Origin of the sequence: Proteus sp. G3927 (genome assembly GCF_963894685.1) — a bacterium.
Lineage (GTDB): Bacteria > Pseudomonadota > Gammaproteobacteria > Enterobacterales > Enterobacteriaceae > Proteus > Proteus mirabilis.
In genome coordinates this window covers 1-57,671 of sequence record NZ_CAWQGX010000025.1, presented here as the reverse complement: position 1 = coordinate 57,671, position 57,671 = coordinate 1, and the positions used below count along the sequence as shown (strand labels likewise).

54 protein-coding genes (1 of these 54 running past the window's edge) are annotated in these 57,671 nt (G+C 39.2%); 17 read left to right on the top strand and 37 right to left on the bottom strand.

What is annotated here, in order from left to right:
- A protein-coding gene (locus tag AACV00_RS08605; protein WP_143475620.1) for a DUF488 domain-containing protein crosses the window boundary here: on the top strand, nucleotides 1–142 show its final stretch. The gene continues 299 nt to the left of window position 1, outside the view; the window shows 142 of its 441 coding nt (coding positions 300–441); the start codon falls outside the window, past its left edge; its stop codon occupies nucleotides 140–142.
- Entirely contained in the window at nucleotides 139–729 is a 591-nt protein-coding gene (locus AACV00_RS08600) for a DUF4326 domain-containing protein (RefSeq protein WP_143475619.1), read from the top strand. Before AACV00_RS08605 ends, AACV00_RS08600 begins: the two co-directional genes overlap by 4 nt.
- A 444-nt stretch (nucleotides 730–1,173) precedes the next feature.
- On the opposite strand, the gene AACV00_RS08595 is transcribed toward AACV00_RS08600, so the two are convergent.
- The 5 genes from AACV00_RS08595 to icd all read right to left on the bottom strand — a co-directional run bounded on the left by AACV00_RS08595 (nucleotide 1,174) and on the right by icd (nucleotide 6,040).
- Nucleotides 1,174–2,211 carry a YaaC family protein gene (locus AACV00_RS08595; RefSeq protein WP_159290115.1) on the bottom strand — a complete coding sequence of 346 codons (1,038 nt, stop codon included), beginning with the start codon at nucleotides 2,209–2,211 and terminating at the stop codon, nucleotides 1,174–1,176.
- Nucleotides 2,212–2,300: 89 nt separating this feature from the next.
- The gene (locus AACV00_RS08590) at nucleotides 2,301–2,963 is read right to left on the bottom strand and encodes a Cap15 family cyclic dinucleotide receptor domain-containing protein (protein WP_143475617.1); all 663 of its coding nucleotides are present in this window, start codon (nucleotides 2,961–2,963) and stop codon (nucleotides 2,301–2,303) included.
- Nucleotides 2,963–3,838: a nucleotidyltransferase domain-containing protein gene (locus AACV00_RS08585; protein ID WP_143475616.1), complete on the bottom strand. Its 876-nt coding sequence runs from the start codon at nucleotides 3,836–3,838 to the stop codon at nucleotides 2,963–2,965. Before AACV00_RS08585 ends, AACV00_RS08590 begins: the two co-directional genes overlap by 1 nt.
- Nucleotides 3,839–4,211: 373 nt before the next feature.
- Complete coding sequence (locus tag AACV00_RS08580) at nucleotides 4,212–4,655, bottom strand: hypothetical protein (RefSeq protein WP_237584909.1); 444 nt, start codon at nucleotides 4,653–4,655, stop codon at nucleotides 4,212–4,214.
- Nucleotides 4,656–4,786: 131 nt separating this feature from the next.
- Nucleotides 4,787–6,040, bottom strand: a complete 1,254-nt coding sequence (gene icd, locus AACV00_RS08575) for an NADP-dependent isocitrate dehydrogenase (RefSeq protein WP_004247120.1) — start codon at nucleotides 6,038–6,040, stop codon at nucleotides 4,787–4,789.
- 138 nt (nucleotides 6,041–6,178) lie between these two features.
- Between icd and rluE the strand changes: the two genes are divergently transcribed.
- The 8 genes from rluE (at nucleotide 6,179) to AACV00_RS08535 (ending at nucleotide 14,143) form a co-directional block, all read left to right on the top strand.
- Nucleotides 6,179–6,808, top strand: coding sequence for a 23S rRNA pseudouridine(2457) synthase RluE (rluE, locus tag AACV00_RS08570; protein WP_004247841.1), 630 nt, complete (start codon nucleotides 6,179–6,181; stop codon nucleotides 6,806–6,808).
- On the top strand, nucleotides 6,801–7,253 hold the full coding sequence (locus tag AACV00_RS08565) for an NUDIX hydrolase (protein WP_004247118.1): 453 nt from the start codon (nucleotides 6,801–6,803) through the stop codon (nucleotides 7,251–7,253). Before rluE ends, AACV00_RS08565 begins: the two co-directional genes overlap by 8 nt.
- 105 nt (nucleotides 7,254–7,358) lie before the next feature.
- Nucleotides 7,359–8,462: a tRNA 2-thiouridine(34) synthase MnmA gene (gene mnmA, locus AACV00_RS08560; protein ID WP_004247117.1), complete on the top strand. Its 1,104-nt coding sequence runs from the start codon at nucleotides 7,359–7,361 to the stop codon at nucleotides 8,460–8,462.
- A gap of 2 nt (nucleotides 8,463–8,464) precedes the next feature.
- Nucleotides 8,465–9,094, top strand: coding sequence for a high frequency lysogenization protein HflD (gene hflD, locus AACV00_RS08555; RefSeq protein WP_004247840.1), 630 nt, complete (start codon nucleotides 8,465–8,467; stop codon nucleotides 9,092–9,094).
- 32 nt (nucleotides 9,095–9,126) lie between these two features.
- Entirely contained in the window at nucleotides 9,127–10,497 is a 1,371-nt protein-coding gene (gene purB, locus AACV00_RS08550; protein ID WP_107336961.1) for an adenylosuccinate lyase, read from the top strand.
- A 190-nt stretch (nucleotides 10,498–10,687) separates the two neighbouring features.
- Complete coding sequence (phoP, locus tag AACV00_RS08545; protein ID WP_004247114.1) at nucleotides 10,688–11,362, top strand: two-component system response regulator PhoP; 675 nt, start codon at nucleotides 10,688–10,690, stop codon at nucleotides 11,360–11,362.
- Nucleotide 11,363: 1 nt separating this feature from the next.
- Nucleotides 11,364–12,827, top strand: coding sequence for a two-component system sensor histidine kinase PhoQ (phoQ, locus tag AACV00_RS08540; protein WP_004251833.1), 1,464 nt, complete (start codon nucleotides 11,364–11,366; stop codon nucleotides 12,825–12,827).
- A gap of 194 nt (nucleotides 12,828–13,021) precedes the next feature.
- Nucleotides 13,022–14,143 carry a ribosomal protein uL16 3-hydroxylase gene (locus AACV00_RS08535; RefSeq protein WP_004247836.1) on the top strand — a complete coding sequence of 374 codons (1,122 nt, stop codon included), beginning with the start codon at nucleotides 13,022–13,024 and terminating at the stop codon, nucleotides 14,141–14,143.
- Nucleotides 14,144–14,724: 581 nt separating this feature from the next.
- Here the strand turns inward: AACV00_RS08535 and pepT are convergent.
- From pepT to lolC, 5 genes are all read right to left on the bottom strand, one after another.
- Nucleotides 14,725–15,969 carry a peptidase T gene (gene pepT / locus AACV00_RS08530; RefSeq protein ID WP_004247111.1) on the bottom strand — a complete coding sequence of 415 codons (1,245 nt, stop codon included), beginning with the start codon at nucleotides 15,967–15,969 and terminating at the stop codon, nucleotides 14,725–14,727.
- Nucleotides 15,970–16,020: 51 nt separating this feature from the next.
- Entirely contained in the window at nucleotides 16,021–16,878 is an 858-nt protein-coding gene (gene cobB / locus AACV00_RS08525; RefSeq protein ID WP_004247834.1) for a Sir2 family NAD+-dependent deacetylase, read from the bottom strand.
- Nucleotides 16,879–16,968: 90 nt separating this feature from the next.
- The gene (gene lolE / locus AACV00_RS08520; RefSeq protein WP_004247833.1) at nucleotides 16,969–18,216 is read right to left on the bottom strand and encodes a lipoprotein-releasing ABC transporter permease subunit LolE; all 1,248 of its coding nucleotides are present in this window, start codon (nucleotides 18,214–18,216) and stop codon (nucleotides 16,969–16,971) included.
- Nucleotides 18,216–18,920, bottom strand: a complete 705-nt coding sequence (gene lolD / locus AACV00_RS08515) for a lipoprotein-releasing ABC transporter ATP-binding protein LolD (protein ID WP_004247832.1) — start codon at nucleotides 18,918–18,920, stop codon at nucleotides 18,216–18,218. Before lolD ends, lolE begins: the two co-directional genes overlap by 1 nt.
- Nucleotides 18,913–20,115, bottom strand: coding sequence for a lipoprotein-releasing ABC transporter permease subunit LolC (gene lolC, locus AACV00_RS08510; protein WP_012367767.1), 1,203 nt, complete (start codon nucleotides 20,113–20,115; stop codon nucleotides 18,913–18,915). Before lolC ends, lolD begins: the two co-directional genes overlap by 8 nt.
- Before the next feature lie 194 nt (nucleotides 20,116–20,309).
- Here lolC and mfd point away from each other — a divergent pair, with 194 nt between their 5' ends.
- On the top strand, nucleotides 20,310–23,765 hold the full coding sequence (mfd, locus tag AACV00_RS08505) for a transcription-repair coupling factor (protein WP_017628384.1): 3,456 nt from the start codon (nucleotides 20,310–20,312) through the stop codon (nucleotides 23,763–23,765).
- 88 nt (nucleotides 23,766–23,853) lie between these two features.
- Here mfd and umoD read toward each other — a convergent pair whose 3' ends face one another.
- From umoD to yceD, 21 genes are all read right to left on the bottom strand, one after another.
- Nucleotides 23,854–24,354 (bottom strand): flagellar biogenesis regulator UmoD, encoded by a 501-nt coding sequence (gene umoD / locus AACV00_RS08500; protein ID WP_004247102.1) that lies wholly within the window; start codon nucleotides 24,352–24,354, stop codon nucleotides 23,854–23,856.
- Between the two features lie 888 nt (nucleotides 24,355–25,242).
- The gene (locus AACV00_RS08495) at nucleotides 25,243–26,550 is read right to left on the bottom strand and encodes an NAD(P)/FAD-dependent oxidoreductase (RefSeq protein ID WP_004247101.1); all 1,308 of its coding nucleotides are present in this window, start codon (nucleotides 26,548–26,550) and stop codon (nucleotides 25,243–25,245) included.
- A gap of 394 nt (nucleotides 26,551–26,944) precedes the next feature.
- On the bottom strand, nucleotides 26,945–27,490 hold the full coding sequence (gene ycfP / locus AACV00_RS08490) for an alpha/beta hydrolase YcfP (protein WP_004247100.1): 546 nt from the start codon (nucleotides 27,488–27,490) through the stop codon (nucleotides 26,945–26,947).
- Entirely contained in the window at nucleotides 27,487–28,506 is a 1,020-nt protein-coding gene (gene nagZ, locus AACV00_RS08485) for a beta-N-acetylhexosaminidase (RefSeq protein ID WP_161680057.1), read from the bottom strand. The genes ycfP and nagZ overlap by 4 nt, the downstream gene beginning before the upstream one ends.
- Nucleotides 28,507–28,544: 38 nt before the next feature.
- Nucleotides 28,545–29,456 carry a phosphotransferase gene (locus tag AACV00_RS08480; RefSeq protein WP_004247829.1) on the bottom strand — a complete coding sequence of 304 codons (912 nt, stop codon included), beginning with the start codon at nucleotides 29,454–29,456 and terminating at the stop codon, nucleotides 28,545–28,547.
- Entirely contained in the window at nucleotides 29,449–30,030 is a 582-nt protein-coding gene (locus tag AACV00_RS08475; RefSeq protein ID WP_004247096.1) for a penicillin-binding protein activator LpoB, read from the bottom strand. Before AACV00_RS08475 ends, AACV00_RS08480 begins: the two co-directional genes overlap by 8 nt.
- A gap of 14 nt (nucleotides 30,031–30,044) precedes the next feature.
- Nucleotides 30,045–30,446: a YcfL family protein gene (locus tag AACV00_RS08470; protein WP_004247095.1), complete on the bottom strand. Its 402-nt coding sequence runs from the start codon at nucleotides 30,444–30,446 to the stop codon at nucleotides 30,045–30,047.
- Nucleotides 30,447–30,487: 41 nt separating this feature from the next.
- Nucleotides 30,488–30,838, bottom strand: coding sequence for a purine nucleoside phosphoramidase (gene hinT, locus AACV00_RS08465; protein WP_004247827.1), 351 nt, complete (start codon nucleotides 30,836–30,838; stop codon nucleotides 30,488–30,490).
- Nucleotides 30,839–30,902: 64 nt separating this feature from the next.
- On the bottom strand, nucleotides 30,903–31,688 hold the full coding sequence (locus AACV00_RS08460) for a metal-dependent hydrolase (protein ID WP_161680055.1): 786 nt from the start codon (nucleotides 31,686–31,688) through the stop codon (nucleotides 30,903–30,905).
- A 67-nt stretch (nucleotides 31,689–31,755) separates the two neighbouring features.
- Nucleotides 31,756–32,742: a DNA polymerase III subunit delta' gene (gene holB, locus AACV00_RS08455; protein ID WP_004247825.1), complete on the bottom strand. Its 987-nt coding sequence runs from the start codon at nucleotides 32,740–32,742 to the stop codon at nucleotides 31,756–31,758.
- Nucleotides 32,739–33,383, bottom strand: coding sequence for a dTMP kinase (gene tmk / locus AACV00_RS08450; RefSeq protein ID WP_020945515.1), 645 nt, complete (start codon nucleotides 33,381–33,383; stop codon nucleotides 32,739–32,741). Before tmk ends, holB begins: the two co-directional genes overlap by 4 nt.
- A 2-nt stretch (nucleotides 33,384–33,385) precedes the next feature.
- Nucleotides 33,386–34,408: an endolytic transglycosylase MltG gene (gene mltG / locus AACV00_RS08445; RefSeq protein ID WP_004247090.1), complete on the bottom strand. Its 1,023-nt coding sequence runs from the start codon at nucleotides 34,406–34,408 to the stop codon at nucleotides 33,386–33,388.
- A gap of 17 nt (nucleotides 34,409–34,425) precedes the next feature.
- A complete protein-coding gene (gene pabC / locus AACV00_RS08440; RefSeq protein WP_036971510.1) occupies nucleotides 34,426–35,253 on the bottom strand; it encodes an aminodeoxychorismate lyase in 828 nt (275 codons plus the stop codon).
- A gap of 144 nt (nucleotides 35,254–35,397) precedes the next feature.
- Nucleotides 35,398–36,639, bottom strand: coding sequence for a beta-ketoacyl-ACP synthase II (gene fabF, locus AACV00_RS08435; protein WP_004247823.1), 1,242 nt, complete (start codon nucleotides 36,637–36,639; stop codon nucleotides 35,398–35,400).
- Between the two features lie 74 nt (nucleotides 36,640–36,713).
- Complete coding sequence (acpP, locus tag AACV00_RS08430; RefSeq protein WP_004247087.1) at nucleotides 36,714–36,950, bottom strand: acyl carrier protein; 237 nt, start codon at nucleotides 36,948–36,950, stop codon at nucleotides 36,714–36,716.
- Nucleotides 36,951–37,107: 157 nt separating this feature from the next.
- On the bottom strand, nucleotides 37,108–37,842 hold the full coding sequence (fabG, locus tag AACV00_RS08425) for a 3-oxoacyl-ACP reductase FabG (RefSeq protein ID WP_004247085.1): 735 nt from the start codon (nucleotides 37,840–37,842) through the stop codon (nucleotides 37,108–37,110).
- An 8-nt stretch (nucleotides 37,843–37,850) separates the two neighbouring features.
- Entirely contained in the window at nucleotides 37,851–38,783 is a 933-nt protein-coding gene (gene fabD, locus AACV00_RS08420; RefSeq protein ID WP_161680053.1) for an ACP S-malonyltransferase, read from the bottom strand.
- Between the two features lie 19 nt (nucleotides 38,784–38,802).
- A complete protein-coding gene (locus AACV00_RS08415; protein ID WP_004247821.1) occupies nucleotides 38,803–39,756 on the bottom strand; it encodes a beta-ketoacyl-ACP synthase III in 954 nt (317 codons plus the stop codon).
- Nucleotides 39,757–39,760: 4 nt separating this feature from the next.
- Nucleotides 39,761–40,798 (bottom strand): phosphate acyltransferase PlsX, encoded by a 1,038-nt coding sequence (gene plsX / locus AACV00_RS08410; RefSeq protein ID WP_012367762.1) that lies wholly within the window; start codon nucleotides 40,796–40,798, stop codon nucleotides 39,761–39,763.
- A gap of 24 nt (nucleotides 40,799–40,822) precedes the next feature.
- A complete protein-coding gene (gene rpmF / locus AACV00_RS08405) occupies nucleotides 40,823–40,993 on the bottom strand; it encodes a 50S ribosomal protein L32 (protein ID WP_004247080.1) in 171 nt (56 codons plus the stop codon).
- A gap of 5 nt (nucleotides 40,994–40,998) precedes the next feature.
- Nucleotides 40,999–41,532, bottom strand: coding sequence for a 23S rRNA accumulation protein YceD (gene yceD, locus AACV00_RS08400; RefSeq protein ID WP_004247079.1), 534 nt, complete (start codon nucleotides 41,530–41,532; stop codon nucleotides 40,999–41,001).
- A 141-nt stretch (nucleotides 41,533–41,673) separates the two neighbouring features.
- Between yceD and AACV00_RS08395 the strand changes: the two genes are divergently transcribed.
- Nucleotides 41,674–42,273, top strand: coding sequence for a Maf family protein (locus tag AACV00_RS08395; RefSeq protein WP_161680051.1), 600 nt, complete (start codon nucleotides 41,674–41,676; stop codon nucleotides 42,271–42,273).
- 44 nt (nucleotides 42,274–42,317) lie between these two features.
- Nucleotides 42,318–42,716: a hypothetical protein gene (locus AACV00_RS08390; RefSeq protein WP_004247077.1), complete on the top strand. Its 399-nt coding sequence runs from the start codon at nucleotides 42,318–42,320 to the stop codon at nucleotides 42,714–42,716.
- 106 nt (nucleotides 42,717–42,822) lie between these two features.
- Here AACV00_RS08390 and rluC read toward each other — a convergent pair whose 3' ends face one another.
- Nucleotides 42,823–43,776: a 23S rRNA pseudouridine(955/2504/2580) synthase RluC gene (gene rluC, locus AACV00_RS08385; RefSeq protein ID WP_004247076.1), complete on the bottom strand. Its 954-nt coding sequence runs from the start codon at nucleotides 43,774–43,776 to the stop codon at nucleotides 42,823–42,825.
- A 531-nt stretch (nucleotides 43,777–44,307) separates the two neighbouring features.
- On the opposite strand from rluC, the gene rne reads away from it, so the two are divergent.
- A complete protein-coding gene (gene rne / locus AACV00_RS08380) occupies nucleotides 44,308–47,829 on the top strand; it encodes a ribonuclease E (RefSeq protein ID WP_063215325.1) in 3,522 nt (1,173 codons plus the stop codon).
- 173 nt (nucleotides 47,830–48,002) lie between these two features.
- On the opposite strand, the gene tmaR is transcribed toward rne, so the two are convergent.
- The gene (gene tmaR, locus AACV00_RS08375) at nucleotides 48,003–48,341 is read right to left on the bottom strand and encodes a PTS system regulator TmaR (protein WP_004247073.1); all 339 of its coding nucleotides are present in this window, start codon (nucleotides 48,339–48,341) and stop codon (nucleotides 48,003–48,005) included.
- A 260-nt stretch (nucleotides 48,342–48,601) separates the two neighbouring features.
- A complete protein-coding gene (locus AACV00_RS08370; RefSeq protein WP_004247818.1) occupies nucleotides 48,602–49,864 on the bottom strand; it encodes an MFS transporter in 1,263 nt (420 codons plus the stop codon).
- 260 nt (nucleotides 49,865–50,124) lie between these two features.
- Here AACV00_RS08370 and AACV00_RS08365 point away from each other — a divergent pair, with 260 nt between their 5' ends.
- Both AACV00_RS08365 and sbcB read left to right on the top strand, forming a co-directional pair.
- Nucleotides 50,125–50,538 carry a VOC family protein gene (locus AACV00_RS08365; protein WP_036900849.1) on the top strand — a complete coding sequence of 138 codons (414 nt, stop codon included), beginning with the start codon at nucleotides 50,125–50,127 and terminating at the stop codon, nucleotides 50,536–50,538.
- A 243-nt stretch (nucleotides 50,539–50,781) separates the two neighbouring features.
- Entirely contained in the window at nucleotides 50,782–52,212 is a 1,431-nt protein-coding gene (sbcB, locus tag AACV00_RS08360) for an exodeoxyribonuclease I (RefSeq protein ID WP_004247817.1), read from the top strand.
- A gap of 81 nt (nucleotides 52,213–52,293) precedes the next feature.
- Here sbcB and dld read toward each other — a convergent pair whose 3' ends face one another.
- Both dld and AACV00_RS08350 read right to left on the bottom strand, forming a co-directional pair.
- On the bottom strand, nucleotides 52,294–54,063 hold the full coding sequence (dld, locus tag AACV00_RS08355; RefSeq protein WP_036905800.1) for a D-lactate dehydrogenase: 1,770 nt from the start codon (nucleotides 54,061–54,063) through the stop codon (nucleotides 52,294–52,296).
- Between the two features lie 217 nt (nucleotides 54,064–54,280).
- A complete protein-coding gene (locus AACV00_RS08350; RefSeq protein ID WP_004247816.1) occupies nucleotides 54,281–55,174 on the bottom strand; it encodes a LysR family transcriptional regulator in 894 nt (297 codons plus the stop codon).
- 149 nt (nucleotides 55,175–55,323) lie between these two features.
- Here AACV00_RS08350 and AACV00_RS08345 point away from each other — a divergent pair, with 149 nt between their 5' ends.
- On the top strand, nucleotides 55,324–56,973 hold the full coding sequence (locus AACV00_RS08345; protein ID WP_161680049.1) for an alpha-keto acid decarboxylase family protein: 1,650 nt from the start codon (nucleotides 55,324–55,326) through the stop codon (nucleotides 56,971–56,973).
- A 330-nt stretch (nucleotides 56,974–57,303) separates the two neighbouring features.
- On the opposite strand, the gene AACV00_RS08340 is transcribed toward AACV00_RS08345, so the two are convergent.
- A partial coding sequence (locus tag AACV00_RS08340) for an RNA-guided endonuclease InsQ/TnpB family protein (protein WP_161680047.1) occupies nucleotides 57,304–57,671 on the bottom strand: 368 nt, incomplete at its 5' end.

The window sequence follows — 57,671 nt, the reverse complement described above, 5'->3', positions numbered from 1 at the left end:
CGAGCGTATAGATAAATCCTTGATCGAAGATAGCTGTTTACTTTGTAGTGAACATAAACCACATTACTGTCATCGCCGGCTTGTGATAGAGTACTTAAATAACCATTGGAATACTGATTTTGAGGTTAAGCACCTGATATGAAGAAAGTACTGATAATGTATCATTTTAACTTTGCCTCTAAGGGAAAATTTGAGCGCAAACTTACTCGAATATTTTCCAAGTCAAATGACCATAAAATATTTTACTTTGAAGATCATCATAATCTAATCAAACAGTTTTTCACTGCAGATACTTTGACGGAGCTTGCACCTGAATTACTTGCCGATCCGTCTTCTATTGGTTTAACTCACGCAGTTATTTTTGATTCAGCCACTAAGCCAGCATTTCTTCATCACCGAGATGTTTTGTCCAATAAAATTACTGTGCGATATATTATGGACAAAATCACATTCGTTTCGAATAAAGATCGAGGTGAACACTTCGATACTTATTGTGGAAGAGGAACCCTGTGGGGAAACCCTTATGCAATAGGTGTAGATGGTGATCGAGATGAAGTAATAAGAAAGTTCAAGTACGATTTTGATCGTGATTATCTGAAGGGTGGGAATGATTTCAAAGAAAAACTCAAGAAATTAAGAGGACACACATTGGGATGCCATTGTAAACCCTATGCGTGCCATGGCGATGTCCTCGCTCAATATCTTAATGAATTAGATGATGGTGAGTAAAATCCCCCTAAAATATTTAAACGCCATCTGATCTATTCCATATTAAATTATTACACTATTCTGGATGACATCCGCTCTTGAGACAGGGTAACTAAACAGTCCTGACGAAATTATACTTCAATTGACTCAGCTATTTCTGCACCATCGACTTCAATGCCTAGATAACGAACTGCGCTTTCGAGCTTTTTATGTCCAAGTAATAGCTGAGTTACACGAAGGTTCTTTGTTTTCTAGTAGTAAATTACAACCTCTAAGTTTACTATCTAAAGCTAATTTCCCTAGATATGAGATATTTTAAACGATCATTTTTCCCAATTATACGATTTTTATTCCACGGTGACTTAGACATAATCAAATCTTCTGTGATGTGGAAATTTAATTATGACAGTTATCCTGAAAAAATATGAGGTGGACACAATGCTACTACGACACATTGTAATATTTCTAAAAACTAGCGTAAGCTTTCAGAACACTTTGACCAAGAATTCTGGCAGTCGCCAAATATAAGAATTGTTTAGGTTGTGTGTTTAGAAACTCACTCATTAACCATTGCTCTTTGTCAGAAAATATTTCATCAAACATGTATGGATGGTAACGTGTTATAGAACCAAGGTAAAACATCACCATGTAAATAATAGACTCTTGACTATAACGACCTATAGATGAGTTTGAAAGATACATTGTATAACCAGTGTTGCCTATAAAGTACCAAATTCCTTTATTTTGTATTTTCTGGCTTAGTTCAGCATAATCTTTTCGTGTTGGCTTATATGTAGACATAGTTATTTTGGTAGTGTAATAAAATATTCCATTATCATCTTGTGTTATCGAGTATCCACAAGCTGTGAGACTTGCCATGTCAATATCCGAACATTGAAGTTCTGCCTTGAAAATTAGCTCTTTTCCTTTCTTGAATAGTTTATAATTCGCTATCTTATAAAAGACTTCAGTTTGATTATAAATTTCAGAGTAGGCTCTATGGACTCCCACACAGTGGTTTAGGAGCTCTTTCACGTTTAAAAGAACATCTGTTTTAGCTATATTAGGGTCAAATATGGAAACGATTTCATGTGCAACTTGAACAATTTTTTGTTTTTGTTTTTGTTTTGTTATTGTTGACTGTGAAAATTTATTATTATGATTTTCATTCATTCCGTGCATATACATTTTCTTGGAACCATGTTGACCAGTAAGATTTATTATTATTTTTGATAAATTTAGAAATGAATAATAATAAAGGAGAGGCTGGCTTTTTACTGGGCTAGTTTCCGCTGTTATATAAAAGTGTTTTGCCTGTTCGAGAAGTGACCTTAAAAAATCCTCTCCTTTACGATCATTACTCGTTTTTTTTATAACATAGTCCCAGAACGCCCAAATATCTGATATTACAATCTTTTCATTTTTCCCTAGATTAACTACAGAGGAAGGTTTTGAGAAAAGAGGAAAACCATATTTAATTTCCACTTCAGCCAGATCAACCAATTTATTTCTCCAGATTAATGTATATAACTTTTATTTTATGATAAATATTGTAGCCTGCCGAAAAATAACCCTATAGTCGCCGCATATTACTAGCGTCGATTTTCATCTTCTGTTACGGGATGCCCACCAAAATTTTCAGGAAATTCCTCAAGTAATTCTTTTGAATGATATTGAAGAACTATTTCCCCTTTTGTTAATCTTTCTGTCCAATATCTTCCTATTAATTTTTGCTTCGGATTTTCAATAATCTTGAACACAGCAGTTCCATCATGAGGAATACTTCGCTCGGTCAAACTGAGCCTAGGTCTACTTCCATAGGAATATGCGACATTTTTAATTTGCCGTTCAGGATCGATAAGAAAACCCTCAGAATACGAATAGCTTTCCATTTCATTCGTACGCATCATGCAGCTAATGTGGAAGAAAGATTGATTCACAGTAAGCATTACTGGTATAGGTGGTACCTTTTCTCCCGTCTTAGGATTTTTCCAATCTGAATATATAAAACCTACCCAGCTTCCGTTCAAATTTGGAAAGGGAACAAGCCAGCCTCTAAAGATTTTAAATTTCCAACCCCATTTAGCGAATAGAGCTACCACCAAAAGATCAATACTGACCACTTTTGGAACAAGCTCTAAAAAACTTTTTATATTGGACAAATCTAGCCCATTAATATAAACGAGAAAAATCCAAGCGACTGCTGAAAATCCGATTAACAGGTATAGTGAATTTTTAAATGTCGCATTACGCATTACTTGAATTCCAAGTAGTTCCAAGCTGCTTTAGCAAACTCACGCCCATCTTCACGAGTCCATTTTTGATTTGAGTGGAAAAGAAAAAAGCATTCATTCACTTCCAACCAGCGATCAGTGGTTGGCTCATCACCTTGTAGTCTATCCCAAATATGTATAAGCATAGCTTTGAGCCGTTCTGTCCATGTTGAATGAGCAAATACAGTTTCTGGGCAATTATAAGCTAAGCATTCCATAAAAAAAGATGGCAATTCGTGATATGTCCCATTTTCGACCATTGAATTTTCAATACGCTTTAACAGACGAACACCTTTTTTATAGGCATAACCAGTTCGATTATTCTTTTCTGTTCCATTTTTCATCTGTTGGGCTGGGTAGTTAACAATATGACTCCCATCAGTTTTAAATATTTTCGTTCCATTTATCGATCTATTTTTCATGTAGTAACGATAGCTAAAACATGGAACAACATCAGCATCTACTCTCGCTGAATTAGAATTTATTTGTATTGCAGTGGTACCCGATGAATCTATCTGCCCAGGAAATTTTGCTTTCATGGCAGAAAGAAGTTCGGTTCTTAACTTTTCTGGAGTCCAAATACCCTCATATAGTTTCCCTGGAGTATGCACCCCTTTCTCCGATTCATCCCAATATTGAACCTCTATACATTCAACAGCAATATCCACATCACTATCTGAACGCACATTAGTATTATTAGCGAATGATCCCTTCGCATAAACCTTTAGTGAGCAATTGTCGAATGGTTCGTGTGAGTCAATCGCTTGGCGAATCATCCGCTCCGTTCTTTCTTGTTTTTCCTGCTCCGTATTACTCGAAGGACCTGTCCATCCGGACAGTTTATCTTCCAAATTCATTACTTATCCTCTGAAAGGGCTGATAAATTAACAAAAAAATGTGTCCACACATCACACAGTTCTATACTTTTTCACTTTTGTCAGTCTCAAACTAACTCCTATATACCTATAATTCAAAGGATTCCTTTTAACTTTGTGATTTAACAAGTGACAAATTTAAATAGAAGATTTTTAATTCTATAATTTTCTACGCACCCAATTACACTACTATTAACATGAATATACCTAGTAATTTATTAAAAATTTCAAAATTAAATGTGAAAACGGGATGAAATTGATTCTGCGCCTAGCATAGATCCAAACACCAGCGAATATATATTTTCCTTTAATGATCTTTCGTACTCAACAACTAAACCAACCATCTAAACTCTTTCTACCCACCATACTCCCTCACATCAATATAAAAATACTGCTTACCTAGTGAGGTTGTTGACATCTTTTCGGCTACTATCATGGAATGAGGGATAATGCGGTTACCTCGCCCACAGAGGGTTACCCTAATTGTTTTTCCTCCCATCGAATCCATCATCCCAATATGCCCTATTGTTGTGATTAATACCGCACAAGGAAACCCGACATCCACGCCATTCCAATTATTTCCTGTGAGTACAAAGTTATTTCCCTCTAATAAATTAAGCGGTCTTTGGCTTGAAGCGTGTGTAATAACACCTTTATGATAAATTTGAATTCCCCATTTTTGAGGATGAAGTGAAATATGATAAGAATACTTCACAAATACATAGAGCTCATATTCTGCTGAATTACCTTGAATAGTATCAATTAAATTCACACACCACGCATTGTTCTCAGAAATCACTTCAGATAATCCACATTTTTAATTGTACTGTTTTGGGGAATAGTTTTGGTGGGGTTTTGGGGAATAATTTTATAGTACAAAAAATAAACGGGAACTAATAAGCTCCCGTTAACTATTTATCAAATCAACAATTACATATGTTTGATAATCGCGTCACCAAATTCGCTACATTTTAGCAGTTTAGCGCCGTCCATTAGACGTTCGAAATCATAAGTAACGGTCTTCGCTTCGATTGCGCCTTCCATACCTTTAATGATTAAATCAGCGGCTTCTGTCCAACCCATGTGGCGTAGCATCATCTCCGCGGAGAGAATAATAGAGCCTGGGTTAACTTTATCTTGTCCGGCATATTTTGGTGCTGTTCCGTGAGTCGCTTCAAATAATGCACACTCATCACCAATATTAGCGCCAGGAGCAATCCCAATACCACCAACTTGTGCTGCTAATGCATCAGAAATATAGTCGCCATTTAGGTTCATACAAGCGATAACATCATACTCGGCTGGGCGTAACAGGATTTGTTGTAAGAATGCATCTGCGATAACATCTTTAACAATAATATCTTTGCCTGATTTAGGGTTCTTAATTTTAACCCAAGGACCACCATCTAACAGCTCACCACCAAATTCTTCACGGGCTAATTCGTAACCCCAATCTTTAAAGGCACCTTCGGTAAATTTCATAATATTACCTTTATGCACCAATGTAACGGAGTCGCGATCGTTATCAATTGCATATTCAATCGCTGCGCGAACTAAACGTTTAGTCCCCTCTTCTGAACACGGCTTAATACCGATACCACAATCTTGTGGGAAGCGAATTTTGGTTACACCCATTTCATCTTGCAGGAACTTAATCACTTTATCAGCTTCTGCTGAGCCGGCTTTCCACTCAATACCGGCATAGATATCTTCTGAGTTTTCACGGAAGATAACCATATCCGTCAGTTCTGGGTGTTTTACTGGGCTTGGAGTGCCTTTGTAATAACGCACTGGGCGCAGGCAAACGTAAAGGTCGAGTTGTTGGCGTAGTGCCACATTTAATGAACGGATACCACCACCTACTGGTGTAGTAAGAGGACCTTTAATAGAAACACGATATTCACGAATAAGATCTAAGGTTTCTTCTGGCAGCCAAACATCTTTACCATAAATTTGTGTTGATTTTTCACCGGTGTAGACTTCCATCCACTCAATCTTACGTTCATTGCCGTAAGCTTTTTCAACCGCTGCATCAACAACTTTTAACATTGCTGGCGTGACATCGATACCGATACCATCCCCTTCGATATAAGGGATAACCGGATTATTTGGAACAACAAGCTTACCTTTAGCATCTAATGTAATTTTAGCACCATTAGCCGGAACAACTACTTTGCTTTCCATTTACCTCTCCTTTCATGTAAGCGCACGCTTTGTTAATTTTTTGTAAGAGACCTGTCAATACTACTTGATTATTCAGCTAACGCCAATCGCTTCTCTTTTAAGGTATAATCAATCTCCCATTTTTGACAAAAAATAGCTATGGCAAATCAATTTAACAATAGATCGAAACTACGCAAATCTCACGCACTAGCAGGACAAAAAAAACCTTCTCGCCCTAGAGGTGAGCGTAAAGTGATTATCTTTAATAAACCCTTCGATGTCCTTGTGCAATTTACCGATGACAGCGGTAGAAAAACGCTAAAAGATTTTATCCCCATTCCTGATATTTATGCGGCAGGACGGTTAGATAGAGATAGTGAAGGTCTGTTAGTATTAACAAATGATGGCAAATTACAGGCCAAATTAACTCAACCAAATAAAAAAACAGGGAAAGTCTACTATGCTCAAGTAGAAGGCATTCCCACAGAGATAGCGTTACAACAATTTCGTGAAGGACTTAACCTAAAGGATGGGAAAACACTACCTGCAAAAATTGAAAGGGTAGAACAGCCAACGTGGGTTTGGGAGCGATTTCCACCTATTAGAGAGCGTCAATCTATTCCGACTAGCTGGTTAAAAATCACTTTATTTGAAGGAAAAAACCGCCAAGTTAGACGTATGACTGCCCATATTGGTTATCCCACATTACGCTTAATTCGTTTTAGCATGGGAAATATTACCTTGGATAATCTATTACCGGGTCAATGGAAGGAGATTAATTTTGTTTAAACCACATGTCACTGTTGCTTGTATTGTTCATGCAAACAATAAATTTTTAGTTGTTGAAGAAACGGTAAATGGCAAAGCCACATGGAATCAACCCGCAGGACATTTAGAAGCAAATGAAACCCTGATCCAAGCGGCACAACGAGAGTTATGGGAAGAAACTGGTTTAACCTTGCCGGTACAATATTTTTTGAAATTACATCAGTGGGTGGCACCGGACAATACGCCATTTTTGCGTTTTTTATTTTTGATAGAAGCACCAGAACAATTAGCCACACAACCACATGACGATGATATTAATGGCTGCTACTGGGTGACCGCGCAAGAGATAATCAATAGCCAACAATTACGTTCACCGCTGGTAAAAGAAAGTATTCTTTGTTATCAACAAAATGAACGTTATCCACTCTCTTTACTGGATAGCTTTGGTTCAACATTTGCCTCTTAACAATGACTTTCATAGTTAAGAAGGCAAAAAATGTATTCGTTTGATGCACCCTTGATAGTGATATGGTAAAGTATGGCGCTTATTTTTTCGCAGTGAGATCCATTCATGTCAGATAACAGCCAAAAAAAAGTCATCGTTGGAATGTCCGGTGGCGTAGATTCATCCGTCTCAGCCTATCTTCTTAAGGAACAGGGATATCAGGTCGTTGGTCTGTTTATGAAGAACTGGGAAGAAGATGACGATACAGAATATTGCTCAGCTTCTGCCGACCTTGCCGACGCGCAAGCCGTGTGTGATAAGCTTGGCATAGAACTTCACACTATCAATTTTGCCGCTGAATATTGGGATAATGTATTTGAACACTTTTTATCTGAATATAAAGCTGGCCGCACCCCTAATCCCGATATTCTATGTAATAAAGAGATAAAATTTAAAGCGTTTTTAGAATATGCAGCCGAAGATTTAGGGGCCGATTATATTGCAACGGGCCACTATGTTCGTCGCCGTGATATTGATGGTAAAAGCCAATTACTGCGCGGTGTTGATAACAACAAAGATCAAAGCTACTTCTTATATACATTAAGTCATCAGCAAATCGCCCAAAGCCTTTTCCCTGTCGGTGAAATGGAAAAACCTGAGGTGAGAAAAATTGCCGAGAAGCTTGATTTAGCAACCGCCAAGAAAAAAGACTCTACGGGGATCTGTTTTATCGGTGAACGCAAGTTTACTGATTTCTTATCGCGCTATTTACCTGCCAAACCGGGTCCTATCGTCACCGTAGATGGCGAAACCATTGGTGAACATCAAGGGTTGATGTATCACACCTTAGGTCAACGTAAAGGTCTGGGTATCGGTGGCACAAAAGAAGGTAGCGAAGATCCTTGGTATGTAGTCGATAAAGATGTTGCAAATAACATATTAATTGTCGCACAAGGTCATGAACACCCTCGATTAATGTCCGTAGGCTTAATTGCTCAACAACTTCATTGGGTCGCAAGAGAGCCTATTACCGAAGCTTTTCGTTGCACGGTGAAAACACGATATCGCCAAGCTGATATTCCGTGTACAGTAACACCATTAGATGAAGATAAAATTGAAGTCCGTTTTGACTATCCTGTTGCTGCTGTTACACCGGGGCAATCGGCCGTTTTCTATCAAGACGAAGTCTGTTTAGGTGGCGGTATTATTGAAACACGTATTCAGGAGTAGATGTGGCTAAAGATTTTCGTGATATTACCCTTGCACTGGCAGGTATCTGCCAGGCAAGTCGTCTTGTTCAGCAAATTGCTTATCAAGGGAATGCAGACGAGAAAGATGTTGAAGTCATGGTTAACAGCATTTTTAATATCAACCCAACTTCAACCTTGGATGTTTATGGTAATCAAATAAGTCATTTGAAATTAGGTTTTCAAACCATAAAAGCTATCCATCAAGCGGTAAGAAGAGAAAAACTCACGTTTGAGTTGATGACTTATCAACAAGGCCTGATTAACCTTGAACGTATCATCAACAAAAATAACGATTACAGTTCGCATTTATCACAAAAAATATCTCAACTTGAACGACAAAAAAATTATTTTGAACCGCTTTCTGACGGATTATTTAATGCTCTCGCTGGCGTTTATAGTGATGCGGTCAGCCCTGTAGGGCCAAAAATTCAAGTTAATGGTTCGATTGAGTTGCTTAAAAACCCTATTATTCAAGCCAAAGTTCGTGGATTACTTCTGACAGGTCTTCGTAGTGCCGTACTTTGGCGTCAAGTAGGTGGTCGCCGTTTTGATTTTTTACTCCATCAAAAAACCATCTTACGACAAACTGATGATTTTCTCGCTCAATGTTAATACTTTAAAATTCAACCTGGGAGTTGCCAACAATGGAATTATCTTCGCTGACAGCGATTTCACCGATTGACGGTCGTTACGGTAGTAAAACTTCGTCGTTACGGACTATTTTTAGTGAATTCGGTCTTTTGAAATTCCGTGTACAGGTAGAAGTTCGCTGGCTACAAAAGCTAGCATCTTGCACCGACATTAAAGAAGTTCCCGCCTTTGAACAAAACGCAATCGATTACCTTGATGCAATTGTTGCTAACTTCAATGAAGATGATGCTACCCGTATCAAAACGATCGAGCGCACCACCAATCATGATGTGAAAGCGGTTGAATATTTCTTAAAAGAAAAAGTGGCGGCTATCCCTGCACTACAGCAAGTTTCTGAGTTTATTCACTTCGCTTGTACTTCTGAAGATATTAATAATTTATCCCATGCCATCATGTTAGAAACAGCACGCCAAGAAGTGCTACTACCAGCATGGCGCGAGCTTATTGATACTATCAGTAAAATGGCGCAAGCATATCGTGATTTACCCCTGCTCTCTCGTACTCACGGACAACCGGCAACACCTTCAACGGTAGGAAAAGAGTTTGCAAACGTTGCATACCGTATGGAGCGTCAATATCGCCAACTTACTCAAGTAGAAATTTTAGGTAAAATTAATGGTGCAGTAGGTAACTATAATGCTCACCTAGCTGCCTATCCTGAAGTTGATTGGCACCAATTTAGTGAAGAATTTGTTACTTCATTGGGGATCACATGGAACCCATATACTACGCAAATTGAGCCACACGACTATATTGCCGAGCTTTTTGATTGCATCAGCCGCTTTAATACAATTTTAATTGATTTTGACCGTGATATTTGGGGTTATATCGCTCTTAATCACTTCAAACAGAAGACCATTGCCGGTGAGATTGGCTCATCAACAATGCCTCATAAAGTGAATCCTATCGATTTTGAAAACTCTGAAGGTAATTTAGGTTTAGCTAATGCCGTTATGGGTCACCTTTCCAGCAAATTACCTGTTTCGCGTTGGCAACGTGATTTAACTGACTCAACCGTACTACGTAACCTAGGTGTCGGTATCGGTTATGCATTAATCGCTTACCAATCAACCATGAAAGGCTTAAATAAATTAGAAGTTAATGAAAGTCATCTTCGTGAAGAGTTAGATAGCAACTGGGAAGTTCTTGCTGAACCAATCCAAACGGTTATGCGTCGCTATGGTATTGAAAAGCCTTATGAAAAACTTAAAGAGTTAACTCGTGGTAAACGGATCACGGCACAAGATATGATTGTGTTTATTGACGGTTTAGCGCTACCAGAACAAGAAAAAACACGCTTAAAAGCGATGACACCTGAAAACTATATTGGTTTTGCCAGTCAACTTGTTGATAAATTAGATTAATTTATCCCATACTTAAAAGGCAGATAATCTCTGCCTTTTTTTATATCGATGACCCGTCCTAAATAAGATAAAAACTATCTATAACTTAAACACATTGTCCGTTACGGTATTCTTTAAGTGCTAGATTGACTATCATTATCTTAATTTCTCTTACAGCAACTGATTTTTACTGATGTACACAAGGTGGAATATGCGGATCTTAATTATTGAAGATAATATCTTACTTCGCCATCATTTATCTGTGCAGTTTCGCGATGCAGGACATCAAGTTGATGCAGCACAAGATGCGAAAGAAGCCGATCACTTTATCGCAGAAAGTACACCTGATGTCGCCATTGTTGATTTAGGTCTTCCTGATGAAGATGGTATCAGCCTTATTCGTCGATGGCGGGAAAATAATATTACTATTCCCATTATGGTATTAACGGCTCGAGAAAGCTGGCAGGAAAAAGTGACTGCATTAAATGCCGGTGCTGATGATTATGTGACAAAGCCTTTTCATTTTGAAGAGATCGTGGCACGCGTTCAGGCATTAATGCGAAGAAACATGGGCATTGCCTCACAAATACTGACTATTGCCCCTTTTGAGTTGGATTTATCACGTAAAGAGTTCATGATCTTAGGTGAGCAAATCAAGCTCACTGCATTCGAATATACTATTTTAGAAACATTAATGCGTAATCAAAACAAAGTGGTGAGCAAAGATGTGCTAATGCGCCAACTTTATCCTGATGCAGAGCAGCGAGAAAGTCATACCATTGATGTGCTTATGGGGCGTCTGCGCAAAAAAATTCTCCAAAAATATGATAATGATGTCATTGTAACTGTACGTGGACAAGGTTATCGTTTTGATATGAAAGCTTAATATGCATAAAAAACAACGTTCGCCCTTCTCTTTACGAACAAGATTTTTACTTGCCACCAGCGCCATTATTTTAGCACTGACACTCTCTTATGGTTTGGTTGCCATAGTCGGTTCTATTGTCAGTTTTGATAAAACGACTTTTATGCTAATGCGTAGCCAAAGTAATCTCTACTATAGCTTAGCGCAATGGAAAGATGGGCAATTGCAGATTGAATTTCCGACTAACCTCAATAACAACAACACATCGCTGGTGGTTATTTTCGACGAGAAAGGCAATGTGCTATGGACGCCAACGGATTTACCTCAGGTGATCCCAAACAGTATCGCGCCAAAATGGCGCAATAAAGAAGGCTTATTTGAAATTAGTGTGAATGTTAAAACGACACGTTTTATGTTACAGCAACTGCCTCAATATCGAGCCTATCTAAAAAAACTCAACGAATATTCAAGTAATGATACCTTAACGCATTCCGTGGTTATTAATCACTATCCTGCGGCGGATAATATGCCTTATCTATCCATTGCGGTTATCGATCCTATTCCTCAAAGTCTGCAAAATGTAAGTAGAGTCTGGGATTGGTTTCTCTATATATTACTGGCTAATTTTCTTTTGGTGATCCCATTAATTTGGTTAGCAGCCCATTGGAGTTTAAGACCGATTAAATCCATTATTGAGCAGATTAGTGCGTTGGAAAAAGGCACTCGCGATAATTTAGATGAAAATCCTCCTAAAGAGCTCAAAGGATTAGTTTATAATCTCAACATTTTATTGCGTAATGAACGCAATCGTTATAGTAAATACCGTACCAGTTTATCTGATCTGACCCATAGCTTAAAAACCCCCCTTGCTGTTTTACAATCAACATTACGTGCTCTACGTGCTGGCAAACAAATGTCTATAGAACAAGCTGAGCCAATTATGCAAAGTCAAATTGAACGAATTTCACAGCAAGTTGGTTATTATTTACATCGAGCTTCTCTTCACGGCGATCACGATATAACAACACGCAAGCTCCACTCTTTATCAGGCTTACTTGACAATCTTTGTAGTGCACTTAATAAGGTCTATCAATCCAAAGGCGTTGATATAACGTTAAATGTTTCCCCTGAAATGATGTGGTTAGGTGAAAAGAATGATTTTATGGAAGTCATGGGAAATGTACTTGATAATGCTTGTAAGTACTGTTTAGAGTTTGTCGAGATCAATGTAAGTCATGATGACAATTGTGTGATTATCACCGTAGATGATGATGGCCCAGGAGTCAGCCCAGAAAAAAGGGAGCTCATTTTTCAGCGTGGTACACGTGCAGATACATTGCGCCCAGGACAAGGCTTAGGATTATCAATTGCTGTTGATATTATTGAGCAATATAACGGTGATATCACCATTACCGATAGTCCATTAGGGGGGGCAAGACTCATCGTCACCTTTGCTGAGCAACAACTCACTACTGAAATAGAGTAACGCTCTTCTCTATCAACTTATATTATTGCTGATTTAATTTAGGTCTTATCACAATAAGATTGCGAGATGTATGATAACTACGCAGTTGTCAGTATATTACTCGTTATTACTCACATTGCACCAAGGAATGTTTAGCAGGAAGTTGTAATTCATTATATGATATTTTTAGGCTTCCCAAATTCAGGAAATACACAATGGACTATAAACTTAATTTAGATTGGCAATCATTTTTAGAAAGCCATTGGCAAAAACGTCCTTTATTAATCAAAAACGGCTTCTCTGGTTTTGTTGATCCTTTATCTCCTGATGAACTTGCAGGTCTTGCAATGGAAGATGAAGTGGATAGCCGTCTTGTGAGTTGTCAAGATGGGCAGTGGGGAGTTAAACATGGGCCTTTTGAGCACTTTGAAGGTTTGGGTGATAAAGATTGGTCGTTATTAGTTCAAGCGGTCGATCACTGGCATTTTCCAAGTGCGGCATTGATGAAACCTTTTCGTGTGTTGCCCGATTGGCGTATTGATGATTTGATGATCTCTTACTCTGTTCCCGGAGGCGGTGTGGGTCCTCATCTTGATCAATATGACGTATTTATTATTCAAGGGCAAGGTCGTCGTCGTTGGCGTGTGGGTGAGAAAATCCCAATGAAACAGCACTGTCCTCACCCGGATTTACTTCAAGTTGATCCTTTTGACGCCATTATCGATGAAGAATTAGAGCCGGGTGATATTCTGTATATTCCACCTGGATTTCCTCATGAAGGCTACGCCATTGAAGAATCACTAAACTATTCTGTTGGCTTTAGAGCACCTAATGCACGAGAGCTATTTAGCGGTTTTGCTGACTATGTTTTAGCAAATGACTTAGGAAGCTACCGTTACAGTGATCCTGATCTTACTCCTCGAGATAATCCGGCATTAGTCCAGCATCAAGAATTAAATAAGTTGCATGATATGATGGAAGACTTACTTGCCCAACCCGAAGTCTTCCGTCATTGGTTTGGGGAGTTTATTTCTCAATCTCGCCATGAACTTGACTTGGCCATTCCTGAACCTTTATATGAAAATGCTGAGATCCACGATTTACTGCAACAAGGTGAACAACTTCATCGTTTAAACGGTATTCGCGCACTGCGTGTTGGTGATAGTTGCTTTGTTAATGGTGAATTAATGGATACTCATCATATTGAAGCTGCAGATGCCCTTTGCCAATATGATTGTATTGATAAACAACATTTAGGTGATGCTTTAGCAGATCCAAAATTTATACGCTTATTGACGCATCTTGTTAACCAAGGCTATTGGTATTTTGAAGATTAAGTATAAATAAACTATTTTTATACAAACACACCCAGCTAATTATAGCTGGGTGTTATTTTAACTATGTTAATAAACAGTAACTGTTATCTTATTAAATAATATATTGCCTCTTTTAGTAACGTTCTTGTGCCATAAAATAACCATGGCAAAATGATAAAGAACGCACTCTGTAGCCCTAAAAGTAACCAGGTATGCTTATCATTTGATAAATATAAAGAAAATATAATAAGATGGGTAATTAAAAAATAGCTGAAAACGATAATAAACGATGCTTTATACTCTTGTTTACTAAAAGTATTATCACTGGTTATCGGTATTTTTTTACACAGACATTCTGATCTTGTTTGTTTTATTATTATTTTGGAGAGTACAGCCATTACGCAAATATCCTTATATCATTTTATTTAGATTATAAAGAATATTATTTGAAATAATCGGCCAATAACTTATAAAAAACAAACTTATTTTTAAAGTTTAATTTTAAATAATATGAAAACAAACCCTATATTTAAAATATAAAGATAAAATAATAGCCGAGATTGTCGGCTATTATGGGGCAATTATTTTACATAACTGCTCTATTAACAAATAACTTTTGCTTTTTCTCTTTCGGCAGTAATTTCAGCAATTCGCATAATAACACTTACTGCGGCCTCCATACCTTCTAAAGAGATAAATTCATGTTTGCCATGAAAATTATAACCACCCGTGAAGATATTTGGGCAAGGTAATCCACGGTAAGAAAGCTGAGCACCGTCTGTACCACCACGAATAGGCTTAATATCAGGTTCAATATCACAATCAATCATTGCTTGTTTTGCAATATCAATAACATGTGGATACTGAACCACTTTATCATGCATATTGTAGTAGCTATCATCAATAGTTAGTTCAATATAGCAATCAGGATGTAGACCTTTACCTACTTTTTCAGCAATCGTGATCATGTTTTGTTTACGCTTTTCAAACTGATTGCGATCAAAATCACGAATAATATAGTGCATTTCGGCTCTTTCCACCGTACCTTTAATACTTTGTAGGTGATAAAAACCTTCATAGCCTTCTGTGTTTTCAGGGGTCTCTTCAACAGGTAATTCTTGGTGAATACGCGAAGCGAGTCCTAACGCATTTACCATCACGCCTTTGGCACTACCGGGATGAACATTATTACCAACGATTTTAATACTCACAGAAGCGGCATTGAAATTTTCATATTCCAATTCGCCCACACCACCACCATCAACGGTATATGCCCAGTTAGCACCAAATGCTTTTAGGTCGACATAATGTGCACCACGCCCTATCTCTTCATCCGGCGTAAATGCAATACGGATATCACCATGAGGTCGATTTTGTGCTTTTAAACGTACCATCGCAGTGACTATCTCTGCGATACCGGCTTTATCATCAGCACCTAATAGAGTTTTACCATCCGTTGTAATTAATGTTTTACCAATCATTGAGTGTAAAATTGGAAACATAACCGGTGATAATACTTCATCACCAATACCTAGCGCGATATCACCACCACGGTAATCTTCAAGCACTTGAGGTTTTACATGTTTACCTGAAAAATCAGGTGAAGTATCAAGATGGGAAATAAAGCCAATAACAGGTACAGGCCAAGATACGTTAGAGGGCAAACTCGCCATAACGCATCCTTTATCACTGAGTGTCACATCAGAAAAACCCAGTTTTTTTAATTCTTGTACCAGTGCCTTCGCTAATTTTAGCTGACCATCGCTACTTGGTGACATTTTCGATGATGGTTTCGATTGTGTATCAAAACTAATGTATTCAAAAAACCGTTCTAATAATTTATCCATTTTGCCCCCTAAATCTCTCTAATAACAATAATAGGGAACTCTATAAAATAATTATTGCGTCAAATCAGCTTTAGGATCATTAATTAAATCAAACAATTTATGGACATATGCATCAACCACTTGGCTCGCGGGGCCATAATGTTTTTCTTCAAACTCACTCTCCACTAAGCTAGGTTCAAGGTTAAGCTCAACCGTGTGAGCCCCTGTCAACCGTGCTTCATGGACAAACCCAGCCGCAGGATAGACATTCCCCGAAGTGCCAATAGCGATAAAGAGATCTGCCTGTGCTAAAGCGTGATAAATTTCATCCATGCCGATTGGCATTTCACCAAACCAAACAATATGCGGACGTAGAGGAGAGGGAAATTGGCAGCAATGGCAATAATCTGTCGTTGATAAATCCCCTTTCCATTCAAAAACTTGACCTGATTGCGGACAGCGGACTTTCAATAACTCACCATGCATATGGAGAATATGTTTACTCCCTGCTTTTTCATGTAAGTTATCAATATTCTGCGTGACCAGCAGGAAATTGTCCTTTCCTAGATATTGCTCAAGTTTTGCTAATGCATAATGTGCTTCATTAGGTTGAATTGAAGGTTGTTGTAATTGACGACGGCGCTCATTGTAAAACTGCTGAACCAGTTTAGGGTTGCGGTGATATCCCTCTGGCGTTGCCACATCTTCAACGCGATGCTCTTCCCACAATCCATCTTCTGATCGAAAGGTTTTTATACCTGATTCAGCCGAAATGCCCGCCCCGGTTAGCACCACTACTTTGGGTAAATTCATTTCATGTTCCGTTTTATGGGTTAAATGAAAATAACGACAACGTGAGTGTTGTCTACGTAAACTTTTTATCTTACGAAACTTCCTAAGCCGACGATGACGAAGTTTAAGTTTCATCATGGCAATCCTTGGTTTTTATATTTAACAATCAATAAAAATTGATAACTTTACTGTCTTATTTCCGTTTATATCCATTTTATGTCAATAAACTTACTGTCCACTTAAAATTCTAGCAGGATCGAGTTTAGTTGCTCGACGAGCAGGATACCAACTAGCAATCAAACTCAAAATAACCGTCGTCAAAAATACGGAGAAAACATCAATTGCATGTATTTCTGAAGGTAAGAAATCGACAAAATAGACATCTCCTGATAGCACACTATGCCCTGTCATGGATTCAATTACCGAGACAATAGGGGTTAAATTTAGTGAGACAACTACCCCCATAATAACACCGGCCACGCATCCGATCATGCCTGACAACAGTCCGTACCATAAGAAAATATTGCGAATATGGCTATCTCTTGCACCTAACGTTCGTAAAATAGCAATATCTCCGCTCTTATCTCTTACCGCCATAATCAGCGTCGAGACAATATTAAAACAAGCAACCCCAATCACTAAAATCATTGAGAGATACATAATGCTGCGGATCATCTGAATATCGCTATACATATAACCATAATCGCTGATCCAGCTTTTAGCATAAACATAGGCTTGGCTATTTAAGCCTGCATTATGAATAATTTCATTAGCTAGAAATGGATCGCTTGTTTTCACTTCAATACCCGTAATTCCTTTGCCGTAATCAAGATACTGTTGCGCATCTGCCAATGGAATTAACGCTAATTGGTGATCGAGCATACCACTGAGTTTAAATATGCCACTGACTTGTAAACGAATGCGTTTAGGTTGTAATAGCTTTTTCGGATCATCATTGTTAGGGATCAGAATAGTTAACCAATCACCTTGTTTGATTTTTAAGGCATCGGCAACACCTTGGCCAATAATGATTTGTTGTTGACCCGCTTGAAAATGTTGCCATGCATTATTTTGCACATAGCTCGGTAATAAACTGATATCACTTTGTTTATTCGGTTCAACCCCCATCACTTGTACCGCTTTTAATTCGGTTCCTTTTTCAAGTAATCCGGTTAATAAAATATAGGGGGCAGCAGCAACAACACCCTCAGTATTTTCAATCCGAGATAGTGCCGGTTGCCAAGATATAAAGGGTTGTTCTACCGAATAAATTTGTCCATGGGGAACCACAGAAAGAATGCGGTTTTTTAATTCACGTTCAAAACCGTTCATGGCACTTAATCCGATAATCAATACCGCTACACCCAACATAATGCCCAGCGTTGAGATAATCGAAATTAATGACACCATACCAGCACGTTTTCGTCCTTTTGAAAAACGTAATGCGGTAACTAAAGCAAGTGGCAACTGCGCCATTATTCCACTCCTGAAATCGCTTCTTGAGACTCTAATTGACCATCTTTCATTTCAAGTTGACGTTGAAAGCGTGCCGCGAGAGATAAATCATGAGTAACAACCAAAAAGGCAGTTTTCTTTTCTTTATTTAATTTCATGAGTAATTCGAAAATACCTTCCGCATTTTTTTGGTCAAGATTACCTGTCGGCTCATCGGCTAAAACTAACGCCGGATCGTTTACTAAGGCTCTAGCAATAGCAACACGTTGTCTTTCTCCCCCAGATAACTCAGAAGGACGATGATGTGCACGAGCAGTTAATCCTACGGCATCAAGTAAAGACATCGCTTTCTGTTTAGCCTTTACTGCACTCATTCCACCAATCATTAAAGGCATTGCAACATTTTCTAATGCAGTAAAATCAGGTAACAAATGGTGGAATTGGTAGATAAAACCCAATTGAGTATTACGTAAATCCGCTTTTGCCGTTGAAGTTAATTTATTGAGCGATTGCCCTTTAAATATCACTTCACCTGAGGTTGGAGAGTCTAAACCACCCAATAAATGTAATAGGGTACTTTTACCTGAACCTGAGCTGCCGACAATCGCCATAAAATCACCTTGATTGATCGCGAAAGAGACGGATTTTAAGACTTGTGTTGAAATAGCACCATCTTGATACTGCTTACAAAGTGCATGACATTGTAATAAAGGGGTATTACTCATAACGTAGCGCCTCTGCTGGCTGAATAGTTGCGGCCCGCCAAGACGGGTATAAAGTCGATAATAGTGAAATCACAATAGCGGCAAAACCAATCATAAAGACTCGGCTCCACTCTAAAGTCGCGGGTAATTCTACCCCATGAGGAATAAGCCCTACCGCAGGCATAATCACATTTAGTTGGCTTGATAGTAACGCCCCTAACAAACCTCCCGCAATAGCACCTAAAATACCGGCACCTGCCCCTTGTAGCATAAAGATAGACATTATCTGTGAACGCTTTAACCCCATGGTTTGTAATATTGCCACTTCACCTTGTTTTTCCATCACCAGTAATGAAAGCGAAGTAATAATATTAAACGCGGCGACCGCAATAATTAGGCTTAATAATAAGCCCATCATATTTTTTTCCATTTTCACTGCTTGGAAAAACTCGCCCTTTCGTTCACGCCAATCTTTCCAACTTAAACCTGCTGGCAAAGGTTCAGCACTGTATTTTTCAATATTAAGGGGGGTTGAGAAGAATAGACGCCATCCGGTAATATTGCCGGGTTGATAGCGCATCAAACGCGCCGCATCTTGTTGATTGACTAGAAGTTGAGAAGCATCAGCATCACCGCCACTTTGGAAAATACCTTTGACTGTAAACAGTCGTTGGCTAGGCACTCGGCCCATTGGGGTGAGTTGGCTTACGCCGGGAACAATAAGGCGAATGCTATCCCCTTCTTTGGTTTTTAGCTGTTTAGCTAAACCACTACCGAGGATCACACCATATTCTCCCGGTTTTAATAACGAGAAATCGCCATAGCGAATAAACTGTGTTAGGGGTTCATCTTGTGCTTTATCAATCCCTAACATCACGCCAACACCGATATTATCTTTACTTTGTAATACCACATCCCCTTCAACTAAAGGAACGACATTGATAACATCTTCTCGTTTTAATAACATTTGTGCAGTACTATCTTGTTTGGGTAGCTGCCCATTGGGTGTTGTGATAACAGCTTGTGGAATATAGGCCAAAATGCTGTTTTGTAATGAGCGTTCAAAGCCATTCATCACAGAAGTCACTGTGATCAATGCCGCAACACCCAGCATAATCCCTAAAGCGGATAGCCATGAGACGAATCGACCAAATTTGTCGACTGCGCGACCCCGCATATAACGGAGCCCTATAAAAAATGAGACAGAATTGTACATGAAAACTGTGCTGTTCCTGTTGCTAATGCTAAGTGTTCAGGGATAATAAAGGGTAGTCTTACTGAATGGAACCACTCTATTCCCAAACTGTGGTTTTTTCTTTTATCTTAACCTGCCCGCCAGTTTAAGCTTTGGCGATGTCGCTAAAGATGTGTTGGGAGTTAACTACAACCAAGAGTTCACATTACACGCTTATGTCCTCAGAATATCGTTATCAACTTCCTGTAAAACAAGGGGATACTCGCCAGCTGGGTCAGCTGACAGGTGCCGCTTGCGCCCTAGAATGTGCAGAAATCATCAAACGTCATGCTGGATTAGTCGTTCTTGTCACTCGTGATATGCAAAATGCACTGCGTTTACAAGATGAAATCCGTCAGTTTTGTGATTATCCTGTAGAGACATTATCTGATTGGGAAACATTGCCTTACGACAGTTTTTCTCCCCATCAAGAAATAATCTCTAACCGCCTTTCTACGCTATACCGTATTCCATCACTTCTCAAGGGAATTTTAATCTTACCCGTCAATACGTTAATGCAAAAAGTCTGCCCAACAGATTATCTCGCAAGTCATGCATTAATAATGAGTAAAGGAGAGCAACTTTCTCGCGACAATTTACGCAAAACATTTGATGAGGCGGGTTATCGTCATGTAGAACAAGTGTTAGAGCATGGCGAGTATGCAACACGCGGCGCATTACTTGACCTATTCCCGATGGGCAGTGAATTTCCTTATCGAATTGACTTTTTTGATGATGAGATAGATAGCCTAAGAACTTTTGATGTTGATACGCAACGCACCTTAACAGAAGTCGAGCAGATCAAACTATTACCGGCTCATGAGTTTCCAACTGATCCTAATGCGATTGAACTCTTTCGTAGCCAATGGCGTGAACGTTTTGAAGTAAGACGTGATCCTGAACATATCTATCAACAAGTAAGTAAGCAAGTATTACCCGCAGGAATTGAATACTGGCAACCGCTCTTTTTTAGTCAGCCATTATCCAATTTATTTGCTTATTTCCCACAAAACACCTTAATTGTGACGCAAGATCTGCAAGATTGCGCTGATAAATTTTGGCAAGATATCAACCAACGTTATGAAAGCCGTCGTGTTGATCCCATGCGGCCATTACTGCCACCAGATGATATTTGGCTTAATGTCGAAACGCTCAATCAACAGTTAAAACAGTGGCCACGTATTCAACTTAAAACGCAAGCACTGCCGGAAAAAGCGGGTTATACCAATTTAGGTTATCAACCACTGCCTGATTTATCAGTCAATGCGCAAAGTAAATCACCGCTTGATAATCTACGCCGTTTCCAAGAGCAATTTTCTGGCAGTATTGTTTTTTCGGTTGAAAGTGAAGGTCGGCGGGAAACCGTTCAAGAGCTCTTATCTAGAATTAAAATTGCCCCCAAACAAATTATTGAATTAGCGGATGCTAAAGAGAAAGGGTGTTATTTTATTATTGGCTCTGCAGAGCATGGCTTTATTGACAATTATCGTCAGTTAGCGCTGATCTGCGAAAGTGATATGTTAGGTGAGCGAGTCCACCGTCGCCGTCAAGATAATCGTCGCACCATCAATACCGATACACTGATCCGCAATCTGGCAGAATTAAGTCCCGGACAACCTGTTGTCCATCTTCAGCATGGGGTGGGGCGTTATCAAGGTATGACCACCTTAGAAGCGGGTGGCGTAAAAGCAGAGTACTTGATCCTCTCGTATGCGGGAGATGACAAACTCTATGTTCCTGTTTCGTCACTGCATTTGATCAGTCGCTACTCTGGTGGGGCGGATGAAAATGCGCCTCTTCATAAATTAGGGGGTGATGCTTGGACTCGTGCGCGCCAAAAAGCAGCCGAAAAAGTGCGGGATGTGGCGGCGGAATTATTAGATGTCTACGCTCAACGAGCCGTAAAATCTGGTTTTGCGTTTAAATTAGATAAAGAACAATATCACACTTTCCGCCAAAGCTTCCCTTTTGAAACCACACCCGATCAAGAGATGGCAATTAATGCCGTATTAAGTGATATGTGCCAAGCCATTGCAATGGATAGGTTAGTATGTGGTGATGTTGGTTTTGGTAAGACAGAAGTTGCTATGCGTGCGGCATTTCTTGCAATAAGCAACAATAAGCAAGTGGCTATTTTGGTGCCTACTACCCTACTGGCTCAACAACACTTTGAAAACTTTCGTGATCGCTTTGCTAATTGGCCGGTCAATATTGAGATGATCTCACGTTTTCGTAGTGCCAAAGAGCAACAGCAGATCACCGAAAAATTAGCAGAAGGCACCATTGATATCGTTATTGGTACACATAAATTATTACAACCGGGCATTCAATGGAAAGACTTAGGGTTATTAATTGTTGATGAGGAGCATCGCTTCGGTGTACGTCATAAAGAGCGTATTAAAGCAATGCGTGCCAATGTCGATATATTAACCTTAACCGCCACCCCTATTCCTCGTACGCTAAATATGGCGATGAGTGGTATGCGTGATCTGTCAATTATTGCCACCCCACCCGCTCGCCGTTTATCCGTTAAAACATTTGTCCGCGAATATGATGATCTGGTTGTTAGAGAGGCTATCTTGCGTGAAACATTACGTGGCGGGCAAGTGTACTATTTATATAACGATGTTGAAAATATAGAGAAAGCGCGTGATAGGCTAGCACAGTTAGTACCTGAAGCTCGTATTGGTATTGGCCATGGGCAAATGCGTGAACGTGAGCTTGAACGTGTGATGAACGATTTTCACCATCAACGATTTAATGTATTGCTCTGCACCACCATTATAGAAACGGGTATTGATATTCCGAGTGCCAATACCATTATTATTGAACGTGCTGATCACTTTGGTTTAGCGCAGCTACACCAATTACGTGGACGCGTTGGCCGCTCTCACCATCAAGCCTATGCTTATCTATTAACCCCTCATCCCAAAGCAATGACTAAAGATGCCCATAAACGCTTAGAAGCGATTGCCTCCCTAGAAGATCTCGGCGCAGGTTTTGCTTTAGCCACACATGATCTAGAAATTCGTGGTGCGGGAGAGTTATTAGGTGAAGAGCAAAGTGGTCAAATGAATACCGTTGGCTTCTCTTTATATATGGAGTTACTAGAAAGTGCAGTTGAAGCATTAAAAGAGGGTCGAGAGCCATCATTAGAAGATCTGACCAATCAGCAAACCGAAATTGAATTAAGAATGCCGGTGCTATTGCCCGATGACTATATTCCTGATGTCAATGTAAGACTCTCTTTCTATAAACGTATTGCCAGTGCCAAAGACTTAAATGAACTTAATGATCTAAGGGCAGAGCTTATTGATAGATTCGGCACCTTACCTGATGCAGGACGCAACTTATTACGTAATGCGGCTATTCGATTAAGCGCCATGAGTTTAGGTATATCTCGCATTGAAGCCCATGACAAAGGTGGCTTTATTGAGTTTGGTGAAAAAAATAATGTCGACCCGACTTATTTAATCGGTTTATTGCAAGAGCAACCGAGCGTCTTCCGTTTAGATGGCCCTACCAAATTGAAATTTATGATAAGCCTAACCGATCGAGAAAAACGACTCACTTTTATCGACGATATGCTCACCGCTTTTAGTGAACACAAAATAAACGCATTATCTGTTTAGATAATAAAATGCAAAAAGGCCTAACATAATAAATATTAGGCCTTTTTTATCTTATCAGTTATCAGCGTTAATGCTAAAAAGAAAACCGTTACTCTTTACGGCAAGGAATATTTTCATTCATAGAACAATATGGCTCTTGCTCCAAAACAAGTCGGCCATCGCTATCTAGCGCGATGATATCGCCCGGTTTAAATGTCGTTCTCACTTTACCCGGTGTACCATCAATTGTGTAAAGCACATCATAACCGATAACTCGCCTTTCTTGGCGGTAAATGGGAATACATTCTCTAAATTGAGCATAAGGGAAGTGAGCAATACTTTTATTGTTTAGCGCTTCTATCATATAGAAAACACGACACTCTTGCTCTGCGGGATGAAAACGCGATAATTTTTCTGGTGTAAATTGTGTAGGCAGTCCAATACGATGGCAATACTCTTCTGTCACAAAAACGGTTGATTTAATCGGTGTTGCTGAAACCACATGGGCAAATTGTGGCCGTGGAAATATCCACTTCCAAGCGACAAATAAAAGAATAGCTAATACAAGGATTAGTCCTATTAGTGTGAACTTTTTGCTATCAACACTCACTTTTTCCCCTTTTTATGCGTTTATCCCTATTTTACTATTTTTTTGTTATAAGCGGATTTCACTCTTTTATCACCATGTTGTAATTCAATATGTTGAATGAATAAGCTTATATGAAAAAATATATTATTACGTCCTTGCTGATTAACATCATAAGTAAACTATGTACTTATAACATGGTAAATACACCACTAATTATTGTTTTAATCAGTTAATTAAATACGCGCTATTTTCTAATTATTTTCAAAAATATTAAGAATGAACTTAAATATTTCTTATCTCATCAATGAAAGCTGATTTCATTTACATATTTATAAATATAGCGTAATGATAACATCAAGTTAACAAATGTAATCTCTTTTAAGAAACTTCTTCATTAACCTTTACATAGTCGATTTGCTTTTCACTATGCGTAACAGACTGGTTTGTACATAAAGATAATAAAAATAATAGATTAAATACATGTTTTTTATTCACATATATTATTTATAAGTTTTAATATGTATCTTTAAATACCATAACATTTTATGACCTAAATAAATTCTTAAAAGCGCCTATTTCTATTTAAGAAAAATCTTAATTTATGAAAAACCCCTATTCTATTGAAGATTATTTTTATATATAAATAATTAAATTTATAGAAATAACACTATATTTTTCATAAAGTTATTTGAAATTGAAGCTTAATATTATTAAAAAATTAATTCGATATCCACATAAATATTTTCTACTGAATTAATCATCTAATTCAGAGATTCTTATTTTGACTGTTCACAATTATTACTACTCTTTAGATAGATAAAACCCCCGACAATATAAATACTGCGGGGGGTTAAAATAAACTTTTGTTTGCTAAAAGAAACAAAAGTTAGAAAAATAAACCATTATTCACTAATGAAGTTTTAGTTTTGGTCTAATCACACGATTGATTGATCCAACTAACATCATCAAACCTGTTTTAAGATAACCATGTAACGCAATTTGATGCATACGGTATAAAGAAATATAAACGATACGTGCAATACGCCCTTCTATCATCATATCGCCTTTCATTAAGTTGCCCATCAAACTCCCTACCGTACTAAATTTAGAGAGCGAAACTAACGAGCCATGATCTTTAAACACATATTCTTTTAACGTTTTACCCTTTAACATGGCTAAAATATTGCTATAACAACGGCTTGCCATTTGATGAGCGGATTGTGCCCTTGGCGGAACAAACCCTCCCTCTTTTCGCGGACAGGATGCACAATCACCAATCGCAAAAATCGCATCATCTAATGTTGTTTGTAGTGTCGGCTTAACGACTAATTGGTTAATACGATTGGTTTCTAATCCAGCGATATCTTTCATAAAGTCTGGGGCTTTGATCCCCGCAGCCCAAACCATCAGATCAGCATCAATATGCTCGCCATCTTTGGTATTTAACCCTTTTTCATCGGCGCTTGTTACCATGGTTTTCGTCATCACGCGCACACCCAACTTAGTCAGCTCTTGGTGTGCTGCACTTGAAATACGCACGGGTAATGCAGGTAATATTCGCTCACCCGCCTCAACAAGCGTGATATTAAGGGCTGATGGCGCTAATTTTTTTAAACCATAACTATTGAGTTGGCGAACAGCATTGTGTAATTCGGCAGATAATTCCACTCCAGTTGCACCACCACCCACAATCGCAATATTTACTTTACGATTTTCAGCTTCTGCGTTGGAGTCTGCTGAATATTTTAAAAATAAATTGAGCATTTCATTATGAAAACGGTGTGCTTGCTGTGGGCTATCTAAAAAGATGCAGTGCTCTTTGATCCCTGGGGTGCCAAAATCATTAGATTTACTGCCTAAGGCCATGACTAAAATATCATAATCGAGTTGACGCTCTGGAACTAATAGCTCTTGATTTTCATCATAAATAGCAGCCAAAGTGATATTTTTATGTTGGCGATCAAGCCCTGTTAAAGTGCCTAATTGAAAATTAAAGTGATGGTTATAACCATGAGCGAGATAACTTAATGCATCAACACCATCATCTAATGAGCCTGTGGCAACTTCATGTAACAGAGGTTTCCATAAGTGACTATTATTTCTATCAACAAGGGTAATTTCTGCTTTTTTTTTGCGCCCTAACTTATCACCCAATTTAGTCGCTAGTTCTAATCCACCAGCTCCACCACCGACTATAACAATTTTTGTTAATGACATATAACGTCACTCCTAAAGATATTTACTGTTGTTATTTAAGTCATCTTGGTTAAATCCACTTAAATAACGACAGTTAAAACGTTTCAGTCAATGATTTTGATAATAGCCAAAGCTCATTGGCAATATGGTCATACCAAAGTTGATTTATATCAAAAAAATTTGAATTTTCATACCTGTTTTTTGATGAATCGAGTCATTTAGGTTGTTTTTCATTCGCCAATAGAACATCTTATTGACATATGGCTATTTTTTACCATAACTATCAATTAGATAGAGGATATAAGTGAATAATTCAGTCGGAATATGAGAGGGGCTTAAAATAAGAAAGAAAAGGAAAAATATAAATCAAAAAAGATGGACAAAATGCACTCTGTCCATCTTACATAAGCCAATTTTAAGCGGGGATTTTGCTATTAAATGCTTTAATTTTAAAAAGATGTTCTGACAAGCTTTTGAACTTATGTGTCTGCGTTTCATCCCAAATAATCGAATAATAAGGTGATAACTCATCAGCAGAACGCTGGTTATCTAAAATCTCATCATGACGGGATAAAATCACTAATGCATTGTCTCTATTTTTAGAGCGAAAATCTTGAATACACTTAGTGGCAATATCTAAATACTCTTCAGGTCTATCAATCTTATCAGTCATATTTTCATATGGAAAAAGATTGGGGTTAATCATTACTTGGCGAATATTAGATAAAAAACCGATACGCTCTGCCCAGTAGCCACCTAATCCTACACCACAAATCAGCACCGGCTGTTTTGTCGATTTAATCAGTTTATCCGTCTCTTTAAGTAGATGTTGCATATCGTGACGTGGATGCAACGTACTGTAACTGAGAAAACGGACATCAGGATCAATAAACTGTAGCTGTAATACCTTCTCATGATTTCCCGGACTGGTGGAATCAAAGCCATGTAAATATATAATCATGCGCGCTCCTGCCATTGCTCCTGTAATTGGGTCAGCATTTGATTCGCTTTTTTCCAACGATCAGATGCTTGCAGTTCACTTAATGTGTAACGACCTCGGTGATGGTACAACGCCGAAATGCGTTCTGCTTTGACTAAGGACAGGTTATCTAACACACTTACCGCCCCTTTACGGTTATTACATACTAAAAGCATATCACAACCCGCATCTAATGAACGTTGTGCTCTCTGCGCATAACTTCCCATAATAGCGGCACCTTCCATAGATAAATCATCAGAGAAAATAACGCCTTGGAAACCGAGTTGTTCACGTAAAATTGATTTCAACCAATAAGGAGAGCCACTTGCTGGACGCTCATCAATCTGAGAATAAATAACATGAGCTGGCATAATGGCATCTAATAATTGACGTTGGATAAAATCTTTAAAGATAGCCATATCACGTTGACGAATATCGTTTAAAGAGCGCTCATCACGTGGCGTTTCTTTATGGGAATCGGCTCTGACTGCACCATGACCAGGAAAATGCTTACCTGTTGATTTCATACCTGCAGAGCGCATTCCTTTAATAAAGCTTTCCGCCATATCCATAGCAATTTCTGGACACTCATGGAAAGAGCGCTCACCGATAGCAATACAGTCATGACCAAGATCTAGGACTGGAGCAAAGCTAATATCAATATCCATTGCGATCATTTCTGATGCCATTAACCAACCGGCCTCTTGTGCTAAGCGACTAGCTTGATAGCGCTCATTAAGCGCAGCATAAGATTGCGCGGCAGGTAAGCGAGTAAAACCATCACGAAAGCGCTGTACTCGTCCTCCTTCTTGGTCAACGGCAATCACTAAACGCTCATGGGAAGCATCACGGATTTGGCGCACTAATTCATTTAACTGCTCAGCGTCGTGGAAGTTGCGGGTAAAGAGGATCAAACCACCAACAAGGGGATGCTTTAAAATTTCACGCTCCTCGTTATCGAGCTCATATCCTTCAACATCAAGCATTACAGGACCCATAACATTCCTCTCTTTGTTATTGCAATAATAAAATCTTTTCAATTCATCAGACTAAAATAGCGACGTAAAGGTTCAGACATAGCCAAAAACGCGTTATCTTTGGTTTGTTGCCAACGAACCTCATACCACATCAGCATCATATACAAGATAAAGGGTTCTCTTGATAAAATACGCTGCTTTAATACGTTAACCGAATAAAACGACTGCTGTTGTGGGTGCTGCCTATTTTGCTGATCATTATTTAATTCAGTATAGTGATGATATGCACAATACTCATGTAAAAATGCTGTTTGTTGTGCGCTGTTTAACTGATTTGCGGCAAAAAATGTCATTAATGAATCTGCCGTATCAATATCAGCGGCATATTCCCAATCAATAAATTTTATACCTGAATCGCTCAGAAGAATATTCTCAGGATGAAGATCCATGTGAGCTGGCGCGTATTTTATGAGTGTACGTCGAGGTTGACGTAAAAAATCGTGATGTAAACGTAACCACTTTGGTGATAATCGTTTTCTGTCAATATGATACCAATAGACTGAAAGTTCATGCCACAAATCAAGAGGAAGCCCAAAAGGTTTTTGCTGATGTAACTTAGCAATTTGATGAGCTAATAATTTGATATGGGAGCCAAATAACTGCTGATGAGTAAGATGCTCACCCTCTAGCCACTGGAAAAAAAACCATGCACCATGGCGTTTAATAATATTTGGTGCAAGCTGAGTATTTAATAGCTGTTTTAAAATCGAAGACTCTTTTTTAGCCCTGACAAAAAGTGCCGTTTTTTCAGTGCCATAATAACGAGCAACCCAATCTATCCCATTACTTTGCAAACGAAAAGTACCGCCCCCTAATCCCGCTAAGGCGGTTATTTGCCACTGTGATAAGGGTATTGCGGGAAACCATTCCCGCAATAGGCTCAATAACTGTTGTTGATAAGACTTACTCAACCTTATGGCGCCCGCTCCAGAGTATTTCTCCGCTCGCAACCGACATTAATTGCATGCTGATCACACGATTATCTTTCTTACCATCGACAGTAGAAAACAAAATATAGTCTGCTTGCAAATAACGCGCTAAACCAATTGCCGCACTGCGCAATCCTAAGCTATCTTCACCGGATAGTCCTAATGCTTTTCTTGCTGACATCATTTGTGCATAAGGAACCGTTTGTAATGCACTAATACTATTTACCGAGTCGATAATTGTGTTAGTAGCATTAACCGCTTGGATGTTTCCGCCCGAATTATTTTTTACATTATCAACCACTAATAATTTGCCAGTTGCTAAATCATCCGTGACAGACATCTCTCTAATTAATGGCTGAATGGCCGCGTTCCAATTAATACTGGTTATTTTTGGCGGTGTTGGTACAACCTCTATGGGTGGCTCGATAGGTTTAGGTGGCTCTGTTGGCTCTGTGGGAGTAACAGGCTCTACAGGTGCTGGGGGTTGTTGTGGTAACATCGATGGACAACCTGCCAGTAAAAATACCGCTGCCACCACAAATAGCATTTTTTTCATATGACTACCTTATCCTAAGTAAAGAGATAGACTCTGACATAACTCACTGTTTTATTGGGTATATCAGCACTGATCTCAGTATCACCATCGCCCAAAATCATCACATCATTTACGCGGCCTGCCGGAGAAATTTCCAGTCCTTGCTCGTTATACCAATAAAAACGATAACGAATAGAGACAGGATAAGATCGCGTATTCGATAACGTCACCGTGGCGCGACTCCCCTGTTCATAACGCGTCAATAATGGTTTGCCTGCCACAATACCTACAGCTAAAACCGACGGCTCCATCACAATAGATTGTTGACGATTAAAATAGAGTTTATTGTCTGAATGAGACGCAAAACATCCAGCCAATAACGTTGTCATCAACAATACTATAAGTAATGAATAAACCCTTTTAGCTTGTTTTATCATGCTGCTACCTTGTTGCCATGATGATCTATTATCACATTAGATTATTTGCTTAATAATGGCCCTAATGGTTTTCCACCTAAAAGATGCATATGAATATGGAAAACTTCTTGCCCACCATGTTTATTACAATTCATTACTAAACGATATCCCTCTTCTGCAATACCTTCTTGCTGAGCAATTTTAGCTGCCACAACAAATAGATGACCTAAAACTTGTTCATCTTGTGCAGTAACATCGTTTACCGTTGGAATAAGTTTATTGGGGATAATTAAAATATGAGTAGGCGCTTGGGGTGAAATATCACGAAATGCAGTGACAGTATCATCTTGAAAAACGATATCTGCAGGAATTTCACCACGAATAATTTTACTAAAAATTGTCTCTTCTGCCATTTTTATCACCTTATTATTTATTTTAATTCCTAGCCATCACTCGCCAATATTTCTATTGAACAACTTAGTCTGCGAGGTTTGGTATTTGAAAAAGTGTTGCAAAATTACGGGTGGTTTGCTGAGCAAGCTCTTCTATGCTCCCCCCTTTTAATACGGCCATATACTCAGCAACATCACGTACATAAGCGGGTTGGTTCTCTTTACCACGATGAGGCACTGGCGCTAAATATGGTGAGTCCGTTTCAACCAGAATGCGATCAAGTGGTACGATACGTGCAGCTTCTCTAATTTGCTCGGCATTTCTAAATGTCACAATGCCTGAAAAAGAGATGTACATACCAAGATCAAGTAGCGCCATTGCTGTTTCTTTATCTTCCGTAAAACAGTGCAATACACCGCCACAGTCTTGAACCTTTTCTTCTTTTAAAATAGTTAGCGTATCTTCACGAGCGCTACGCGTATGTACAATAACAGGTTTATTAACTTGGCGCCCAATGCGAATATGTTCACGGAAAATTTCACGCTGAAGTGACGCATTTTCTTGTTGATAATAGTAGTCTAAACCTGTTTCGCCTAATGCAACAACATCGGCCTCAGCTGCAAGGCGCGCAAGCTCAGCGACATCGTGTCCCTCATCAAGGTTTAATGGGTGAATACCACAAGAAAAAGCCACATTATCACGCTTGCCGATCAGTTCGCGCATATTTTTAAAGCCGGGTAATGTTGTTGCGACAGCTAACATATATTTGACATCACGTTGTTGTGCTTTTTCTACAACATCATCAATATTTTTGTGCAGTTTTTCATAATCTAAGCTGTCAAGATGGCAGTGTGAATCAACTAAAAACATAATGTACTCTCATCGTTATATAACTTTATATTATTTCTTTTACTTGTCTGCTAAATGGAAAGGGAAATTATTTCCCTAGAGCAACTAGCTGGGCTTCCCAATCAAGTAACTGTTCTGCCAACAATAGCTCTTTATTGATTGCTGGAATGGTAACTAATTGATGACGACACTGTTTCCAGCTTTCGCTCACCGCTAGCAACATTGCAGAAGGCAACTGTGATAACGCCATAATTAATGGCTGCTTATCTTGGTTGACACAATACACTTCAGCATGAGTTTGTCGTTTTAAAGCATCCAACAGTAATGATAATAACCAATAGATCTTACGTTCAGCATTATCTTGATTGAACTGAGCTAACAACCCATATAAATTTCGTTGTTGTAAGCTAACATATAACGCTTGGCAGAAGGCTTCCCTTTCTTGCCATTCTTGTTTTAGTAATGATAACGCTAAAACGGGCGCACCTTGAGATAGGTTTAATGCTGTGACACCATCGGCATAAGCCATATTAGGTAGCTGTTGTTGTAGCCAATGTATCGCATAATTCATCTCAGGCGGTGCTAAATGGTAATAGAAACAGCGACTACGTAGTGTTGCTAGCAATATTTCAGGTTGTTGACAATTCAATAAAAAATAGCAATTAACTGGTGGCTCTTCTAAGGTCTTTAATAACGCATTGGCTGCCGCTTCTGTTAATGCCTCAACCTCTTTTATCCATACCACTCGTGAGCCACCTTGTTGTGCATGGTGCTCAAGCTTTTCGGTGACTTTTCTAACCGCTTCGATCCCTATTGATGACTTTCCCTTTTCATTTTGCAAGATATGCCAATCTGGATGTGTTTCTGCCAACATCAAACGGCAACTATGACACTCATTACAGCTTTTTGAACCCTGCTTATTCTGACACATTAACCAACGACTTAATCCATAAGAAAGTGCATCAGCCCCCATTCCTTGAGATGCATGCAACAAAATCGCATGATGACCACGCCCTTCTTGGTACATACTTACCAGTTGTCGATATGCCTGATTTAACCAAGGATACCAATTCATAATGCGCTATTTTCCTGAGTCAGCCACTGATTGAGTACATCGCGAATATCCGCTTGTACTTTATCAATATCTTGTGATGCATCAATGGTAATAATCGAGGCGTCTTCTTTTGCTAATGCTTGATAACGTTCGCGAGTGCGGTAAAAAAAGTCCATAGACTCTTTTTCTATTCTGTCCAATTCACCTCGTGCTCGTGCTCTGGCTAGACCAACAGCCGGATCTAAATCAAGATAAAGGGTAAGATCAGGTTTAAAATCTGCTAATACCGTATCACGTAGTGACTTCATCAGGGCTTTGTCTATTCCTCGACCACCACCTTGATATGCTTGTGAAGAGAGATCGTGTCTATCCCCTATCACCCACTTACCTTGGGCTAAAGCTGGTTTTATCACATTTTCAACCAGTTGCACACGTGCAGCATATAACATTAGCAATTCAGCTTTATCAGTAACTTTTTCGCCTTTAATACCTTGTTTAATCAATTCCCGTAATTTTTCTGCAAGCGGAGTTCCCCCCGGCTCGCGCGTAAAGGCCAAATCGGTGATCCCTTGTTGTTTTAATGTATCAACAACCGTTTGAATAGCACTGGTTTTGCCAGCCCCTTCTAATCCTTCAATAACAATAAATTTGCTGTTTTTCATAATTATCTTTGTTGTAAGCGTCGGTATTGTGCGACGGCTTTATTATGCTCCGCCAACGTTGTAGAAAATTTATGCCCCCCAGTGCCATCTGCGACAAAATAGAGATAACGTGTATCCGCAGGATGTGCTGCGGCTTTAATGGAAGCAACACTTGGCATAGCAATCGGTGTTGGCGGTAGCCCATCAATTTGGTAGGTATTGTAAGGCGTATAGCCATTAAGATCACTGCGATAAATTGTACCGCGATATTTATCACCTAACCCATAAATCACAGTGGGATCAGTTTGTAAGCGCATATTACGTTTTAAACGATTAACAAACACCGAGGCCACTTTGGTTCTTTCTGCATCAATGCCTGTCTCTTTTTCAATAATCGATGCCATAATCAACATTTCATAGGCAGATTTATAGGGTAAATCACTATCGCGTTTTAGCCACTCTTCTTCTAATGTTTTTTCCATTTGCTGATAAGCACGTTTTAAAATGGCAATATCCGTCGTGCCTGCAGTGTAATGGTAAGTATCAGGAGCAAACCAACCCTCAAGATGGGTAATTTCAGGCTTCATTCCTATCTCTTGGCGTAACTTATCGCTTTCCATACCATTTGCGACAATCTTTAACTCAGGGGCTTTATCAAAAATAGCTTGCCAATCACTTAAACGGCTACCCTCGATAAATCGAATCGTAAACTGCGCCTCTTTGCCACTTTTTATTAACAGCAAAACATCCCGCAGTGTCATACCTTTTGTTAAACGATAAGTCCCTGCTTTAAATTGACTGAGTTCTGGTTTTACTTTTAATAAAATTTGAAAATAATCTCCTTGTTTAAGAAGATTATTCTTAATAAGCAATTGTTCCATCGCAATACGCCCTGTTCCTGCCGGAACAGTAAGCAGCATTTCATCTTGCTTTACCACAACATTGTTCTCTAACCCACGAAGGCTTTGCATAATATATAATGTGGCTGCGCCAGCGCTAATCAATAATGCAAAAAAGGCTATCCAAACTAATTTTTTTATCTTCATTTATAACTCATCAAACGTTAAGTCAGTGACAAACAGTGTTGTAAAACAACATGGTAAGCGTCTCTATCGCGATATTGATAGTGCTTATCATCTGAAAAATAGATCTGTTTTACGGGAATAATGGGCATCAGTGCATTGGTTAACCAAATTTCATCTGCTTGATAGAGCGTTTGCGGTTTTTCTCGCACAATGTGAATATCCCAGTCCAATTGTTGCGCAAAATCTAATACCTGCTGGCGCATGATCCCATTCACCCCCGAAAGGCTAATATCCGGAGTAAATAATTGATTTCCTTTACGCCAGAAAAGATTTGCGGCATTCGCTTCAACTAAATATCCTTCATTGTCACACACTAACATGTCATCAAATGGGGTTGTTTCTAAATGGTGTTTAATCAGCACTTGCTCTAAGCGATTAAGATGCTTGATACCGGCTAATAAACTATTTTGTCCCAATCTCACTGGGCTAATGGCTAAAGAAACCCCTTGCTTTTGTAATTTATGATAATAAAACGGGTAAGTTGAGCAGGATGTGATCACTGTGGGTGTGTCAAAGCCTTTCGATGAATAGCCTCGCCCACCGCTTCCGCGGCTAATAATCACCTTAATAACACTTTTTTCAGTGATTGTGGACGCTATTTGTAGAAGATGGCTGGCTAACCATTGCCAGTCTGGTGAGGGCAAAAACAGTGCATCACAACCGCGTTGTAAACGTTTAAGGTGAGCAGATAATAGAATAGGTTTACCTTGTTCAACGGCAAGTGTTGTAAAACAGCCATCACCAAATTGTACCGCTCGATCACTCACATTGATGCTTCGTTGCTGTTGTCCATTTACCCAATACATCAAACACCTTATTTATAATCTATGTTATTGATATTTTTTGTACATGATAAACAAGTTAATGTAAAAGGACAAAGCTATAGATAAAATAAAAGACCCAGCATGACGTCTGGGTCTTTAGACTAATTCAATACGCGAATAAGCGGTTTACACACGCTTAAAGAGAATCGAACCGTTGGTACCACCAAAGCCAAATGAGTTACATAGAGCATAGTCCATATTCTCAACTTTACGCGCTTTATGTGGTACGAAATCAAGGTGACAATGTTCATCTTGATTATCAAGATTGATTGTTGGCGGTACAATTTGGTCACGTAAAGACAAAATAGTAAAGATAGACTCAATCGCCCCAGCAGCACCTAATAAGTGACCCGTCATCGATTTTGTTGAGCTAACTAATACATCAGTCCCTTTGCCAAATACCGTTTCAACAGCTTGCGCTTCTGCAATATCACCCGCATTAGTAGAAGTACCATGCGCATTGATATAACCGACATCAGCAGCGGTAATACCCGCATCTTTCAATGCGTTTTCCATTGCAAGTGCACCACCCGCGCCATTTTCTGCAGGAGAGGTCATATGGTAAGCATCACTACTCATACCAAAGCCAACAACTTCTGCATAAATTTTAGCGCCACGTGCTTTAGCGTGTTCATACTCTTCGAGGACTAACACACCTGCACCATCACCTAACACGAAACCATCACGATCTTTATCCCATGGGCGACTTGCCGCTTGAGGATCATCATTACGTGTTGATAATGCACGTACTGCACCAAAACCACCAACACCTAATGGTGTTGTTGCTTTTTCAGCGCCGCCCGCTAACATCACATCAGCATCACCATAAGCGATAATACGAGCGGCATGCCCGATATTATGCACACCTGATGTACATGCAGTTGCGATAGAAATGGTCGGTCCACGTAAGCCATAAATAATGCTTAAATGGCCAGCAACCATATTAATGATGGTTGAAGGAACAAAGAATGGGCTAATTTTACGAGGGCCACCATTGATTAATGATGAATGATTTTCCTCGATAAGGCCTAAGCCACCAATACCAGAACCAATAGCAGCTCCGATACGACTTGCATTGGCTTCTGTTACTTCAAGACCTGAATCCGCAATGGCTTGAACACCTGCTGCAATACCATATTGAATAAAGAGATCCATCTTGCGCGCATCTTTACGCGAAAGATTGTAATCTTCATGATTGAAATCTTTTACCAATCCTGCGAATTTAGTCGCATGATGACTGGTGTCAAATTCTTCGATAAGGCCGATACCACTCTGTCCGGCACACACAGCTTTCCAAGAAGCTTCTGCGTTATTACCGACAGGAGATAACATGCCTAGTCCGGTCACAACTACACGACGCTTAGACACGCTTATCCTCCAAGGAGGGAAAAAGTTTAGGATTAAGAATATAGGCGGTCGAGTGACCGCCTAGATTAGCAAGCTTATTTACCTGCGTTTTCAACGTAATCAATAGCAGCTTGAACTGTAGTAATTTTTTCTGCTTCTTCGTCTGGGATTTCGATATCGAATTCTTCTTCCAGAGCCATTACCAGCTCAACTGTGTCAAGAGAATCAGCGCCTAAGTCATCAACAAATGAAGCTGAATTCACAACTTCTTCCTCTTTAACACCCAGTTGTTCAACAATGATTTTCTTAACGCGTTCGTCGATAGTGCTCATACTATTAAATTTCCTATCAAAACTCGCTTGCGCGATGATTTTCTTAGTTTATAAATACAGGAAAAGATCTAACCAATCCCGACTGTGTGGACTACTTTATTCGCTATATTTTGCATTATATTGTACGCAAAAAGCAAATATAAAGACGTCCCCGTAATTAGACCATGTACATGCCGCCATTGACATGCAATGTTTCACCCGTGATATAGCCTGCTTCATCAGAAGCTAAGAAAGCTACAGCACTGGCAATCTCTTTGGCATCACCTAAACGGTTAGCTGGCACTTGAGATAAAATACCGGCTCTTTGGTCTTCTGTTAACGCTCTGGTCATATCAGTTTCGATAAAGCCAGGAGCAACAACATTTACCGTAATGCCACGGGAAGCAACTTCGCGTGCTAATGATTTACTAAAACCAATCACACCCGCTTTTGCTGCCGCGTAGTTTGCCTGTCCAGCATTACCCATGGTTCCAACTACTGAACCAATAGTAATTATGCGACCATAACGTTTTTTCATCATAGCACGCATAACTGCTTTAGACAGACGGAAGACTGATGAAAGATTAGTGTCAATGATATCTTGCCACTCATCATCTTTCATGCGCATCAACAGGTTATCACGAGTAATACCTGCATTATTGACCAAAATATCAATTTCGCCAAATTCCGCGCGCACATCAGCTAAAAATTTTTCAATAGAGTCAGTTTCTGTGACGTTTAACACAAAACCTTTACCTTTATTGCCTAAATATTCGCTGATCGCTTTAGCACCGTTTTCACTCGTTGCTGTACCAATTACGGTAGCACCACATGCTATTAGCTTTTCTGCAATCGCACGGCCAATACCACGGCTTGCACCAGTAACTAGCGCTATTTTTCCGTCAAATCCCATGAGATCCCTCAGTCATTTCCTAATGCAGCGTCTAATGATGCAATATCATTAACTGCCGCAGCGTTCATCTCTTTAGAAATACGTTTCGTTAAACCAGTTAATACTTTACCGGGTCCTATTTCTAATAATTGTGTGATGCCCTTGTCAGCAATAAATTCAACCGTTTCAGTCCAGCGGACTGGGTTATAGAGCTGACGAACTAATGCATCTCGAATAGCATTAGCATCGGTTTGTGCTTTCACATCAACATTATTAACAACTTGAATTTCAGGTTGTTTAAATTCAATTTCTTGTAATGCAACAGCTAACTTATCTGCAGCAGGCTTCATTAAAGCACAGTGAGAAGGCACACTTACCGCTAAAGGTAACGCACGTTTCGCTCCAGCTTCTTTACATAATGCCCCTGCACGCTCTATGGCTTCTTTATTACCCGCAATCACCACTTGACCGGGTGAGTTAAAGTTAACCGGTGAGACAACTTGTCCTTGAGCCGCTTCTTCACAAGCTTTTGCAATAGCATCATTATCTAATCCGATAATTGCATACATGGCGCCAGTACCTGCAGGTACAGCCTCTTGCATTAATTGACCGCGCAATTCTACTAGTTTAATCGCCGCAGCAAAATCAATTACGCCAGCACAGACTAAAGCAGAATACTCACCAAGACTGTGACCTGCCATCATTTGTGGCATTTTGCCTTGCTTTTCTTGCCATACACGCCAAATAGCAACGGATGCTGCTAATAATGCCGGCTGTGTTTTCCATGTTTTGTTTAACTCTTCTTCAGGACCATTTTGCACTAAATCCCAAAGAGAATAACCCAATACATCAGATGCTTGAGCAAATGTTTCTGTCACTATTGGATAATGCTCGGCAAGTTCTGCAAGCATTCCAATCGCTTGTGATCCCTGTCCAGGGAAAACCATTGCAAAATCAGTCATGTTTATTTTCCTGATAATATTAAAAACGGATAAGTGCAGAGCCCCAAGTAAAGCCGCCACCAAACGCTTCTAACAGAATTAACTGCCCACGTTGAATGCGATTGTCTCTTACAGCTTCATCTAATGCTGTAGGAACGGATGCTGCTGACGTATTACCGTGGCGATCTAATGTCACCACGACTTTATCCATTGTCATATCCAGCTTTTTGGCTGTTGCTGAAATAATTCTTAAATTTGCTTGATGAGGCACAAGCCAGTCGAGTTCCGATTTATCAATATGATTCGCTTCTAATGTTTCATCCACAATGTGGGCAAGTTCACGAACTGCGACTTTAAACACTTCATTCCCTGCCATGGTGACATAAGCAGGTAAGTCTTGATTTTCTCTATCTTGATAAGGCAGAGCTAACAGCTCACCAAAACGCCCATCAGAATGTAAATGTGTAGAAATAATACCTGACTCTTCAGAAGCACCGACAACGACGGCACCAGCAGCATCACCGAAAAGAATAATTGTACCGCGATCGTTAGGATCTAACGCATGTGATAAGCGATCAGCACCAATCACTAAAGCTTGTTTCACCGTGCCAGCCTTAATAAATTGATCAGCGATACTTAACGCGTAAACGAATCCTGAGCACGCGGCTGCAACATCAAACGCGATACAATCAGCAATACCGAGGGCGTGTTGAATTTGACATGCCGCACTCGGAAACGCATGAGAGCCTGATGTTGTGGCAACGATAATTAAGCCAATTTCTTGTCTATCAATATCAGCCATTTCTAATGCATTCTCAGCGGCACTCGCACCCATTTTGGCAACAGTTTCTTCTTCTGTTGCGATACGACGTTCATGAATACCTGTTCTGGTGACAATCCACTCGTCTGATGTATCAACCATTTTTTCTAAATCGGCATTAGTTCGCACTTGTACAGGCAAGTAACTACCAGTACCTAAGATTTTTGTATACATACTATCAATCACTCTTGGGTAATACTGTATTCAGACGTGAGGCAATTCGTTCTGGAATTTGTCGCTCAATGGCCTGAACAGCCTGTTCTATTGCTGCTGTAAACGCGTTTTCATTTGCGCCACCATGGCTTTTAATGACGATACCGCGTAATCCTAACAGAGAAGCACCGTTATACTGGTCGGGGTTCATATGGCCAAAACGCTTATTTAGGCGTTTTTGTAACCATTTCTTCAATAATTTCATCCACCACGACGTTTTTTTATTGTCACCAGTAGAAGATTTAATCAATGAAAGGAAGACTCTAATCACCCCTTCCATTGTTTTAAGGGAAACATTACCTGCGAAGCCGTCACACACCAACACATCTGTTTTGCCGGTCAGTAACTCGTTACCTTCCACATAACCAATATAGTTTATATTTGGTGTCGCCTTAAGAACGGTGGCGGCTTCGCGGATATTATCTAATCCCTTACTCTCTTCTTCACCAATATTTAAAAGTGCCACTTTAGGTGAATGTATACCTGCAATTTCTTCTGCCATCACGGCACCCATAACAGCAAATTGAACTAACATTTGGCTATCACAGTTAACGTTCGCGCCTAAATCAAGAACGACGGTCTTGCTTTTTTTCTGATTAGGTAACACAGAAACCAATGCAGGACGTTCTATTCCATCAATCGCTTTTAGCCGAAGTTTTGCTAACCCCATCAACACACCGGTGTTACCTGCACTTACACATGCCTGTGCTTCCCCTGTTTTCACCAGATCGAGTGCCACGCGCATTGATGTGCCTTTACTTGCTCTAATAGCATGTGAAGGTTTGGCATCATTGGCGACAATATGTTCAGCCGGTATAACATGTAAACGGGAGATTAGCTCAGCATTTTGATTTGCAAGCAGAGGAGAGATAGAGTCTGGTTGACCCACCAGCAATATTTTTAAATGAGGATTAGATGCCAGCGCCCGCAAACATGCAGGCACTGTGATACGAGGACCGAAGTCCCCGCCCATCGCATCTAACGCTATGGTTAGATTTGTCAAAGTATCAACGAGCTATAAAGCTAATTACTTGTTGATAACCTTGCGGCCACGGTAGTAACCGTCAGCAGTTACATGGTGACGCAGGTGAGTTTCACCAGAAGTTTTGTCAACAGAAACATGAGTTGCTGTCAGTGCGTCATGAGAACGACGCATACCACGTTTAGAACGAGTTGGTTTGTTTTGTTGTACGGCCATTGACCTTACTCCTTAGTACTTTTCTTTAAACTGGCTAATACGGCAAATGGATTCGGCTTCTCTGATAATTCTTCAGGGAGTTCACCGAACACTTGTTCCGCGTCGGACACTTCACAGTGTTCAAAATCATGTACCGGAACCACCGGCAAGTTGAGGATTATTTCATCTTCAATCATCGCCAGCAAATCTATTTCACCAAAATCGTCTACGTCGATTGGCTCATATTCTTCCGGTAATGCTTCAGCCCGTTCATCACTAACAACAGGGCTAAAACAATATGTTGTGTGAACATGATAGGGAAAATGGCCCCCGCAACGCTGACACTCTAAAGTGACATCCACATCGGAATGCCCCTTGATGACTGCCAAACGTTGATGGTCAATATCAAATGATAAAGCCACATCAATATTACTGTCCACACTGACCACCGATTCAGCTAAGCGGCTAACTTGCTCAGAGGAATATTGACCGTCATAGTCTAAATTCTTCTGTGCTGCTCGCAGCGCATCAATGGTCAGGGGTAATTTTACCTTTTGCATAAGGCGCGCATATTATCTTTGTAATGGAATATAGTCAAAGAAAAAGGCGGGTTATCTACACCTTTCCACCAAAATTCGCTTTATCAGCGGCGCATAGTTTAGAATGTCGGGCATCATTTTGCTACGGATTTTATAAAAAATATGTTGCCACTGGTTCTTGCGTCGACTTCGCCCTTCCGAGCTCAGCTTCTGAAAAAGCTTGGAATGCCCTTTATACAGGCCTCCCCAAACATTGACGGAACCCCTTTGCCCACAGAGTGTGCACAAGCGTTAGTCACTCGTTTATCCTATGAAAAAGCGCGAGCTTTAGAGGTACAATACCCAAATCACTTAATTATTGGTTCAGATCAGGTTTGTGTACTCAATAAAAAAATTACGGGTAAGCCCCTTAATTTTGAAAACGCTTTTGCACAATTAAAACAAGCATCCGGTCAATGTGTATCATTTTATACTGGATTAACTTTATATAATAGCTCAACATTAGCCTATGAAAGTCATTGTGAATTATTTCAAGTTCACTTTCGGCATTTAACCGATGATGAAATTATCGGCTATTTAAATAAAGAAACACCGTTTTATTGCGCAGGAAGTTTCAAGTCTGAGGGGTTAGGAATTACTCTGTTCGATAAATTAAGCGGTGATGACCCAAATTCTTTAATCGGATTACCACTTATCCGATTGAATAAAATGTTACTCTCACAAAGAATTAACCCATTACTTTCCACAGATAATCAGGAATAGTCGTGATTGTCTTATTTTAATCTTATTTAGCGATAAAGCGTATTATGAATAAATTAGCATCAATTTTGGCAGCTTTAATCCTTACGGCATCGGTAGTAGGTTGCTCTGATGAGAAAGCACCTGACAATTCAGCCGTAAAAGCAGACAACAGTAGTAATGTTGCCCAAAATACTGATCCCAAAAAAGAAGATGAAAGTGCATCTTCATTTAAAAAGAACTTTATTAGTAGTTGCATACTCGGTTCTGGTGTGACTGATGATGCACTAATACCACAAATTACCGAAGTTTGTAGCTGTACTTACGACAACATCATCAAAGATTATGGTATGACCGAATTTATTCGTGTTGATATGGAAATGAGAAAAGACGGCTCTAAATCGCTTCCGAAAGAGTGGAATATCGATAAAATTGTTGAGCAATGTATATCAACCATCACCAAATAACCCTGGCTGGATACTGATCCTATTTTCTAGGACGACAACGGTAAATCATTTGCAAACAAAGTGGGAAAAAATTTTCTCCCACTTTGCTAGTTTGAAAACAGTAGTATTAAGATTTTTGATTGCGTAATACTTGTAAACAGTAACGTAACGTTTTATCCATCGGCGCTTCAATACGCATTTTTTCCCCTGTTGAGGGATGAATAAAGGTTAATGAACTCGCATGTAAAAAGAGACGATTAAGCTTGGTTGAAGCTAATTGTGTATCAAAATCACGATCACCATAGCGATCATCAAAAGCAATAGGATGGCCGGCATGTAATGTATGGACACGAATTTGATGAGTTCGTCCCGTGACAGGACTTGCTTTAACTAAGGTCGCAAATTCAAAGCGCTCTTCTACCTTAAAGCGTGTTTCTGATGGTTTACCTTCACTACTTACTTTAACCACCCGCTCACCACTTTGTAGGATATTTTTCAATAAAGGGGCTTGTACTACTTTTGTATGAGATTGCCATTGACCACGTACTAAGGCTAAATAATCTTTTTGCATCTGTTTTAATCTTAGCTGTTCGTGTAGTGAACGCAGGGCTGAGCGCTTTTTAGCAATCAACAATACCCCTGAGGTATCTCTATCAAGGCGATGCACTAATTCTAGAAATCTCGCTTCTGGGCGCAATGCCCTTAAACCTTCAATCACACCAAAACTGAGTCCGCTACCACCATGTACTGCCGTCCCTGATGGCTTATTAATCAGCATCACATGTTCATCTTCATATAAAATACACTCAGCAAGTGCTGATACTTTTTCTAACTTAGGCGATACCGCATGTTCTTCTTTTTCTGCTACCCGGACAGGAGGAATACGAATGCTATCCCCTGCAGCTAATTTATATTCAGGCTTAATGCGCCCTTTATTAACCCGAACTTCACCTTTGCGGATAATTCGGTAAATCATACTTTTCGGTACACCTTTTAAGCGTGCCAGTAAAAAATTATCAATACGCTGGCCTGCTTCATCGCCATCAATGGTGACGAACTGAACTTGATTAAATGATTTCATAGTGGCGATTTTTTAGCTCTCTTAAAATAAAAAATGACAAACAAATTATTGGTGCACAAAATAACATCAAATTGGGTGCCTATTTTAACCTGATTAATGGGAAAAAGACGAAACATTAACTAATCTCTCATATTTATACAGAAAAAGTCACCAAAGCGGAAAAGTCATCTTGCTATAACCCCAACACCAATGGAATAATGCAGACTCTCCTGATTAAGTTTATCAGGTATATTTATGAAATTTTGTTTGTTTGATATTCAAATGCAGCAATGGCGTAAGACATAGTCGAATATCAAACAATTTAGTATGCCATAAATACATCACTTATTGAGTTGGCACATTACGTCTCAATTAAAGAGTGCTGAATTTTAGAACTGAAAATCAGACTCACCGACAAATTGCACCTCTATACAATCGACAACCGTGAGGTTGACGCCTTTGTAAAAGACACGAGGTCATCGGTTATCAATAGTGTAATTACGTATGTCAGTGGCACATTATAAAACGTGAAAATAACGAGTAAGTCACAATATGAAAAGAATGTTAATTAACGCGACTCAACAGGAAGAGTTGCGTGTTGCCCTTGTTGATGGGCAACGTTTGTATGATCTGGATATCGAAAGCCCCGGACATGAGCAAAAAAAAGCCAATATCTATAAAGGTAAAATCACCCGAATTGAACCCAGTCTAGAAGCCGCTTTTGTTGATTATGGTGCGGAACGCCACGGTTTCCTTCCTATCAAAGAAATTGCCCGCGAATATTTTCCTAGTAATTATCACTCACATGGTCGTCCTAACATCAAAGATGTTTTAAAAGAAGGTCAAGAGGTAATTGTACAGGTAGATAAAGAAGAGCGTGGAAATAAAGGTGCTGCTTTAACCACCTTTATTAGCCTTGCAGGTAGCTATTTGGTATTAATGCCAAATAACCCTCGTGCTGGCGGTATTTCTCGTCGTATTGAAGGGGAAGATCGCACTGAATTAAAGGAAGCATTATCTAGCCTTGATATTCCTGATGGAATGGGGTTGATTGTTCGTACTGCAGGTGTGGGTAAATCCGCAGAAGCATTACAACAAGATTTAAGCTACCGTTTAAGACATTGGGATGCTATCAAAAAAGCAGCGGAAAGTCGCCCTGCTCCTTTTCTGATCCACCAAGAAAGTAACGTGATTGTACGTGCTTTCCGTGATTATTTACGACCAGATATTGGTGAGATCTTAATTGATAACGCTAAAGTAGTTGAAATGGCTCGTAGCCATATTGAAGCCATTGGTCGTGGTGATTTTGCTAGCAAAATTCGCCACTACACAGGGGCTGTACCACTATTTAGTCACTACCAAATTGAATCTCAAATTGAATCAGCCTTCCAACGTGAAGTCCGTTTACCTTCGGGTGGCGCTCTGGTTATTGATACAACAGAAGCATTAACCGCTATCGATATTAACTCATCTCGTTCAACACGAGGTGGCGATATTGAAGAGACAGCCTTTAACACTAACTTAGAAGCTGCTGATGAAATTGCGCGCCAACTCCGTCTACGTGACCTTGGTGGTTTGATTGTTATCGACTTTATCGATATGACCCCTGTTCGTCATCAGCGTGAAGTAGAAAATAGAATGCGTGAGGCTGTGCGCCAAGATCGCGCACGTATTCAAATAGGTCGCATTTCGCGTTTCGGCTTATTAGAGATGTCACGTCAGCGTTTAAGTCCTTCATTAGGTGAATCAAGCCATCATGTTTGTCCGCGTTGTTTAGGCACAGGGACTATCCGTGATAATGAGTCACTTTCTCTTTCTGTATTGCGTCTTATCGAAGAAGAAGCATTAAAAGAAAATACTCATGAAGTACACGCTATTGTGCCCGTACAAATTGCCTCTTACTTGCTCAATGAAAAACGTAAGGCAGTCACCGATATTGAGTTGCGCCAAGCCAATGTCAAAGTAGTGATTGTTCCTAATGATCAAATGCAAACACCGCATTTCTCAGTTATTCGTGTGCGCAAGGGCGAAGAGATCTCTTCATTAAGCTATAATTTAGCGCAATATCACGAAACTCAGTTAAATGAAGCAGAAGATGAAGCCGTACCTGAGCGTAAAGCGCCAGAGCAACCGGCGATATCCGCTTTTGCATTACAAGATAATAGCGCTGACACCACCAATAAGAAAAAATCTGCACCAACTCCAGCTAAACAGGTGAAGAAAAGCGAAACAACAGAGAATGGTGGATTCTTTAGTGCTATTGCAAAATTCTTCTCTAACTTATTTGCGAGTCAGCCAGAGCCTGTAGTTGAAGAAAAACCGCAAGAAAGCAAAAAAGAGAATAATGAAAACCGTCGTGAGCGCCGAAATAATAACAATCGTCGCAATAATAACCGCCGTGAACGCGATAATGATCGCAATCGTGACCACGAGCGCAATCGCGATAACGTAACGAGCGAAGAAAATCGTAAGAACCGTAATCAGAAAGCGCAAAATGCCAATACTGAAGTCAGTAATGAGCAAGAAATCGCTGAACGTGAAGCCCGTCGTCAACAACGCCGTGAACAACGTGCAGAACAACGTCGTCGTCAGGAAGAAAAACGTCAGCAACAACAAGAAGCTGCGAAAGCCGCACAAAATACAGCGGAAAATGACAATGTAGCAAAACAGGCTGAGAAGAAAGAAGAACCTCGTCGCCCTGTTATGCCTCGTCGTGCTCGCCGTCAATTAACGCAATCTGTTCGTGTTACTGATGCTGTCGCAACACCTGCTATTGATGTTGCTGTGAGCGACTCACCGGTTTCTGAGCCACCAGCGACAGTGGTTAGTCAATTACCATCATCAGAAAAACAGCAAGTTGCGAAACCAGTAGCGACGGTTAAAGATGAGCAAGAACAAGTTTCTGCTAATGCGTTAACTGATACTGTAAAAGCACAAGAAGAAGTGAAAAAAGAAGAGAATGCGGGCCAACAAGAAAATGTGATGCCACGTCGCTCTCGCCGTTCACCTCGTCATTTACGTGTTAGTGGGCAACGTCGTCGCCGTTATCGTGATGAACGTACATTAGTCTCCCCTATGCCGCTAACGATGGCCGTAGCTTCTCCAGAGCTTGCGTCAGGTAAAGTATGTATTCATTACCCTGTCACACCAATTAGTGATGCACCATTTGTTGAGAATAATGTTGAAAATAGCACTGACAATACAGTTGCTAAAAACTTCATTACACATAAAGATCCACAAATGGTTGCTATTGCACCAGAAGTATCAGAAACCATTGCTGCAGATGTTGCTCAGGCTCAAACAGCAAATACTGAAGCAACTGAAGCGACTTATTCGGTCACAGTTAGTACTGAATCAACCACTGAAGCTGTAGCTGAAATTGTCGCAATTGCACCGCAAGAAACGACTGCTGATATTAATGAGTCAACTGCCGATCATGTAGAAGAAAACGCTGTTAACAACGTTATTGCTGACGTTAATACCCAAGAGCATGTTACTCGTAAAGAGAATATCTCTGCGGTATTAAATACAACGGAAGCTTATCTACATGAAGTGACTGAGCAAGCAGATGTTGCCGAAGAGAAAACAGAAACCACTCATAATAAAGTCATAGCTAATGCTGATCATGAAACCGCTAGTGAAGACACCCATAGTGACATGACAACGCAAGCGCCTGTACCTGAGATGCCAGCAACAACCCAAGCATCGACTGAATGTGCGGCAGAGCAACATGTAGAGCAAACTGCTTCTCAATCTACACCTGTAGAAACACAGCCTGAAGTGACCGAGCCTGTTACTGAAACTAAAACGGAAACCGAAGTCGTATCGGTTGAAGTTAAGCAGCCAGCTAAAGTGACCGTTATTCGTCAAGAGCCAGCAGTACGCCAGTTACATGCTAGCTCGCCAATGACGAAAGCTCCGGCATCTACAGATGTGCCTGTAGCAATTGAAATCAAAGCATGGGATGCACGTCCAGCCTTTGATAAGCAAGGCCGTAGCGGTGCGGGTGGTCATTGTTCAACTAATCATGCTTCATCTGAAATGACTAAAGCGTCAACGCATAGTGAGTCATAAGAGAAAAGAAGCAATAATATAACGCGATAAAATATCCGTTGTTAATCCAAGAGCCTGTTAATTAGCAGGCTCTTTTGTTTTATGGCTTGTGTGACCATAACTATGATGAAAAAACGAAAAAAAAGGCCTCTGAACAACCATTCAGAGGCCTTTGAATTTGCCAGCTAATATAATTAATTTTTAATATTAGGAATATTTTTAATTTCACCCATCGCTTTTAATTGTTTTGACAATTCACGACGCTCTTTAGAGAGATCTGCATTTTTTATGATGTAATCATCTACACGATCTTCATAGTCACTACGCATATTAGCGATAATACCGAGTACATCTTCAATTGACATACCAGGCTTAATGTATTCACTTAAGTTGTCTAATAAAAGAACACGTTTTTGGTTATCACGGATCTTTTTCTCATTGTCAGTGATCTCACGACGGATTTTGTTTTTACGACGATACATACGCACAAACTCCAGTACGTTTTGGAAAGACGGCTTGCTTGCGTTATCCATTTCCTACACCTTTACAATTGATATTTAAGAAAAATAGTACTGTTTAAGATTATCGCTTAATCGTGTCAATAAACAAGTAAAGTTTATAAATTTAATTGATTTGGCTTAATAAACAGTAGATTAGAATGATACGCTCTATTCAATATAGTCAATCAGCCGATATTCGTAAACCTAAATAAAATCGATAAAAAAAGCTACCACTCACGAATGGTAGCCATAAAAATTATCTAGCAGCGCTGTAATAGCTAATGCCTACCCGCTTAAATCGGTTGAGCTTTATTGTTACTATCGAGATCAGTCATATCATGTTGTGGTAATGCTTTCGAGTCAGCACGTAACAACACAGCAGAAAGTAACGTAGTACCGACTACCATACATCCCATCACCATATACGTAGGGGCAAAACCGTAATGATCATAGCCATAACCCGCTAATGGGGATAACAATGTTGCCACAATGGAACTGACACATTGGAAACCGACTAAATACAATGTAGAAGATAAACGCTTATCAAAATGTTGGCTGTTATATTTAAAAATAGAAATTAACAGGATAGGAAGCTCAACGGCATGTAATAACTTCATACAAGAGATCATTATCGGCCCTTCAACTAATCCAGAACCAATAATACGCGCAGCCATCACACTACTCGCCAATAATAAACCGTTTTTCGCCCCTATTTTGTTCACTAAGAAAGGCGCAACAAACATTCCTCCCGCTTCTAAGAAAACCTGTAAGGAATTAAGATACCCGTACATCTCATTACCTTGCTGTAATGATGCAAATTGTGAAGAGAAGAAAACCGGGAACTGTTGATCGTAGACGCTATAAATACAGGTTCCGACCACAAATAATATTAATGCCCAAAAGCGCGGTAATGACAGTAAGTTTAATGCATCTTTGATGGTGAGTGCAGAAGGTTTACCATGCTCTAATTGATTAAAAGCATCTGGTTTATCTGTTTTTAGTAACGCCAACAGAATTAAGAAGATCACCCCCGCTATCGATGCCATAAAAAAGTTATAGTTAGGATCGATATTGATATTATGCCCAGCAATAAAGGTTGCCGATGCCCATCCCAAAGAGCCCCACATCCTCGCCCTGCCATACTCAAAACCACGAATACGGCTAACACGCTCAGTATAAGATTCTAAAACGCCGATCCCGGCATTAAAAGTCATTCCTACATAGAGCCCTCCGAGAATAGAGCCAATAAAAATATTCCAGCGTAATATTGCCGCAAAGCTAAGAAAAAAAGGCCCCGATAAAATAAGCAATACCGCGATAACCAGCAGTAAATTTTTGCGTAAACCCAGTTTATCTTGAATAAAGCCATAGAGTGGCTGGGCACATAAAGCAATCAATGATATAGCCGAGAATATCAAACCAGTATCTGTTGCTTTAAGTCCAACATATTGATGTAACCAAATAGAGATTAATGAAAACGATGAAGACCATGTAAAAAAGAAGAAAAATAGCAACGCACTTAAGATCACATAGTATTTTTTAGCATCTTTATTCATTGTTAAGCGCCTTATAAAGTCATTTTGCGACCAGAATGTTAACGTTAACTCTATTTATAACGTAGAAAATATTTACCATTATGTGATTTAACGCACTAAAGTTAACGTTAACATTCAAATTATGTGCAGAAGATCGATTTTTATGCTGGTAGTACTTACCACTATTTTAAATGCAACACACAAATAGACACCCTATTATTCTTTTCTGTTCGACCTATTTGTTACAATAACCTTATTATTTATCTTATCGACTAATGATTATGCTTACTGATTTAAATCATCTAACACTTGCCGTCAATGACGTCAAAAAAAGCTTTCACTTTTATGTTGAAGTACTTGGTTTTAAACCCCTGGCACTATGGGATCACGGCGCTTATCTACAGTTAAATACTTTGTGGTTATGTTTATCCGAAGATACCCGCAATATCACTGAAATAAGTGATTACACCCATTATGCATTTAGTTTATCTGCAAATAATTTTGAAACATTTAAACAGCATCTTCTATCACACGGCATTACATCGTGGAAAGAAAATAAAAGTGAAGGAGACTCTTTTTATTTTTACGATCCTGATAATCATAAATTAGAAATACATGTAGGCGATTTAGAGAGTCGTTTAAAAACTTGTCGTCAATATCCTTACTCAGGTATGCAATTCTTTGATAATAAATAAAAATATTACAATAGAACAAATATAACACAACGGATTACAAGGCTTTCTTATCACTTTATTACCATCATAAAAAACGATGAAATAGTGATTAACGTAAGTGGTGATACTCTTTGACTTCCCTTAACTGCAATACCCTATCTCAGAGACGTTATTAACATGCTTTAATCTGACATTTCACGTTTTCAACATTATGGTTTACCATGTCTGTATATCCATAAAGTAGATAAATTACGGTAGGAAACCTTGTCAAATTCAGCTAATACCCCCACTTTCTATATCCATGACTACGAGACCTTTGGTACGCATCCTGCGATGGATCGCCCTGCGCAATTTGCCGGTGTCAGAACAGATATGGATTTTAATATCATTGAAGATCCTCTGGTCATTTATTGCAAACCGAATGATGATTACTTACCTCAGCCAGAAGCCGTCATGATAACGGGGATCACACCACAAATAGCACTAAAGCATGGTGTATCAGAAGCTGAATTTACTCGCCAAATTCATCAAGCCTTTAGCCAGCCTAACAGTTGTATTATGGGTTATAACAATTTACGCTTTGATGATGAAGTCACCAGAAATATCTTATATCGTAATTTTTATGATCCCTATGCTTATAGTTGGCAAAAAGGAAATTCACGTTGGGATTTACTTGATGTTTTACGTGCATGTTATGCATTGCGTCCTGAGGGAATTAATTGGCCTGAGAATGATGATGGTTTTCCGAGTTTTCGTCTTGAGCTATTAACTAAAGCAAATGGGATCTCCCACGAAAATGCGCATGATGCCATGTCAGACGTTTATGCAACTATTGCGATGGCAAAAAAACTCAAACAAGCGCAACCTCGTATGTTTGATTATTTCTTTAATTTACGTGATAAACGTAAAGTACAAGCACTGATAGATATCCCAACCATGACGCCGCTTGTGCATGTCTCTGGTATGTTTGGTGCAGCGCGTTCTAATTTAAGCCTTGTAGCTCCTTTAGCTTGGCATCCAGATAATCGTAATGCGGTGATTGTTTGTGATTTAGCTGCGGATATTTCCCCTTTATTAACCCTCACTTCAGAGCAATTGCGTGAGCGCTTATATACTCCTCGCAGTGAGTTATCTGCCGATGAGCCACCTGTTCCGATAAAATTACTGCATATTAATAAATGCCCTATCGTTGCACCTAAAAATACCCTCAGATCTCAAGATGCCGATAGAATTGGATTAGATATTGATAATTGTTTAAATAACCAAGCAATATTGCTGTCTAATCCTGAGATCCGCAATAAAGTCGTCGAGATTTTTGCTCAGCAAACACCATTTACCCCTGCAGATGATGTTGATGCTCAATTATACAATGGCTTTTTTAGCGATAATGATCGTAGCGCGATGGAAATTATTCGCTCAACACAGCCACAAAACTTACCAGCACTTAATTTAACTTTTGAAGATCCACGTATGGAGCCGCTGTTTTTCCGTTACCGTGCGAGAAACTTCCCAGCCACATTAACTTATGATGAACAACAACGTTGGTTAGCGCATAGAAAAGAGCAATTAACGCCAGAAAAGCTGACTGAATATATCAATACCATTCAGCTGTTAGCAGAAGAACATAGCGATAACGAAGAAAAGCTAAAACAACTACAAGAGCTATATTTATATGCTCAAGAAATTGCAAGTTAATAACATCAGATAAGCAATTAAATTACGCAAAAGGCAGGTTTCCCTGCCTTTATTATGTTTAGCTGTCATAGAATAAAAAACTTATTCTTTGTTTTCTATATGATTAACTTCAGCTTGATGATGATTATGCCCGCAACCACACTCTTCTCCCCAATATTTTAATTTGGAGGTTTTACCAATGCCTGGGTTCATGCTATTTGTCGGATCGTTATGTTTATAAAACGCTTTTAATTGCGGTTTTGCATAATAGAGATGTCCTACATTATGCTCTGCTGGATATTCCGCACCACGTTTGTCTAGTAAGGCTAACATCTGTGCTTTAAGTGCCTTAGCGTCAACACCTTTTTTAATAATATAATCTTGATGCATAACGTGACACATAAAGTGACCACAGTACAATTTATAGAGCAATTGGTTTTCTATTTCAGGAGGCAGTTTTTCAAACCAATCTCGATCATTACGACGTAATGCAATATCCAAAGGTAGCACATCTTCCACATCGTTAATATGAACGGCATGATAACGCACCGCGGCACCCGCGGCGGCAAAACGATGTAAAAAGGCTTTATTACCTTCTTCTTCTGTACATTCGAAATAATCCCCCGTGGCATGTTTAAAGTATTCTTTTAAATAAGTTGAGGCTTCTTCTATACCACTATCCGCCATTCTTAGCATTAAATGGTGCTCATATTTATCGCGATATTCTGTCATACGAGCAGGTAAATGAGCAGGCCATAACTTACTCATCAATTGCATTGTTCTATCAGTTAGATTCTTAGGTAAAAATGGCACTTTATTAAGAACAGCATCAACACGCCCTTTAATAGCAAATAATGCTGGCATCTTATCTGTACCTAACTTATCAATAATTAAAAAGGTATCTTTGCCATAAACTTCTGCCATTTTGTAGTAACTTCGATGCATATACTCACCCGCAACGGGTAATACCTTAAATTGACTGAGAATATGGCGACGGATATCTTCTAACTCATCAGGATCATTGGTCCCAATATAGAAAACTTGAGTGCGATGATCAGCAGGAAAAGTATCTAATCTTACGGCAAAAACAGAGAGCTTACCGGCGCTTCCCGCCGCTTCAAAGAGACGTCTTTCGTCATTATTAAATCGAGATGGTGTATCTGCATCAATATCACGTACTCGCTCACTATATTCATGATCAGATGCCAGTTTATCCGTCGCATGAATTTGTTTCGCATGATAATGTCGATTATCCAGATTGGTTAATATCTCTTCCGGAGTGTCACCTAAATCAATTCCCAAATGGTTGATAAGCTCTGCTTCACCTTGTTCATTAACACGGGCGTAAAGTGATAACTCAGTATAAGCAGGGCCGCGGCGCACTAATGCACCCCCTGAGTTATTACAAATGCCTCCAATTACCGAAGCACCAATACAAGAAGAGCCTATCACTGAATGTGGCTCTCTTCCTAATGGCTTTAATACTTTTTCTAAGTGCCATAATGTACTGCCAGGAAAGGCAATAACTTGGTTATATTCAGAAAGAACTTGTATTTTATCTTGGCGCAAGGTACTGATGATAACAATATCACGATCATAGTCATCACCACTGGGGGTTGAACCTTCTGTTAACCCGGTATTTGCCGCTTGCATAATAATAATTTTATCGGCTTCAACACAGGTTTTAAAAATACGCCACTGTTCTAATAAAGAGCCGGGGAATACCACTGCCAGTGCTTTTCCCTGTCCGGAACGAAACCCTTTACGATATCGCTCTGTTTTATGCTCTTGGGTTAATACATGTTTTTTACCGACAATACCTTCTAACTTACGAATAAAATGCTGGTTTGTGGAGCTGCTACTCTCATTCATTGTCCCTATCCTATTCCTGTCTTGTCTAATTTTTCTCTTTATCACAATTTAATTTTTATTTAAAAATAATGAGATAAAAAGAAATGTATTATCAATATAACCACTTTTATACCATTGTGAGCAAGTTAATCACAATAAATTAGCCGCTAGTTTGATAAAATAATTATAGCTACCATTAATAAAACACTTTTTACAAAGCGTATTTATCATTCCATGATTAAATATTCTCTTTCATTAATTTCTCTATTGCTAATTTATTCCATGCTTGGCAACTACGGCTTTGATAACTATTTTGATTGGTGGCTAAAGCTAATTGATAAGATAACCTAGGGGAAGTAATGGGAATAACCACTAAATCATCGATAGGATATTTATTACACATGCTATTAGGTAACAGTGTGATCCCGACACCGGCTTTAACCATTGCAATAATTAAATCTAAATGATTACTTCTCCCCACAATTTGTGGTTCAGTGTTATAAATCCCACAAGCACTACGTACCAAATCATTAATACGAAAATCTTCTGAAAAAAAGATAAACCGCTCTGTAATAAGCTGTTTAAAATTAACCTTCTTATCTTTAGCCAAAGGATGGGATTGTGCTACTAATAACATCAAGTGATCTTCTGAAAAAATGGTTAATTCAAAATCTTTATCATTAAAAGGTAACATCACTGCAGCAGTTTCTACCGTGCCTTCTAACATCGCATCTTCCATCTGTTTGGTGCCCAGCTCAAAAATTTTAAGTTCAACATTGGGATGGCGAGAGCTAAACGCCATGATAATATCAGCAAAATAGGTTGAGGCTATAACAGGAGGTAATCCGACATTTAAGGCGCCTGTTAAAGGTTCATCTTTATCATTTAATGCTTTATTCATACTATTAAATTGAGCGAGGATCTGCTTTGCATGCTCATATAAAATAGCACCGTCATCGGTTAATTTTACTCCATCCACTTCTCTTATTAATAAAACAGTGCCTAATTCATCCTCTAATTTTTTAATGCTACGACTAATGGCTGGTTGTGTAATAAATAAAGCATCAGCGGCTCGGCTAAATCCATTTAATTGAACAACTTCAATAAAATAGCGTAAAACACGAATATCCATAAATAATTTTTACCTTATTACTTTTGGTTATACCCCCAATAATAATAAACCATTTCCTTAAAAACAAAATTAGCGATAGAACATTAAGCATAATGTAAGAACTTTACTATCATTTAGTAGATTATTATTTCAGATTTTCTGGAGATTATATGACAAACACAGTTATTAAGTACGTTTTAGACCGATTATATGATTTAGGTATCAAAGATATTTTTGGTGTTGCTGGTGATTACGCCTTCCCTATTGAAGACACTGTTTGCAACAACCAACAACAACGTTGGATTGGTAACTGTAATGAATTAAATGCGGCATATGCTGCAGATGGCTATGCTCGAATTAAAGGAATGGCGGCATTATCCACCACCTTTGGTGTAGGTGAATTAAGCGCGATTAACGCTATTGCCGGTGCCTATGCCGAAAATTTACCGATTTTCCATTTAGTTGGCATGCCAGCAAGTGGCGTACAAAAAAGTAAACGCCTTGTGCATCATACTTTAGGTAATGGTGATTTTGATGTTTTTTATCAGATTGCTCAGCGCCTTGCTTGCGCTCATACTATTTTAACACCCGAAAATTGTGTGGAAGAAATGGAGCGCGTAATAGATGTGGCATTAAAAGAGCGTCGTCCTGTTTATATTGGTATACCTTCAGATTATGCTAATAGCCAAGTAGTAGAGCCGTTATCTGTTACCACACCACAAAAGCCAACAAGTGATAAAGCAACATTAGAAAAAGCAGTATCAGCAATCGTTGAGAAACTTACTCACAGCAATAATGTCTGTGTATTACCAGGCTTTTTATCTGCACGTTTAGGGTTAACAGATAAAATCCAGCATTTTATTGATAAAACAGGTTTACCTTATGCCACTATGTTTATGGATAAAAGCATATTAAGTGAATCTAACGCGCAATATGTTGGTATGTATGACGGACAATTAATGACACCAGAGGTCAGAGAATTTGTCGAAAGTAGTGAATATATATTAGGGATCGGTACATTAATGACTGACTTTAATACAGGCAGTTTCACTGCTAATATGAAATCAGAACAATTTATCAGTATCATGCCAGACTATGTTGAAATTGATTCTGTGATCTACTCCTGCGTTTATATGACAGATATTCTTTCTGAATTAACCCAACGACTACCAAATAAAACTTATCATAAAATAACAGCGAAAGGATTAGGTGAAGCGGTTACATCTGATAATAATAAAATTACAGCACAATATCTCTATCCTCGTTTAGAACAATTCTTTAAGCCTAATGATATTATTATTGCAGAAACAGGAACCTCATCCATGGGATTAGGCTTCGCTTTATTACCTGAAGGTGCACAATTTCATAACCAAACACTATGGGGCTCTATTGGTTGGGCAACACCGGCTGCATTAGGCGCTGCGTTAGCGGCACCAGAAAAACGTATTATTTTAATTACCGGTGAAGGCTCTCATCAATTAACAGTACAAGAAATTAGTCAATTTGTTCGTTTCGGTTTAAAACCTATTATTCTAGTATTAAATAACGATGGTTATTTAATAGAGAGATTATTATGTGATTACCCCGAAGCTTATTATAATGATTTAGCTCAGTGGAACTATCATCAGTTACCTCAAGCCTTTGGTGCAACAGATTGGTATAGTGAAAAAGTGACTACAGCAAGTGAACTCGATAATGCGTTAAATAAAGCCGCATTAACAGATAGCGCATCTTATATTGAGATAGTCACAGAGCGATATGAGGCCTCTGAATTAGCGCAAAAATTAAAAGAATCAAAAAGTTCATTATATTCATTCTAAAATGAATAAGTAGAATAACTAATTAAGCATTTAACAGTACAAAATAGATAAAGCTTAGCTAATTTGCTTAATAAATAAGGTATAATTTAAATCATCGGCATACTCTAATTTTTATTTTTAATATAGAGAATATGCCGATATTTTTTACTACATTGATCACACTATATTCAAACTATCATATAATGTTAGTAAAAATAATAAAAAAACTCTGAATAAATTACTGCAAAACAATTTAGAAAATATCTCTAATATAATAATGCCTGTCATAAAAACTAAACATAGCTAATTTGACATCCTCCACGCCCTAAAGGACGTGGATCCCTACTGCGTTCAGACTGATGTCTGAATCACCTCGGCGGGTTCCTGCTTCGACGGGCGGTCTGACTGCACCCTCCCTCCACAGGCAAGCACGGCATGTCCTGCCGCTAAAATGTTACGTGCCCCGTTGATATCAGCATTCGCTGTATATCCACATTCAAGGCACTCGAATTGACTTTGTGACTGGCGGTTTTCCTTTGCTGTATGACCACAGCAAGCGCACTTCTGACTGGTGTAGGCAGGGGGTATTGCCAGTACCTGACCACCTCGCCAGAGCTGCTTGTACTCAAGCTGACGGCGCATTTCATACCAGCCCTGCTCCAGTATTGAGCGGTTTAAACCAGATTTAGCTTTTACGTTCCGTCCAGGCCGTTCTGTCG

Bases quoted from the DNA above. Each gene is read 5' to 3' on its own strand.
- purB (WP_107336961.1), top strand. From the start codon at position 9,127: ATGGAATTATCTTCGCTGACAGCGATTTCACCGATTGACGGTCGTTAC.
- mltG (WP_004247090.1), bottom strand. From the start codon at position 34,408: ATGAAGATAAAAAAATTAGTTTGGATAGCCTTTTTTGCATTATTGATT.
- lolD (WP_004247832.1), bottom strand. From the start codon at position 18,920: ATGAGTAATACCCCTTTATTACAATGTCATGCACTTTGTAAGCAGTAT.
- tmaR (WP_004247073.1), bottom strand. From the start codon at position 48,341: ATGGATAACGCAAGCAAGCCGTCTTTCCAAAACGTACTGGAGTTTGTG.
- AACV00_RS08365 (WP_036900849.1), top strand. From the start codon at position 50,125: ATGCTTACTGATTTAAATCATCTAACACTTGCCGTCAATGACGTCAAA.
- AACV00_RS08390 (WP_004247077.1), top strand. From the start codon at position 42,318: ATGAATAAATTAGCATCAATTTTGGCAGCTTTAATCCTTACGGCATCG.
- acpP (WP_004247087.1), bottom strand. From the start codon at position 36,950: ATGAGCACTATCGACGAACGCGTTAAGAAAATCATTGTTGAACAACTG.
- AACV00_RS08370 (WP_004247818.1), bottom strand. From the start codon at position 49,864: ATGAATAAAGATGCTAAAAAATACTATGTGATCTTAAGTGCGTTGCTA.
- phoP (WP_004247114.1), top strand. From the start codon at position 10,688: ATGCGGATCTTAATTATTGAAGATAATATCTTACTTCGCCATCATTTA.
- mnmA (WP_004247117.1), top strand. From the start codon at position 7,359: ATGTCAGATAACAGCCAAAAAAAAGTCATCGTTGGAATGTCCGGTGGC.
- AACV00_RS08590 (WP_143475617.1), bottom strand. From the start codon at position 2,963: ATGCGTAATGCGACATTTAAAAATTCACTATACCTGTTAATCGGATTT.
- AACV00_RS08395 (WP_161680051.1), top strand. From the start codon at position 41,674: ATGTTGCCACTGGTTCTTGCGTCGACTTCGCCCTTCCGAGCTCAGCTT.
- rluE (WP_004247841.1), top strand. From the start codon at position 6,179: ATGGCAAATCAATTTAACAATAGATCGAAACTACGCAAATCTCACGCA.
- lolC (WP_012367767.1), bottom strand. From the start codon at position 20,115: ATGTACAATTCTGTCTCATTTTTTATAGGGCTCCGTTATATGCGGGGT.
- ycfP (WP_004247100.1), bottom strand. From the start codon at position 27,490: ATGATTATATATTTACATGGCTTTGATTCCACCAGTCCGGGAAATCAT.
- fabD (WP_161680053.1), bottom strand. From the start codon at position 38,783: ATGACTGATTTTGCAATGGTTTTCCCTGGACAGGGATCACAAGCGATT.
- rpmF (WP_004247080.1), bottom strand. From the start codon at position 40,993: ATGGCCGTACAACAAAACAAACCAACTCGTTCTAAACGTGGTATGCGT.
- nagZ (WP_161680057.1), bottom strand. From the start codon at position 28,506: ATGGGTCCTGTAATGCTTGATGTTGAAGGATATGAGCTCGATAACGAG.
- cobB (WP_004247834.1), bottom strand. From the start codon at position 16,878: ATGATGAAACTTAAACTTCGTCATCGTCGGCTTAGGAAGTTTCGTAAG.
- lolE (WP_004247833.1), bottom strand. From the start codon at position 18,216: ATGGCGCAGTTGCCACTTGCTTTAGTTACCGCATTACGTTTTTCAAAA.
- rluC (WP_004247076.1), bottom strand. From the start codon at position 43,776: ATGAAATCATTTAATCAAGTTCAGTTCGTCACCATTGATGGCGATGAA.
- tmk (WP_020945515.1), bottom strand. From the start codon at position 33,383: ATGAAAAACAGCAAATTTATTGTTATTGAAGGATTAGAAGGGGCTGGC.
- AACV00_RS08460 (WP_161680055.1), bottom strand. From the start codon at position 31,688: ATGTTTTTAGTTGATTCACACTGCCATCTTGACAGCTTAGATTATGAA.
- AACV00_RS08470 (WP_004247095.1), bottom strand. From the start codon at position 30,446: ATGATAAAACAAGCTAAAAGGGTTTATTCATTACTTATAGTATTGTTG.
- AACV00_RS08585 (WP_143475616.1), bottom strand. From the start codon at position 3,838: ATGAATTTGGAAGATAAACTGTCCGGATGGACAGGTCCTTCGAGTAAT.
- rne (WP_063215325.1), top strand. From the start codon at position 44,308: ATGAAAAGAATGTTAATTAACGCGACTCAACAGGAAGAGTTGCGTGTT.
- AACV00_RS08600 (WP_143475619.1), top strand. From the start codon at position 139: ATGAAGAAAGTACTGATAATGTATCATTTTAACTTTGCCTCTAAGGGA.
- AACV00_RS08345 (WP_161680049.1), top strand. From the start codon at position 55,324: ATGACAAACACAGTTATTAAGTACGTTTTAGACCGATTATATGATTTA.
- AACV00_RS08535 (WP_004247836.1), top strand. From the start codon at position 13,022: ATGGACTATAAACTTAATTTAGATTGGCAATCATTTTTAGAAAGCCAT.
- phoQ (WP_004251833.1), top strand. From the start codon at position 11,364: ATGCATAAAAAACAACGTTCGCCCTTCTCTTTACGAACAAGATTTTTA.
- yceD (WP_004247079.1), bottom strand. From the start codon at position 41,532: ATGCAAAAGGTAAAATTACCCCTGACCATTGATGCGCTGCGAGCAGCA.
- pepT (WP_004247111.1), bottom strand. From the start codon at position 15,969: ATGGATAAATTATTAGAACGGTTTTTTGAATACATTAGTTTTGATACA.
- icd (WP_004247120.1), bottom strand. From the start codon at position 6,040: ATGGAAAGCAAAGTAGTTGTTCCGGCTAATGGTGCTAAAATTACATTA.
- holB (WP_004247825.1), bottom strand. From the start codon at position 32,742: ATGAATTGGTATCCTTGGTTAAATCAGGCATATCGACAACTGGTAAGT.
- AACV00_RS08415 (WP_004247821.1), bottom strand. From the start codon at position 39,756: ATGTATACAAAAATCTTAGGTACTGGTAGTTACTTGCCTGTACAAGTG.
- mfd (WP_017628384.1), top strand. From the start codon at position 20,310: ATGTCCTCAGAATATCGTTATCAACTTCCTGTAAAACAAGGGGATACT.
- dld (WP_036905800.1), bottom strand. From the start codon at position 54,063: ATGAATGAGAGTAGCAGCTCCACAAACCAGCATTTTATTCGTAAGTTA.
- AACV00_RS08475 (WP_004247096.1), bottom strand. From the start codon at position 30,030: ATGAAAAAAATGCTATTTGTGGTGGCAGCGGTATTTTTACTGGCAGGT.
- AACV00_RS08495 (WP_004247101.1), bottom strand. From the start codon at position 26,550: ATGTCATTAACAAAAATTGTTATAGTCGGTGGTGGAGCTGGTGGATTA.
- hinT (WP_004247827.1), bottom strand. From the start codon at position 30,838: ATGGCAGAAGAGACAATTTTTAGTAAAATTATTCGTGGTGAAATTCCT.
- fabG (WP_004247085.1), bottom strand. From the start codon at position 37,842: ATGGGATTTGACGGAAAAATAGCGCTAGTTACTGGTGCAAGCCGTGGT.
- pabC (WP_036971510.1), bottom strand. From the start codon at position 35,253: ATGTATTGGGTAAATGGACAACAGCAACGAAGCATCAATGTGAGTGAT.
- AACV00_RS08350 (WP_004247816.1), bottom strand. From the start codon at position 55,174: ATGGATATTCGTGTTTTACGCTATTTTATTGAAGTTGTTCAATTAAAT.